Annotated in this window: 45 protein-coding genes (1 of these 45 running past the window's edge); 28 read left to right on the top strand and 17 right to left on the bottom strand. The window is 66.2% G+C overall.

Annotated features, from left to right (window positions below):
* A protein-coding gene (locus SGR02S_RS01080) for a thiolase family protein (RefSeq protein ID WP_067105172.1) crosses the window boundary here: on the bottom strand, positions 1 to 398 show its 5' end (the start). It extends 772 nt beyond the left edge of the window; only the first 398 of its 1170 coding nucleotides appear in the window; its start codon is at positions 396 to 398; its stop codon lies beyond the left edge, outside the window.
* Positions 399 to 658: 260 nt separating this feature from the next.
* Positions 659 to 2308, bottom strand: a complete 1650-nt coding sequence (locus SGR02S_RS01075; RefSeq protein ID WP_067105171.1) for a long-chain fatty acid--CoA ligase — start codon at positions 2306 to 2308, stop codon at positions 659 to 661.
* A gap of 181 nt (positions 2309 to 2489) precedes the next feature.
* On the opposite strand from SGR02S_RS01075, the gene SGR02S_RS01070 reads away from it, so the two are divergent.
* Positions 2490 to 3668, top strand: a complete 1179-nt coding sequence (locus SGR02S_RS01070; RefSeq protein ID WP_067105170.1) for an acyl-CoA dehydrogenase family protein — start codon at positions 2490 to 2492, stop codon at positions 3666 to 3668.
* Between the two features lie 13 nt (positions 3669 to 3681).
* Positions 3682 to 4797, top strand: a complete 1116-nt coding sequence (locus SGR02S_RS01065; protein ID WP_067105169.1) for an acyl-CoA dehydrogenase family protein — start codon at positions 3682 to 3684, stop codon at positions 4795 to 4797.
* A gap of 48 nt (positions 4798 to 4845) precedes the next feature.
* On the opposite strand, the gene SGR02S_RS01060 is transcribed toward SGR02S_RS01065, so the two are convergent.
* Together SGR02S_RS01060 and SGR02S_RS01055 are read right to left on the bottom strand one after the other, a co-directional pair.
* Entirely contained in the window at positions 4846 to 6417 is a 1572-nt protein-coding gene (locus tag SGR02S_RS01060) for a rhodanese-like domain-containing protein (RefSeq protein ID WP_067105168.1), read from the bottom strand.
* Positions 6417 to 7001 (bottom strand): cysteine dioxygenase family protein, encoded by a 585-nt coding sequence (locus SGR02S_RS01055; RefSeq protein ID WP_067105167.1) that lies wholly within the window; start codon positions 6999 to 7001, stop codon positions 6417 to 6419. Before SGR02S_RS01055 ends, SGR02S_RS01060 begins: the two co-directional genes overlap by 1 nt.
* Positions 7002 to 7165: 164 nt before the next feature.
* Here SGR02S_RS01055 and SGR02S_RS01050 point away from each other — a divergent pair, with 164 nt between their 5' ends.
* Positions 7166 to 7771 carry a glutathione S-transferase family protein gene (locus SGR02S_RS01050; RefSeq protein ID WP_067105166.1) on the top strand — a complete coding sequence of 202 codons (606 nt, stop codon included), beginning with the start codon at positions 7166 to 7168 and terminating at the stop codon, positions 7769 to 7771.
* A gap of 33 nt (positions 7772 to 7804) precedes the next feature.
* Here SGR02S_RS01050 and SGR02S_RS01045 read toward each other — a convergent pair whose 3' ends face one another.
* The 4 genes from SGR02S_RS01045 to SGR02S_RS01030 all read right to left on the bottom strand — a co-directional run bounded on the left by SGR02S_RS01045 (position 7805) and on the right by SGR02S_RS01030 (position 10931).
* A complete protein-coding gene (locus SGR02S_RS01045; protein WP_255211356.1) occupies positions 7805 to 8842 on the bottom strand; it encodes a YeiH family protein in 1038 nt (345 codons plus the stop codon).
* A 78-nt stretch (positions 8843 to 8920) separates the two neighbouring features.
* Positions 8921 to 9370, bottom strand: a complete 450-nt coding sequence (locus tag SGR02S_RS01040; RefSeq protein WP_067105165.1) for a nuclear transport factor 2 family protein — start codon at positions 9368 to 9370, stop codon at positions 8921 to 8923.
* Positions 9371 to 9385: 15 nt separating this feature from the next.
* Complete coding sequence (locus SGR02S_RS01035) at positions 9386 to 10324, bottom strand: SDR family NAD(P)-dependent oxidoreductase (protein WP_067105164.1); 939 nt, start codon at positions 10322 to 10324, stop codon at positions 9386 to 9388.
* A 73-nt stretch (positions 10325 to 10397) separates the two neighbouring features.
* Positions 10398 to 10931, bottom strand: a complete 534-nt coding sequence (locus tag SGR02S_RS01030; RefSeq protein WP_156482908.1) for a DUF3237 domain-containing protein — start codon at positions 10929 to 10931, stop codon at positions 10398 to 10400.
* A 250-nt stretch (positions 10932 to 11181) separates the two neighbouring features.
* On the opposite strand from SGR02S_RS01030, the gene SGR02S_RS01025 reads away from it, so the two are divergent.
* The 5 genes from SGR02S_RS01025 to SGR02S_RS01005 all read left to right on the top strand — a co-directional run bounded on the left by SGR02S_RS01025 (position 11182) and on the right by SGR02S_RS01005 (position 15687).
* Positions 11182 to 12426, top strand: coding sequence for a spinster family MFS transporter (locus tag SGR02S_RS01025; RefSeq protein ID WP_234002561.1), 1245 nt, complete (start codon positions 11182 to 11184; stop codon positions 12424 to 12426).
* 14 nt (positions 12427 to 12440) lie between these two features.
* Positions 12441 to 13535, top strand: coding sequence for an NADH:flavin oxidoreductase (locus SGR02S_RS01020; RefSeq protein ID WP_067105161.1), 1095 nt, complete (start codon positions 12441 to 12443; stop codon positions 13533 to 13535).
* An 82-nt stretch (positions 13536 to 13617) separates the two neighbouring features.
* Positions 13618 to 14397 (top strand): amidohydrolase family protein, encoded by a 780-nt coding sequence (locus SGR02S_RS01015; protein ID WP_169799605.1) that lies wholly within the window; start codon positions 13618 to 13620, stop codon positions 14395 to 14397.
* Positions 14384 to 15133, top strand: coding sequence for an SDR family NAD(P)-dependent oxidoreductase (locus SGR02S_RS01010; protein WP_255211355.1), 750 nt, complete (start codon positions 14384 to 14386; stop codon positions 15131 to 15133). The genes SGR02S_RS01015 and SGR02S_RS01010 overlap by 14 nt, the downstream gene beginning before the upstream one ends.
* Positions 15127 to 15687, top strand: coding sequence for a hypothetical protein (locus SGR02S_RS01005; RefSeq protein WP_156482906.1), 561 nt, complete (start codon positions 15127 to 15129; stop codon positions 15685 to 15687). The genes SGR02S_RS01010 and SGR02S_RS01005 overlap by 7 nt, the downstream gene beginning before the upstream one ends.
* A gap of 64 nt (positions 15688 to 15751) precedes the next feature.
* Here the strand turns inward: SGR02S_RS01005 and SGR02S_RS01000 are convergent, their stop codons facing one another.
* On the bottom strand, positions 15752 to 16096 hold the full coding sequence (locus tag SGR02S_RS01000) for a carboxymuconolactone decarboxylase family protein (RefSeq protein ID WP_067105241.1): 345 nt from the start codon (positions 16094 to 16096) through the stop codon (positions 15752 to 15754).
* Positions 16097 to 16438: 342 nt separating this feature from the next.
* Between SGR02S_RS01000 and SGR02S_RS00995 the strand changes: the two genes are divergently transcribed.
* The 4 genes from SGR02S_RS00995 to SGR02S_RS00980 all read left to right on the top strand — a co-directional run bounded on the left by SGR02S_RS00995 (position 16439) and on the right by SGR02S_RS00980 (position 21655).
* Complete coding sequence (locus tag SGR02S_RS00995; protein ID WP_218000077.1) at positions 16439 to 19111, top strand: TonB-dependent receptor; 2673 nt, start codon at positions 16439 to 16441, stop codon at positions 19109 to 19111.
* An 81-nt stretch (positions 19112 to 19192) separates the two neighbouring features.
* Entirely contained in the window at positions 19193 to 19642 is a 450-nt protein-coding gene (locus SGR02S_RS00990) for a nuclear transport factor 2 family protein (protein WP_067105157.1), read from the top strand.
* Between the two features lie 213 nt (positions 19643 to 19855).
* Positions 19856 to 20695: an IclR family transcriptional regulator gene (locus SGR02S_RS00985; protein WP_255211354.1), complete on the top strand. Its 840-nt coding sequence runs from the start codon at positions 19856 to 19858 to the stop codon at positions 20693 to 20695.
* Between the two features lie 93 nt (positions 20696 to 20788).
* Positions 20789 to 21655 carry an SMP-30/gluconolactonase/LRE family protein gene (locus SGR02S_RS00980; protein WP_067105155.1) on the top strand — a complete coding sequence of 289 codons (867 nt, stop codon included), beginning with the start codon at positions 20789 to 20791 and terminating at the stop codon, positions 21653 to 21655.
* Between the two features lie 4 nt (positions 21656 to 21659).
* On the opposite strand, the gene SGR02S_RS00975 is transcribed toward SGR02S_RS00980, so the two are convergent.
* Positions 21660 to 22421: an SDR family NAD(P)-dependent oxidoreductase gene (locus SGR02S_RS00975; protein WP_067105154.1), complete on the bottom strand. Its 762-nt coding sequence runs from the start codon at positions 22419 to 22421 to the stop codon at positions 21660 to 21662.
* A 258-nt stretch (positions 22422 to 22679) separates the two neighbouring features.
* Between SGR02S_RS00975 and SGR02S_RS00970 the strand changes: the two genes are divergently transcribed.
* The 5 genes from SGR02S_RS00970 (at position 22680) to cueR (ending at position 29898) form a co-directional block, all read left to right on the top strand.
* Entirely contained in the window at positions 22680 to 23444 is a 765-nt protein-coding gene (locus tag SGR02S_RS00970; protein ID WP_082796863.1) for an enoyl-CoA hydratase/isomerase family protein, read from the top strand.
* 12 nt (positions 23445 to 23456) lie between these two features.
* A complete protein-coding gene (locus tag SGR02S_RS00965) occupies positions 23457 to 25040 on the top strand; it encodes an AMP-binding protein (protein ID WP_067105153.1) in 1584 nt (527 codons plus the stop codon).
* A 117-nt stretch (positions 25041 to 25157) separates the two neighbouring features.
* Positions 25158 to 26780 carry a flavin-containing monooxygenase gene (locus SGR02S_RS00960; protein WP_067105152.1) on the top strand — a complete coding sequence of 541 codons (1623 nt, stop codon included), beginning with the start codon at positions 25158 to 25160 and terminating at the stop codon, positions 26778 to 26780.
* Between the two features lie 155 nt (positions 26781 to 26935).
* Positions 26936 to 29452: a heavy metal translocating P-type ATPase gene (locus SGR02S_RS00955; RefSeq protein WP_067105151.1), complete on the top strand. Its 2517-nt coding sequence runs from the start codon at positions 26936 to 26938 to the stop codon at positions 29450 to 29452.
* On the top strand, positions 29449 to 29898 hold the full coding sequence (gene cueR / locus SGR02S_RS00950; protein WP_067105150.1) for a Cu(I)-responsive transcriptional regulator: 450 nt from the start codon (positions 29449 to 29451) through the stop codon (positions 29896 to 29898). The genes SGR02S_RS00955 and cueR overlap by 4 nt, the downstream gene beginning before the upstream one ends.
* 63 nt (positions 29899 to 29961) lie before the next feature.
* Here cueR and SGR02S_RS00945 read toward each other — a convergent pair whose 3' ends face one another.
* Together SGR02S_RS00945 and SGR02S_RS00940 are read right to left on the bottom strand one after the other, a co-directional pair.
* Positions 29962 to 34716, bottom strand: coding sequence for an autotransporter family protein (locus SGR02S_RS00945; protein ID WP_067105149.1), 4755 nt, complete (start codon positions 34714 to 34716; stop codon positions 29962 to 29964).
* A 103-nt stretch (positions 34717 to 34819) separates the two neighbouring features.
* Positions 34820 to 35902 (bottom strand): helix-turn-helix transcriptional regulator, encoded by a 1083-nt coding sequence (locus SGR02S_RS00940; protein WP_067105148.1) that lies wholly within the window; start codon positions 35900 to 35902, stop codon positions 34820 to 34822.
* A 195-nt stretch (positions 35903 to 36097) separates the two neighbouring features.
* On the opposite strand from SGR02S_RS00940, the gene SGR02S_RS00935 reads away from it, so the two are divergent.
* The 10 genes from SGR02S_RS00935 to SGR02S_RS00890 all read left to right on the top strand — a co-directional run bounded on the left by SGR02S_RS00935 (position 36098) and on the right by SGR02S_RS00890 (position 51476).
* Positions 36098 to 37792, top strand: coding sequence for an alpha/beta hydrolase-fold protein (locus SGR02S_RS00935; RefSeq protein WP_067105147.1), 1695 nt, complete (start codon positions 36098 to 36100; stop codon positions 37790 to 37792).
* A gap of 15 nt (positions 37793 to 37807) precedes the next feature.
* Positions 37808 to 38527 carry a hypothetical protein gene (locus SGR02S_RS00930; RefSeq protein WP_067105146.1) on the top strand — a complete coding sequence of 240 codons (720 nt, stop codon included), beginning with the start codon at positions 37808 to 37810 and terminating at the stop codon, positions 38525 to 38527.
* Positions 38528 to 38677: 150 nt separating this feature from the next.
* Entirely contained in the window at positions 38678 to 39247 is a 570-nt protein-coding gene (locus SGR02S_RS00925) for an RNA polymerase sigma factor (protein WP_156482905.1), read from the top strand.
* Positions 39219 to 40190, top strand: a complete 972-nt coding sequence (locus SGR02S_RS00920) for a FecR family protein (protein ID WP_169799604.1) — start codon at positions 39219 to 39221, stop codon at positions 40188 to 40190. Before SGR02S_RS00925 ends, SGR02S_RS00920 begins: the two co-directional genes overlap by 29 nt.
* Positions 40191 to 40265: 75 nt before the next feature.
* Positions 40266 to 43535 carry a TonB-dependent receptor gene (locus SGR02S_RS00915; RefSeq protein WP_067105143.1) on the top strand — a complete coding sequence of 1090 codons (3270 nt, stop codon included), beginning with the start codon at positions 40266 to 40268 and terminating at the stop codon, positions 43533 to 43535.
* A gap of 64 nt (positions 43536 to 43599) precedes the next feature.
* A complete protein-coding gene (locus tag SGR02S_RS00910; RefSeq protein WP_067105142.1) occupies positions 43600 to 45525 on the top strand; it encodes a S9 family peptidase in 1926 nt (641 codons plus the stop codon).
* Between the two features lie 26 nt (positions 45526 to 45551).
* A complete protein-coding gene (locus tag SGR02S_RS00905; protein WP_218000076.1) occupies positions 45552 to 47333 on the top strand; it encodes a DUF885 domain-containing protein in 1782 nt (593 codons plus the stop codon).
* The gene (locus SGR02S_RS00900) at positions 47330 to 49150 is read left to right on the top strand and encodes a DUF885 domain-containing protein (RefSeq protein ID WP_067105140.1); all 1821 of its coding nucleotides are present in this window, start codon (positions 47330 to 47332) and stop codon (positions 49148 to 49150) included. Before SGR02S_RS00905 ends, SGR02S_RS00900 begins: the two co-directional genes overlap by 4 nt.
* The gene (locus tag SGR02S_RS00895) at positions 49147 to 50370 is read left to right on the top strand and encodes a M1 aminopeptidase family protein (RefSeq protein ID WP_156482904.1); all 1224 of its coding nucleotides are present in this window, start codon (positions 49147 to 49149) and stop codon (positions 50368 to 50370) included. The genes SGR02S_RS00900 and SGR02S_RS00895 overlap by 4 nt, the downstream gene beginning before the upstream one ends.
* Positions 50367 to 51476 (top strand): dipeptidase, encoded by a 1110-nt coding sequence (locus tag SGR02S_RS00890; protein ID WP_067105138.1) that lies wholly within the window; start codon positions 50367 to 50369, stop codon positions 51474 to 51476. Before SGR02S_RS00895 ends, SGR02S_RS00890 begins: the two co-directional genes overlap by 4 nt.
* Here SGR02S_RS00890 and SGR02S_RS00885 read toward each other — a convergent pair.
* The 5 genes from SGR02S_RS00885 to SGR02S_RS00865 are packed head-to-tail and all read right to left on the bottom strand — an operon-like array spanning position 51450 to position 56820.
* Positions 51450 to 52289: an ABC transporter permease gene (locus SGR02S_RS00885; RefSeq protein ID WP_067105137.1), complete on the bottom strand. Its 840-nt coding sequence runs from the start codon at positions 52287 to 52289 to the stop codon at positions 51450 to 51452. The genes SGR02S_RS00890 and SGR02S_RS00885 overlap by 27 nt on opposite strands.
* Positions 52286 to 53452, bottom strand: coding sequence for an ABC transporter permease (locus SGR02S_RS00880; protein WP_082796860.1), 1167 nt, complete (start codon positions 53450 to 53452; stop codon positions 52286 to 52288). The genes SGR02S_RS00885 and SGR02S_RS00880 overlap by 4 nt, the downstream gene beginning before the upstream one ends.
* A gap of 7 nt (positions 53453 to 53459) precedes the next feature.
* Positions 53460 to 54509, bottom strand: a complete 1050-nt coding sequence (locus SGR02S_RS00875) for an ABC transporter substrate-binding protein (protein ID WP_067105135.1) — start codon at positions 54507 to 54509, stop codon at positions 53460 to 53462.
* The gene (locus tag SGR02S_RS00870) at positions 54506 to 55624 is read right to left on the bottom strand and encodes an ABC transporter ATP-binding protein (RefSeq protein ID WP_082796876.1); all 1119 of its coding nucleotides are present in this window, start codon (positions 55622 to 55624) and stop codon (positions 54506 to 54508) included. Before SGR02S_RS00870 ends, SGR02S_RS00875 begins: the two co-directional genes overlap by 4 nt.
* Positions 55624 to 56820 carry an aminotransferase-like domain-containing protein gene (locus tag SGR02S_RS00865; RefSeq protein WP_067105134.1) on the bottom strand — a complete coding sequence of 399 codons (1197 nt, stop codon included), beginning with the start codon at positions 56818 to 56820 and terminating at the stop codon, positions 55624 to 55626. Before SGR02S_RS00865 ends, SGR02S_RS00870 begins: the two co-directional genes overlap by 1 nt.
* A 159-nt stretch (positions 56821 to 56979) precedes the next feature.
* On the opposite strand from SGR02S_RS00865, the gene SGR02S_RS00860 reads away from it, so the two are divergent.
* Positions 56980 to 57671 (top strand): amidohydrolase family protein (locus tag SGR02S_RS00860; protein WP_501193778.1); only part of this gene is annotated, 692 nt, incomplete at its 3' end.

The following is a 57671-nucleotide window of genomic DNA, read 5'->3' as shown; positions in this document are numbered from 1 at the left end:
ACGTCGGTTGCGGCTGCCAGCGCCTTCGTCGCGAGGGTCCGATCGGTCGAAGTCATCTTCTCGGCGCCCACGACCACCACCACGTCGTGCATGCCCGACTGGATCGCGAGATGCGCGAGATAGAAGGCCGAAGAACTCGATGCGCAGGCATTCTCGACCGCCGCCATCGGTCGCCCGACCAGCAGCGACTGCGACAAGATGGTCTGCGAGCGGATCATCTCCTGTCCGGTCACGACACCGCCCACGGCGTTGCCGACCAGCACGAGCCCGACATCCTTGCCCTCCAGACCCGCGTCCGCGAGCGCCTCCGCCACCGCTTCGGCCGCAAGCGTTCGAGCCGGCGTATCGACGAACATTCCGAACCGACTGGCCCCCGTGCCGATGATGATAGTTTCCATTGCGGATTTTCCTCTGGAGGAGCGCGGGAGACGGCAACGGTCCGGCCCGGCGCTCTATTGACTGCAATATTCCCAACCGCCCGCGGATCGTGCCGTTCGAGGGTCGTCGCCTCCGCTGACTCGATTCCCGAAGCGTCGTGCGACGATTGGAATGTTATAAAATATGCATGGATATGGTATTGGTCAATACCATTTAAACAGTAACTGGAAACCGCTGTGAGGCGACCGTTGCCTTTTACGCAACTGATGATACGGCCGGATCACCCGACTCCGAGGCGATCGGCGAAATGATCGCCGTGGCGCGCTCGCAATTCGGTCTTGAGAAGCTTGCCCGTTGCCGTGTGCGGCAGATCGTCGACGAACAATATATCGTCGGGAAGCCACCAGCGCGCGACATGCGCGGCGAGATGGTCCAGTATCTCCGCCCGGTCGCCGCTTTCGCCGGGATGCAGCCGGATCAGCATCAGCGGCCTTTCCTGCCATCTGGGATGGGCGACGCCTATCACGGCCGCCTCGGCGACCTTGGGATGCGCGACGGCCGCATTTTCGAGGTCGATGGATGAAATCCATTCGCCGCCCGACTTGATGACATCCTTGGCACGATCGGTGATCTGGAGGAAGCCATCGGCGTCGATCCTGGCGACGTCGCCGGTATCGAACCAGCCGTCGGCATCGACGGCGCTTCCCGGCGCCTGACCGTGATAGGCGTCGAGCACCCAGGGGCCGCGCACCTTGAGCAGACCCGATAGCTCGCCGTTTCGCGGCAGCTCGCGGCCTTCCTCGTCCTCGATCCGCAGTTCGACGCCGAACACCGCGCGCCCCTGCAGTGCGCGCAGGTCGATCTGCGCATGCGGAGGCAGGCCGGCATGATGAGCCAGCGGACGGCAGACGGTGGCGACGGGGCTCGTCTCGGTCATACCCCACGCCTGTATCGTCTCGACGTCGAGAAGCGTGCGGAATTGTTCGATCAATGTGCGGGGTGTCGCCGCGCCGCCGGTGAATACCCGGTTGAGCCTGAGCGCCGCCCGCTCGTCGCTCGACCGCTCGCGGCGCAGATGATCGAGGAAGGCCAGCCAGACCGTCGGGACGCCGAGCGAGAAGGTGACGCCCTCGTCGCGCATCAGATCGTGAAGCGAGACGGGATCGAGTGCCGAGCCGGGAAGGACGAGCTTCGCGCCCGCCATCGCCGCGGAATAGGGAATCCCCCACGCATTGACGTGAAAGAGCGGCGTCACGACAAGGATCGAATCGGCAGCGGCGAGCGCCATGGAGTCGGCCGCGAGTGCGCTCATCGCATGCAGCACCGTCGATCGATGGCTGTAGAGGACGCCTTTCGGATTCCCCGTCGTCCCCGAGGTGTAGCACAGTGCGCTCGCCGAATTCTCGTCGATGGCCGGCCAGCGCTCGATGGGGCGCGTTTCGGCGATCAGGCTGTCATAGGCAATGGGGTCGGCGATCGTCGTTGCGGGTATCGTCGCCTGCGGCGCGAGGACGATCACCCGTTCGATCTTCGGCAGGTCGGCCAGCATCGGTTCGACCAGTGGCAACAGGTCGGGATCGACGCAGAGCACGCGCGCCCCGCCATGGTCGAGAATATAGCGGATCTGTTCTGGAAACAGGCGCGGATTGACCGTGTGCAATACCATGCCTGCCGCGCTGACCCCGTAATAGAGCTCGAGGTGCGGCAGGCGATTCCACGCCAGCGTCGCGACGCGGTCTCCCGGACGAAGTCCCAGGTCGGCCAACGCCGCCGCGACGCGGCGCGCGCGGCTTTCCACGGTTCGCCAGTTCGACCGGGTCAGCCTTCCGTCTTCGCCGCGCGACACGATCTCGCGGAGCGGATGATTGGTCGCGGCATGCTGGATCAGCATCGCGGTCGTCAGCTGGTGCGTCTGCATTGCGCCGAGCATCGTCTCTCTCCTTCCAAAGCTGGGCTGCGACCTGATCGCGTGCCCCGGCGCGCAAGCGAAGCAGGGCATGATGCGTGCCCCGACAATCACATTTGCGAAATTGGCGCCGTCGTCGCCGGACCGCGAGCCAGGCGGCGGCGGCCGTGGCTATGGGCACCCCAAGCAGGATGGGAGATGCCCGATGAATCTGGCCCTGACCCCCGAAGACCGGGAATTCCAACGGGAGGTCCGCGCCTTTTTCGCGAACACCATTCCCGACGCATGGAAAACGACGGTGCGCGCCGGACTGCGGCTGCCGCCCGAAACATTGACCGCCTATCAACGCTGCCTGGCCGACCGCGGCTGGGGGGCGCCCACCTGGCCGACCGAATATGGCGGCACCGGCTGGACGCCGCAGCAGCTCCACATATTCTGGTCGGAAGCTTCGGCGGCCGATGCACCTTCGCAATATCACCAGGGGCTCGAACTGATCGGGCCGATCATTTTCACCTATGGCAGCCAGGCGCAGAAGGATTTCTATCTGCCGCGCATCATCAGCGGCGAGGATTGGTGGTGTCAGGGTTATTCGGAGCCGGGCGCGGGATCGGATCTGGCGGCACTGCGCACGCGGGCGGTACGCGATGGCGATACCTATATCCTGAACGGCCACAAGATGTGGACGAGCTATGCCCATGTCTCGACCCGCATGTTCGTGCTGGCGCGCACCTCCAGCGAGACGCGGCGGCAGCAGGGCATTTCGCTGCTGCTCGTCGACATGGATACCCCCGGCATCCGAGTCAGCCCGATCCGTACGCTCGACGAAAAGCATCACACGAACGAGGTGTTCCTCGACGATGTCCGCATTCCGGCCGCGAACCTGGTCGGCGAGGAGGGCATGGGCTGGAATTACGGCAAGGTTCTGCTCGACCGCGAGCGGATGGTCGCCGCTGCGACCGCGATGTTCCTGCCGCAGACGCTGCGCGCCGTGCGCGCCGCGGCCGCGCGGCGACGGACATCCACGGGCCCGCTGATCGAACAGCCCGGCTTTCGTGCGAAGCTGGCGCAGGTGGAGATCGAGGCGCTGGGAGTGCAATCCATGGTCTTGCGCCTGATGGCCGATGCGGCGGCGGGTGCGGATTCGGGACCGCGTGGATCGATGGTCAAGCTGCGCTGGTCCGAGTTGCTACAGCAGGCGATGACCCTGTGGATCGAAGCGCTGGGACCGCAAGCGCAGCATTTCGAACCGCTCGATGGCGGCGGCCTGTCCGACGACATGCCGCTGGCGCTTCAGGGCGCGCTCTTCTCGCGTGTCACGACCATCTATGGTGGGTCGAGCGAGATTCAGCGCAACATCATCGCGCGCCGCGCGCTCGGGCTTTGAAGGGGAGGGGCCGATGCAGTTCGCCTATAATGACGAGCAGCAGATGCTGCGCGACAGCGTCGAGCGTTTCGGCGAAGAGGAATGGAATGCCGCCGACCGCCTGAAGCGCCTGGCCGAAGGCCCCGCGGGCGGTCGCCGCCGCTGGGCGAAGATGGCCGAACTCGGATGGCTGGCGCTGCCGATTTCCGAGAGCGAGGGCGGACTGGGCGGCGGGCCGGTCGAGGTCATGGCGATCATGGAAGGCATCGGCCGGCACCTGATGACCGATGCCTATGCCAGCCATTGTGTCCTTGCGCCGGCGCTGATGCGCGGCGGCGGCGAACATTGCGCGGTATTGCTCGAACAACTCGGCGCCGGTGCGATCCGCATCGCCGCCGCGTTGATCGAGGATAGCGGGTTCGACCCCGCCTCGATCCGCACCGAAGCGCTCGCCAACGGTGGCGGCGTTCGTTTGTCCGGCACGAAGATCCATGTCGAGGATGGGGCCGACGCCGACTGGTTTCTCGTTTCGGCGCGCACGTCGGGAAGCGCCGGCAGCCGGGACGGCATCGGCCTCTTTCTCGTGCCCTGCGATGCGGACGGACTGGACGTCCGGCGATTCCGGTCGGTCGACGGGCATCGGCATGCCTCGCTCGTGCTCCGCGAAGTCTCCGCCACCCCGGTTGGAAAAATGGGGGAGGCGGCCGATCGGATCGATCTGGCGATGGATCGCGCCATTCTCGCCGTGCTGGCGGAATCGGTCGGTTCGATGGAAGCCTCTCTTGCGGCGACGCTGGACTATGTCCGGACGCGCCAGCAGTTCGGCGCGCCGATCGGAACATTCCAGGCGGTGCAGCACAAGCTGGTCGACATGAGCCTCGCCTGCGAGGAGGCGCGCGCCCTGACGATGGTCGCCACGGCCCAATATACGCAAACGGCATCGGATGCGGCGCTGGTGGCGGCGGCAAAGGTCCGCGTGGCCCAGTGCGGCATCGCCGTCACCCAGCAGGCCGTCCAGCTGCACGGGGGTGTCGGAACGAGCGAGGAACTGGTGGTCAGCCATCACCTGCGACGCCAGATGATGCTGGAACTGGCCTTCGGAGATGCATCCTTCCACAAGGCCCGCTTCGCCGACGCCTCGTTCCGGTAGGCGCGGCGATTCTGGCGGGCAGCCGGGATCGGCCCGGCAGTCGCATGTTCAGATGACGAAGAAGCCGTGCGTGCCGTCGCGCTCCAGCTGGGCCACCAGCCCGAATTCCCAATCGAGATAGGCCTGCATCGCTTCGACCGGATTGTCGGTGCCTTCATAGGGTCGTCGATAGCGATCGTCTGCCGCGGTAAGCCGTTGACCGGCTCCGGCGACCCATGCCAGCCCCTGGCTGCGCCAGGCCCCATTGCCGCCGTCGAGGGCGAGGACCTCGGCATTCACCAGCGGCTGCAATTCGATGGCCGCGAAGCGCGCCGTATAGCCGTCTTCGCTTGTCACGACGATCCGTCCGAACCTGTCGAGAACCGCAACCGCATCGGGCAGGCGACTGCGCATCGCGAACATGGCGTCGGGAATATGCCCTTCCGAATAGGATGTGCTGAGCGATACATCGACGACACCGCACGCGGCATCGCCAGCCATGTCGTGCAGTTCGGCCGCGGTGATCGCCGGTGCTTCGGGCGCGGGCGGGCGTGGGGCTTCATATTCGCCGGTCGCCAATTCGCCGTCAAAGCCGCCTTCGAGCACATAGGCATCCCAGCCCATCTGCGCGAGCCAAGAGGCGGACATGTCGGCGCGCGGGCCGATGTCGTCGGCCAGGACGATGCGGGCGCCGCGCACCGGCGCATACATGTCGGTCTCCTGCACTAGCTGCCCGCCGGCGATGTTGACGAACCCGTCGATATGGCCTTTCCGATATTCCTCCGCGGTTCGCACGTCGAACAGATAGAGCGTTCGCGACCGATCGTCCTTCAGCGCTTCGAGCTGCTGGGGGGACAGGCGCTTCACCCCGGCGCGGTAGGACACGGCTCGTGCCGCCGACCGGGCATCTTCGCGCTCCTTCTTGCCGACGTCGGGGAAACTTTCGGTCCGACCGCGATCCAGTTCCTGCCCCGCCAGCGTCCATCCGATCGTGCCGTTGCGAAGCGCCATCACCCTGTTCGGCAACCCTGCGTTGATCAGCGACTGCGTCCCGATCAGGCCGCGCGTGCGGCCCGCGCAATTGACGATGATCGTCGTTGCCGGGTCGGGCGCGATCGTCCGCGCGCGCAGCACGAGTTCGGCACCCGGAACGCTGATTCCATGCGGAATGCTCATCCGCTGATATTCGTCGAAGCGGCGCACATCCAGAACGACGAGGTCCGCGTCGCTCTCGATCAGGGCGCTAGCGTCCTGCGGGGAGACCGACGGGGTATGGCGGCGGGCCTCGACCAGTTCCCCGAAGGCCTTGCTGGCCGAATTGACATCTTCGAACAATTCATAGCCGGCGCCCTTCCATGCGGCGAGCTCGCCCTCCATGACCGAAACATCGGTATAGCCGATCGCCGTCAGACGATCGAAAGCCGGGACCGCATATCCTTCGCCGTCATCATAGACGACGACCGGTGTTTCCTTGCGCGGCACGAGGAGGAGGATGCGCTGTTCGAGATGGCCCAGAGGCAGGTTGGCGGCGAACAGGGGATGGCCGGTCGCGAACGCTGCCTCTCCGCGAAGGTCGAACAAAGCGATCTCCCGGCGCGACAGCAGTGCGAGACGGATCGCTTCGGGCGTCGTGAATTTCATTACGGCAGGCTCCCCGGCCAGTCGTCGGGAACGTGCGTCGTGGAATAGTCCGAGACGAAGCTCCGTCGCTGCCCGTCGATGGTGTAGATGTGGCGTTCGATGCGGCCGATGTCGCCGCCATACACATGGATGCTGACCGATGCGGTTTCCGCGGCATTGCTGACCCTGTGAATATCACCGGTTTCGGGGTCGAGAACCGCGACGTCTCCCGGATGCAGTATCTGCGTGTCGCCGGCAACGAGCGATCCCTGCCGTCGATGGAAGCCTTGTGAGGCTTCCCGCCCGCGAAGCATGCCCACGAGCCCCCATGTGCAATGATCGTGGATCGGCGTCGACTGGCCGGCCGCCCAAACGAAACTGACGACGCTGAAGCGCGCCCGTGGATCGAGATGCAGCAGATATTGCCGGTAGCTTCGTGAATCGGGGAGCGCGAAGGGCGCCGGCAGCCAATCGTCACGCGCCACAAGGTCGGACAAGAGGCTGGCGCCCCGATCGAGATCGGGCCGCCGATTCCACCCGTCGACCGCCTCGGTGAATCGGGCGATGAATCGGTTCCAGCGCGCGATGGGAAGGGCCGCGTTCATCCATCGACCGATAGCGCAGCGGAAATGCCAATGCCCGCCGCGCGGCCGCGCGGCCGGCTTATTTCATGCGTGATTTGGATCGCAGACGGGCAAGTTCCGTTGCAGCGCCGGGGCTGATCCGGCGGTGTGCCTGCGCGAAATTCATCGAAAAGGAAAATAGGGTCATGATTCTTCATCACGCAAAAGGAAGCTGTTCGCTCGGAATCCTCGTGCTGATCGAGGAATTGGGGATCGATTGCGAGGTTCGTTATGTCGATCTGCCCGGCGGTGAGCAGCGAACGCCGGAATTCCTGGCGATCAATCCGAAGGGCAAGGTGCCCGCGCTGATCCGCGACGACGGTCAGCTCATCACCGAATGGCCGGCCATCGCTTCCTATCTCGCGGCCCTGAAACCGGAACGGCAACTGCTGCCTGCCGATCCTCTGGGTCTGGCTCGTGTTCTCGAAGCCGTCGAATATGTCGTTTCGACCATGCATATGCAGGGCTTCTCGCGGATCGTCCGGCCCGAGAATTTCTGTCCGGATCGGGATCAAGCCGAACAAGTGAAAGAGAGGGGGCTCGAGATTTTTCGTTCGGGTTTCGACCTGTTCGACGGGGCGCTGGAAGATCGGCCGTTCGTCGCCGGATCATTCTCGATCGCCGACGCGGCGCTCTTCTATGCCGAATGGTGGATGGTCAATCGGCTGGACGGCCGATTGCCGCGCAATTGCGGCGCACATTATGAGCGCCTGATGGACCGCGCAGCCGTGCGGCGCGCCCTCGATCGCTGATAAAGAGGGAGGGGGCGCGACCGGCGGCGCCGGTCAGACTCCCAGACGGACTGCGACGAGTGTGGCCGCCAAGGCCGTCAGCGTCGCAGCACCGACGATGACCAGTTGCCTGCCGCCGCCCCCGGTCAACTGCCGGAGCGGAGAGCGAACCGCCGTTGCCGTCACGGCCGCCGCCAGCAGGGCCGCGGCCAGACGATCGGCCTGCGCTCCCACGAACCCGGGGACGATTCCCAGCGAGTTGATCCCGGCCATGACGAAAAAGCCCACCACGAAAAGCGGGACGCCGGGATGCCGCCGGCCGGTCTCCTCCGTCCGGAAACAGAGGGCGATGATCGCCAGCACCGGAGCGAGCAACGTCACTCTCGTCAATTTGACGATCGCCGCCGTCTGTCCGGCCGCGTCGGAGAAGGAATAGCCCGCTCCGATCGCTTGCGAGACGTCGTGGATGGCGGCGCCGAGCACGAAACCGGCGTCGATGTCGCTGAACGAAAGTTTGTGCAGCAGGATGGGATAGGCGATCATCGCGATGGCGCTCATGCCCGACACCCCCACCAGCACCAGTGTGAGCTGCGCCTGGCTGATCCGCCGTTCGCCAAGGGTGGATGCGATCGCCATCGCCGCCGATGCGCCGCAGATTCCGACCGCGCCCCCGGCGAGGACCCCGAAGCTGTTGCCAAAGCCGAGCAGGCGGCTGATCCCTACGGCGACCAGCATCACCAACGCCATCACGATCATCGTCGCGATCAGAACGCTTGGGCCCAGGTCGGCGATCTGGCCGAAAGTGATCTTGAGCCCGACGAGGACGATGCCGGCGCGGAGCAGATATTGCGATGCGAAGGCCAGCCCCGCGTCGAGCCGCTCGTCGGCGGACAGGAAGTTCAGCGCGAGGCCGGTCAGCAACGCCGTCAGCGTCAGCGGCATGGCATAACGGTCGGCGATGAATCCGGCCGCGAGCGTCGCCATGCAGACGACGACGAGCCCAGGCAACAGGCTTCGCCACGTGTGATCGGGGCGGTCGATGATGTCGCCGTAAAGGTCGCATGCCATGGGATAGGGCGAGGATCCGGCCATGGAATCTCCTGTGGCCCGCGGCGATGGCAAGCCCTGAACGGATGAAAGGGACATGCCGGCCGGCGGGGACCGGCGGCGCTAGCGTGCGTCCAGATCGATCACGCGCGTCAATTCCCGACGCGCGATCTTCCATCCTTCGGATGTGCGTCGATATTGGTCGCGATATTCGCCGACAAGCTCGACGCCCCCCATGGCAACCGGAAGCGAACGGTCGCCCGCCGGGCCATAGATCGCGAGGCCGATGCAGAAACCTTCCGCATCGTCGGGGCCATGGACGGTGATCCTGGGATTGACGAGGAGATGCCGGCGCAGCCTGTCGGAGTGGACGATGATCTGATCCATCGCCGCGCGCAGACCGGCATGGCCGGACACTTCGAATACGGGTTCGGGCACCACGCGCGAAAAGACGCAATCCTCGGTCCACAGCGTCAGGAATGCCTCGATGTCGAGTGTGTCGTTATAGATATTATAATCGACCATCAGCCTATGGCACTCGCGCTCGATGAGCATCTTGTCGAGTTCGTTCATCGGTGAATCGACCTTCTAGCGGGCAGAAAGACCAGCAGTCGCGTCGCCGCGGCCATCCTCGGAATAGGCGGGGTTGCGCGAAGCGGCGAGCAGCCAGTCGGGGTCGACGTACCCGTCCTGGGCCGACGACCCGATGTCGTGCCTTATCGCCGCATAGCGTTCTTCGATGAGGCCGGCATATTCGGGATGCGAGAAGATGTAGAAATCATTGTCGCGAATGGCGCGCAGAACGCGACGACCGACCGAGACCGGCTCCATCATCTCCGGGTTGATCGGCCGGTTCGACAGAAAACCTGCCTCTCGATCGAAGCCGGAGCCCAATTGCTCGTTGCGGCGCTCGGCGGACGTGGTGTCGAGGCTGCTCTGGACGCCGCCGGGACATAGAAGCGAAACGCCGATATTGCGAGCCGCAAGCTCTGCACGCAGCGATTCGGACAGCGCCGTCACCGCATATTTGGAGGCACTGTAGGTCGCGAGGCCGGGCGGGGCGATCAGTCCCGCCATCGATCCCGTATTAACGATATGTCCCGCCGCCCCGCGTGCGACGATGCGCGGAACCATCGTGCGGACGCCCAGAAACGGCCCCATGACGTTGATGTCGAAGACAAGCCGGAAAAGCTCTTCGTCGGTTGCTTCCAGCAGCAGGCGCGTTCCGTCGGTCCGTCGTCCCTGCCCGACGCCGGCATTGTTGCAGAGGATGTCGACTGCCCCGAACCGGGCTTCGGCATCGTCGGCCGCGGCTTTCCATGACGCCGCAGAGCGCACGTCGAGGTCGACGCCATGACAGGCGAAACCACTTTCCGACAAGGCGCCGACCGCCGTCTCCCGCCGCTCGGCATGGACGTCGGCGATGACCAGCTTCATTCCCGCTTCGCCGAAGGCCTGCGCCATGCCGAAGCCGATGCCGCTGGCGCCGCCGGTGATGAAGGCGACCTTCCCCTCCACTTGTTCCATGGTCGATGTCCTCTCTGCTTCGGCCGCCTGCGGACGGACCGGAAAAATGTGGCAGCGCCGTGCGCCGCCGGGCTCATTTGATGGCGAAGACGTGATACAGCGGGCCGTCGTCGGTGCGCATACCGTTCGATACGGTGATCACGCGGTTCAGCCATTCATATTTTTCATGCGCGGTTTCGAACCGCGGCGTCGTGTGCAGATAGAGGTCTTCATAAGGGCCGGGTTCGCGGCGGGCGAAGCGCGCGGCGGCTTCCGGCGAGGTCGGTGTCGACAGCCCGGTATATTGCATCGAGATCAGCGCGCCATCGTCGGTCTCCAGGGCGGTGCGCACGTCGATCAGCATCGTTCCGTCGCTGCGCCAGGATACCCAGTCGGCACCCCCGTCGAGGACGCGGCCTCGCATTCTGGGCCCTTCGAAGGTGCCGCCGACGACAGGGAAGATGCCCCGCTTGTTCTCACCACCCACGGGCTGAGCCCGGTCATAGGCGACATCCAGCCGCATCGCGAACAGCGGTTCCCAGGAAAGGGTTTCGATTCCGGCCATCTTCATCCTCCACTCGATTTCAGGGCGGCCATGCCGCAGACATTCCGGCTTGTAGAGCAGCAACCCCGGCAGGCTCCAAATCGCGCGCCGGCGCCGGTCCCAAAATCACATTCGTAAAATTGGGGCGCAAGGCGATTTGGACTACGACTTGCCGACCGATTTGCGCCACGATGTCCGCAAGCCTTCCCACCAGAGGCATGGCTGAGATGGCAGAGGAGCGACCATGACTCGTGAAACGGGCACCGCCGAGGGACAGGGCGGCGAAGGTGGGGCCGCGAATGTTTCGCCGTCCTACCGCCGCTATATTCTGACATTGCTGCTGGTCGTCTCGACGCTCAATTTCCTGGACCGCCAGATCATCAACATTCTGGTCGAGCCCATCAAGCAGGACCTGCAACTCGCCGACTGGCAACTGGGAATGCTGACCGGGCTGAGTTTCGCACTCTTCTATTCGGTATTGGGATTGCCGATCGCGCGACTGGCCGATCGCTCCAACCGACCGGTCATCATCGGGGTTTCGCTGCTCGCGTGGAGCGCCTTCACCGCGTTGTGCGGCCTTGCCGGCTCGTTCGTTCAGTTGCTGCTCGCGCGCATCGGCGTCGGATGCGGTGAAGCGGGGGGCGGGCCTCCCTCTCATTCGCTGATCGCCGATTTCACGACGCCCCAGAATCGCGCCTCCGCCCTCGCCTATTTTTCGTTGGGCAGTCCGGTCGGCACATTGCTGGGCCTCGGTCTCGGCGCGATCGTCGCCGATGCGTTCGGCTGGCGAATGGCTTTCTTCGTCGCGGCGGTTCCCGGCATTCTTCTCGCCGCCGTTCTGATGGCGACGGTCAAGGAACCGCGGGACCTTCGTTCGCTCAAGGCCGGGCCGAAGGCGGGGATCAGGGATGCGTGGATCGAATTGCGGTCCAAGCGCACGTTCTGGTGGATATGCTTTGCAGGCGCTGCAACATCCGTCGCAACCTATGGCCAGGGCGCGTTCTGGAGCTCCTTCTTTCTCCGCGTCCACGGGGAGGAAATCGCGGCGCTGGCCCCGGCCGGCACCGGACCGCTGGTGCTGGTCGGCCTCAGCCTTGGCCTGGTAAAGGGGCTTAGCGGCGTGGCCGGCGTCATCACCGGTGGATTGATCACCGACCGTCTCGCCCGGAACGATCTGCGCAGCTATTGTTCCGTCCCGGCCATCGCTCTCATACTGGCGTCTCCGGCCTTCGTCCTGGTGATGCTGGCGCCCGGTTTCACGACCGCCGCCGGCCTTCTGATCCTTCCCGTCTTTCTGTCGAGCCTGATATTCGGCCCGTCCTTCGCGGCAGTGCAGACGCTGGTTTCGCCCGGAACGCGCGCGACGGCGGCGGCGATCCTGCTTTTCATCCTGACGCTGACGGGCCTCGGACTTGGGCCGCTGCTCATCGGCATATTCTCCGACCTCTTCGCGGCATCGCTCGGGAGTGCGGAAGGATTGCGCTGGGCGCTCCTCCTGACCGCGCCCGCGAATCTGGTTGCCGGGATAGGCTTCTGGCTGGCCCGCCGAACCATCGTCCAAGAACTTGAACTTGATTGAACCGAGGCTTTTGCATGATTCCCGACCATCTTTTTGAACCCTTCCGTTCGCCCGGACTCGATCTGCCCAACAGGGTCGTCATGGCCCCCATGACGCGATGTTTCAGCCCCGATGGTGTGCCCGGCGACGATGTGGTGCAATATTATCGCCGGCGGGCGGAGGGCGGAGCGGGGCTCATCATTTCGGAGGGGGCGGCGATCGACGAGCCCGCCGCGGTTACAAACCCTCGAATCCCGCAATTCCATGGAGAAGAACCGCTCGACGGGTGGCAGCGGATCGTCGATGCGGTCCACGCTGCCGGCAGCGCATTCTTCCCGCAGCTCTGGCACACCGGGGCGGCGCGGCAGTCCGAACTGAGCGCCAATCCCGAAGTGGAGGCCATTTCGCCTTCCGGCTTGTTTGCTCCCGGACAGGCGGTGGGACGCGCCATGACCGATGCGGACATCGAACGGCTTGTGGCGGCTTATGGCCAGGGGGCAGAGGATGCGAAGCGGTTGGGCTGCGACGGCATCGAGCTCCACTTTGCCCATGGCTATCTCGTCGACCAGTTCTTCTGGCCAGAGGTGAATCTGCGCGCGGATGCCCATGGCGCCGACCGCTATCTGCTCGCCGAAGCGATCGTGGCCGAGTGCCGGCGGAGGGTGGGGCCTGGCTTCCCGATCGGCCTGCGTTTCTCGCAGTGGAAGCAGCAGGATTACGATGCCCGGATCTTTGCAAACCCCGCTGATCTTTCCGCATTTCTGACGCGCATGGTCGATGCCGGCGTGACCATCTTCCATTGCTCGTCGCGGCGCTTCTGGGAACCGGAATTCGAAGGTGAAGCGCTCAACCTAGCCGGATGGACCAAGAAGCTGACGGGCGTGACGGTGATCACCGTGGGCTCCGTCGGGCTGAACCAGGAATTTCTGGTCAGCAGGACCGGGGTCGATACCGCGATCGATGAAAGCCGGCTGGAAGCGCTGAATGGCATGCTGGCTCGCAGCGAATTCGACCTGGTCGCTATCGGCCGGGCGCTTCTGGCCGATCCGCTCTGGCCGCGCAAGGTGCGCGCCGGCCGGTTCGAGAATCTGGTCACCTATTCAAAGGACGCGGAACGGACGCTCGCCTGAGCGTCCGGGCGTACTCATTCAAAGGGAGAAGGATATCATGGGTTTGATCGATTTTCGGGCGCGGCCGAATACCAGGGAAATCATGTCGCTCTACGATCAGCCGGGGCGTGAGTTCCTGTGGAAGCGCTGGGGCTGCCCTCCGCCTCCCAAGGTCGAACTCGCCGACTTCATGGCCGATCTGCGGGGTGTCGGCGTGACGCGGGCGGTGGTCACCGGACGGCAGGTCGTGTCGGATCAGGGCGTCGCGTTCGGGACGAGCAACGACTATATCGCCGACTGCGTGAAGCGGTATCCGGACGTGCTCATCGGTTTTGCGGGCATCGACGTCTCGTCCGGCGATCGGGCGGTCGCGGAAATCGAAAGAGCCGTGCGGGACCTTGGCATGAAGGGAATCTCGATCGACCCCTTCACCGCGCGTATCCTTCCCAACGACAGGCAACTCTATCCACTGTATGAAAAGGCGGCCGAACTCGGCATTCCGGTCGTCACGACCGTGGGGCCGCTGGTTGGCCGTTTCGGCGATCCCTATCTGTTCGATGAGCCGACCGCGGATTTCCCGATGGTTAAATTCGTCTATTCGCATGCAGTATGGCCGCAGGTTCTCGATTGGCTCGGCCTGGCATTTCGGCGGCCCAATGTCTTTCTCGAACCGTCGATCTATTGGACCAATCCGGGATGCGACGCGATGTGGATCGCGGCCAACGGGCAATTGTCGGATCAGATCATCTATGCGAGCGCCTTTCCCTTTGCGTCGCTGAACGCGATGGAAAAGATCCGGGCACGATGGGACTGGAGCGATGAGGCCTGGCACAGGTTCACCTATGCCAACGCCGCCCGGATTCTCGGCATTGAAGAAGGGTGAACCAGCGGCGTCTCGCGCGGGTCTGGCTCTCGTCACGGGGGCTGGCCGCGGGATAGGCCGGGCGATTGCCGAGGGGCTTGTGGAGGACGGGTGGCATGTTGTCGCCGCGGATCGCGACAGTGACGCCCTCGATGCGTTGGCCCGTTCTTCGCCCGGCTCCGCGCCCCTGTCGACCGAGGTCATGGACGTCACCGATCGGTGCGCGGTGGCAGCAGTGCTCGATCGGATTGGAACGCTCGACCTCCTTGTGAACAATGCCGGGATCGCCGGAAAGCGGTGTGCGATCGGGACCATTTCCGAAGTCGAGTTTCGAGATGTGCTGCGCGTCAACCTGCTCGGGATATTCATCGCATCGCAGGAAGCCGTGCGGCGGATGGGGAGTGGGGGCGCCATCGTCAATATTGCTTCCGCCTCCTATCTGGTGAGTCCCAATGTCCCTCATTACGGCATGACCAAGGGTGCGGTGGTCGGCCTGACTCGGTCGATGGCCTTGGAATTCCGTCGCCGCGGGATCAGCGTCAACGCCGTCGGACCGGGTGCGATCGACACGACGATGCAGAGCGCGCTGTCCGACGAACAGCGCGCGCATCTCGCCCGCATCTATTCCGATGGCCCCATGCCGCCCGCTGTCATCGCCGCCGCGGTTCGCTATCTCGCCTCTCCCGAAGGGCGACGGGCGCGGGGCCAGATGCTTCTCGTCGACGAAGGCACCAGCCTGGGCATCGACCTGTGGTAGGAGCGCGCTCTCTTTCCCTGAAAGTGATCGGAAACGGGTCCGGCGTCGCGGAGGCGATTGCCGGGCGGCTGACGGACATTCACGATTTCGTCGAGACCGGCCATGGGCCGTTCGACCTCGTCATGATCGATGCCGTCGACGAGGCGCGGAGCATTCGCTTTCTCGATCTTTCCGACGAGAATTTCGAGCGGCTCTGTCTGGCGCCTACGATTCGTCTCGAGCGGATGGTCGGCATGGCGCGTAGGCTGGCCGGGCCTTCGGGCAGTCTCCTGCTCGTCGGAACGGATGCTTTTCTGGGAAAACCGGAAAGTGCGCCCCAGGCGGCGGCGGCAGGTTCGATGATCCAGCTCGGGCGCTCGCTCGGACGAATGCATCCGCCCGTGCGGTGCAACATGCTCATCCTGCCGATCGAGCCCGCCCGGAGAAGCCCGGGCATGTTCGACGACGCGGCGCGCCTTGCATCGGCCGTGGCCGGTTCGGAAACGCTGTGCGGGTTGCGGCTGTTCATCGACGGCGCCGCGCATCTCGACAGCCGCTACGTCGACCATCGCTGACAAGCGGTAATGCGCTTGCGCGCGGGCAGGCCGGGCATGAGCGCCCGGCCTGCCGCAAAACCGGTCAGGAAGCGGATTCCGCCGCCGAAACGGCATCGAGCGCGCGGGCGGAATAAACGAGCGCAGCGCCCGCGTTCAGCGCGACCGCGACGCCGAGAGCTTCGGCAATTTCTCCCTTGCCGGCCCCCGCCTTTACCGCCTTGTCCGAATGGACCGCGATGCAGCCATCGCAACGGGTCGTGACGGCCACGGCCAAGGCAATCAGTTCCCGGGTCTTTGCGTCGAGGCAATCGGTTTTAGCACCGGCGCCGCTCGCCATCATGTAGCCGCCGACAGTGTCCGGCGACAAGGCGCCGAGCTCGCCGATCCGGCCCATCAGCGCTTCGCGATACTCTTTCCAGTCGATCATTCCATCCTCCGTCGATTGGCCGCTGAGATGCCATCCGGCCGTCACGGGTCTTTTGTCGATCATCGATGACGTCGCGAAGCGTCGCGCCGAAAGGTGACGGATAATCACATCTTGAATAACGGACGAATGTTCCCGCGCGATGGCGACAGACGGGGGCGCCGATTGTATGTTTCTCCTATAAAATATCGTTTTTCGAGAATGAAATATAGGAACTAATTTTATTTCTTTCTTATGAATAGATCACAATTAATTTCAAATGGAATAAGGTCTGTGGGAGAGTTGTAAATGAATATTTCTATCAGGAAGATTTGTCTATCGAGCGCCTCGGCCGCCACCATCATGGTGGCCGGTCCTGCTTTCGGGTATCAGGCGGCGGAAGACGCGAACGCCTCCGCGGAAACCGTCGGTGCCGGCGACATCGTCGTCACGGCACAGCGGCGCGAGGAAAGCCTGCAGAATGTGCCGATTGCCGTGTCGGCATTCGGCACCGAGACATTGAAAGCCCAGAAGATCGAGGGCGGTCTCGACATCCAGACGGGCGTGCCCAACATGACCTTCGCGCAGGGGCAGCGCGGGGACAATGTCACCATCCGCGGCATCGGGACGAAGGCGTTCTCCGGATCGAGCGATTCGGCGACCGGGGTCCATTTCGCCGGTGCGCCGGTCACGGACAACCGCCTCTTCCAGATGGACCTGTACGACGTCCAGCGGCTCGAAGTGCTGCGCGGACCGCAAGGCACGCTATACGGCCGGAATGCGACGGGCGGCGTGATCAATGTCATTCCGGCGCGCCCGACCGATGACTTCGAGGCGTCGCTGAACGCCGAATTCACCAACCATGGCGGCCGCAAGTTCCGGGGCATGGTCAATATTCCGCTTGCCCAGGATGTTTTGAGCCTGCGGCTGGCGACCAGCATGTTCGACCGGAACGGCTATGTCCGCAATCTGATGAACGGCGACACGATCGACGGCCGCAGCATGTATTCGTTCCGCGCGACGCTGGGCTTCACGCCGACGGATCGCCTCAGCGGCTATTTCACCTGGCAGCGCTTTCGCGAGGACGACGACCGGCTCACCACGGGCAAGGGCGTGTGCGCCGCGGACCCCGGCCCGGCTTCGCTCGGCGGCGTGGACATCACCAATCCCATTGTGAGGGGGTTGCTGAGCCAGGGCTGCGCGAATGAGGTGCTGACGCCGGGGAAGGCGACGGCGCTTCCCAATTCGCTGGCTACATTCTTCGGCCTTGCCGCCTATCGGGCCGGCCTTGCTTCGGGTGACGTATTTGCCGGCCAGACGCAGATCCCGGGCTTCGACCAGGTCGCCACGCCGGTCACGCCGGCCTATGTGGCGCAGCAGGACATCTATCAAGGCGGCCTGACCTGGGACGCGACGGACAGCATCCGCGTCGAATATCTGGGGTCGTATCAGACCGGCAGGACCGCTTCGCGGCAGGATGCGCTTTTGGTGTACCCGGAGATCGCATTCAATTCGACCGCCCTTTATCCCGGCGGAATCGTGAACGATCCGCAGTTGGGCGCCTATGACAGGCTGATGTACCTCAACTCGAACGATCGGACGAGCAAGCAGCATTTCCACGAATTGCGGGTGGCTTCGTCCTTTTCCGGTCCTTTCAACTTCAGCATCGGCGGAAACTATCTGGACTACCGGCTGGTTCAGGCCGCCGGCAATTATTCGCACACGCTGACCGCCTTCGCCAATGTCGCGAACGGTGGTGCTTCCTGTGCCATCGGCGACAACAGCTGCATCTATATCGATCCGGACTCGAGCCTGATGGGTCAGGGGCATAATTATTTCCTGAGCTATCAGCCCTACCGGCTGCATTCCTACGCCGGTTTCGGAGAACTCTATTTCGAGCTTTCCGATACGGTGAAGCTCACGGCCGGCGCACGGTATACGAAGGACGACAAGCGGCTCGACAATATTCCGGCACGGCTTCTTACGCCCGGGTCGGGCTATCCGGCCGGCGTGCCGGCCGCCCTCAAGGCCAGCTTCGAAGCATTCACGGGACGTATCGGGATCGACTGGAAGCCCGAATTGAGCTGGACGGACTCGACCCTCGTCTATGCGTTCGCGTCGCGCGGATACAAGGGCGGCGGCCTCAACCCCGTGACGCCCGACGTCGGGGCGACCTTCGCACCGGAATATGTCAATGCCTTGGAGATCGGAACGAAGAACACGCTTCTGAACGGCGCGCTGTCGCTGAATGCGTCGGCCTTCTATTACGACTACAAGGACTATCAGATTTCCAAGTTCGTCAATCGGGTCAATGTGACCGAGAATGTCGACGCACGGGTGATGGGACTGGAACTGGAAGCGGTTGCGCGGCCGCTCGATGGTCTCCGCCTTAATTTCACCGGCGGTCTTCTGGACTCGAAGATCAAGAACGGCACCTCGCTCGATCTGTTCGATCGCACCCAGGGCGACGCCGATCTCGCCATCGTGAAGAACGGCTCGGCTTCGGTGTGCGTCGTGCCGAAGGCGGCGCTCGCGGACTTCGTCGCGATCGTGCAGCGGAGCAACGGGGCGCCGGAAGTGGCTGGAATTTCGGGCAATCCGAATTCCATGTTCAACATCTGCGGCGGGACCTATGCGTCGATGGGACTGGTTCCCACGCAAGGGGCACCGGCCAATCTTGCCGGAAACAAGCTGCCCAACGCGCCGGATTGGACCGTTTCCTTCGGCGCCGAATATCGCTGGAACCTGAGCGACAGCTGGTCGACCACCTTGCGCGGCGACTATTATCGCCAGGGGAGCTCTTTCGCCCGGCCCTATAACGCCGCGGTGGATTATCTGCCGGCCTGGGAAAATCTCAATCTCAGCCTCAAGTTCACGCAGGAGGAGATGATGCTGGACGTCGAATTCTACGTGAAGAATGTGACGAACAATCGTGCGACGACCGATTACCTCTATAACGATGATTCGATCGGCCTGACCGCGCGTGCGTTCCTGCGCGAGCCGCGCATCTACGCCATCTCGATTTCCAAGGCTTTTTAAAGGGGGCCGGCCGGACGGCGGCACCCTTGCGATGCCGCCGTCCGTTCGAACATTGCCGTTCTATCAGGGAAAGCGACTGTCATGCGGAGCGAAGACGAACTGCTCATCGAAGCGGCGTGCCGGAAATTGATGACCCGCTATTGCGTCGGGCTCGATACACGGGATGCGGACCTGTTCCTTTCGGTCTTTTCGGCCGATGCCATTTGGGAACTCGTGAACGACACGCCGCGGACCCTGGCCGGGCATGATGCCATTCGGTCCTACTTCGAATCGCGTCAGAAGAAGGTCTTCAACCTGCACCTCCTCCAGAACCCGCTCGTGACTGTCACGGGTCCGACCGAAGCGGAAGGCTATTGCATCGCGTTGATCGTCGATGGGCCGTGGGGCGACGGCGCGCTGCCCGTGCCGCTGCGGGGAACGGAAATGGTCACGGAATATCGCGACCGGTTTGAATTGCGGCCGGAGGGGTGGCGGATCGTGCGGCGGACGATGCGAAAGCTCATCGACAAGAAATCCGCGCCGCCTGCCTGAAAAGGCTTGGCTCGCCGCCACGGCAGCAGTCCGCCGCGACAGCCCGGATGGGTCCCGGGGAGCCCGGGCCCGTCTCGTCGCATCGCGCTTTCAGCGGAATCACATATGTGATATGCTTGGCAGACATGGCGGTTTGGGTGGAGTCTGTCTGCCATTCATCCTTCATGGGCATCGCAGAGATCGCCTCGAGGCGACAAATGACTGATCGGCATTATGCCGCAGCAGTTGGGTGGAGAGATGAAACGCAGGCCCGTCAAATCGGCTTCCCGCACGTTCGAAGTGCTGGAGCTGTTCCGTGATCGTCGCACGCCGTTACGGCTCAACGAGATTTACTCGGCGCTCGGCTATCCTCAGTCGAGCACCACGAATCTGCTCAAGAGCATGGTGATCGAGGGATATCTGAATTACAATCGGGCCACGCGCACCTATCTTCCCACCTTGCAGGTCGCGTCTCTCGGAAGCTGGATATTCAGCCACATTGCCCTGGCGAATGGTTATCATTGGCTGATCGACGAGCTTTTTCGGCTTACCGACGAGACGGTGGTCCTCGTCACGCAGAACGACCTGTTCATCCAATATATGATGATGCGGGTTCCCGACCATCCGCACAAGCGGCCCCCCAATACCGGGGAGATGCGGTTGATGCTCGATGCCTCCTCGGGGATGGCGCTGATGAGCCAGATGCGCGACCGCGAAATCGACAAAATCTATCGCTATTCCAACTATTACGAGCTGAATCCGGGCCAGAGGATCTCCTTGCCCGACGTGATGCAGCATATCCGCTGGATACGGCATACGGGCTATTGCTATTGGCCGGATCATCCGGTGCCCGGCATCGGTTCGATCGCCATGCCGCTCGGGGAGACCCTGCACGGAATACCGCTCGTCATCGGTATCGGCGGGACGACCGAGCGCCTGTCTCCGCGGCGCGCCGAACTGGTGGAAATCATGCGGAACACGATCACGGAGTTTCGTCTGCGCTATCCGCAGGAGGATCGTCCGGCCCCCGACCTGGACGATTGCCTCGACGAATTGGCCATCGCCGCCGAATGACGCCATCACAGTCGCGATAAACTGCGCTGGAGACCTCGTCTGCAGGGCGCGCATCCGGCCGCCGTCTATCGTGCGGGCAGAGAGGAAGTGCCGATGCCCGTGGAAATCGATTTGCTGCCGGTCGGGGTTGCCGGTCTGGGTGAAAGCCCATTGTGGGACCATCGTTCGGAACGGCTGTGGTGGGTCGATTCGACCGGCCCGACGCTCCATGCATGCGATGCCGAAGGGCAGAATGCGGAGCATTGGGTGCTGAATCAGCCGATCGGCAGCATCGGGCTCGCCAAGGAGGGGCTGCTCGTCGCACTGGCGGACGGCTTCTATCGGTTCGATCCCGATGGCGCGAAGCTGGTGCCGATTGCCCAGCCCGAGATGGCACCCGCGACGCGGCTCAACGATGGCAAGGCGGATCGGTGCGGACGCTTTCTCTCTGCGTCGATGTGCACCGGGGCCAATGTCCGTGCCGGCGGCCTGTTCCGGCTCGACGCCGACGGCGGGTGCGAACGGCTCGAAGACGGCGTCACCATCGGCAATGCCATCTGTTTCTCGCCCGATGGCGACACGCTCTATTTCGCCGACAGCATGGACGGAATATTGAGGCGCTACGATTATTCCGGGGACAGCGGAACGATCGGGCCGCGAGCCGATCTGGTCGATTGCCGCGACCAGGGATCCCCGCCTGACGGCGCGACGGTGGACAGTGAAGGACATATCTGGGTCGCGCTGGTGCTGGCGCAGGCGGTTGCCTGCTATTCGCCCGAGGGCCAATTGCTGCGTTCGATCCCGCTGCCGCTTCCTTATCCCTCCTGTCCCGCGTTCGGCGGTCCGGGTCTCGATACGCTCTATCTGACGAGCATCGCCAATTCGGGGCACCGGCTTGTCGCGGACCATCCCGATGCGGGCCGGATCACGGTCATTCGCGGGCTGGGCGTCACCGGGCTGGTCGAAGGCGTCTATCGCTGAGCGATCACCGCAGCGCGATCGAGATGCCGCCGTCGACGAGCAGCGATTGCCCGGTGACGAAGCCCGACCGCGTGCTGTCGGCGAAGAAGAGAACGGCCTCGGCAATATCGATGGTTTCGCCCAGGCGGCCCAGCGGCGTGCTGGCCACGCGCGCGGCGAAGGCCGCTTCGTCGAGCATCGCGCGCACGCCTTCGGTGGCGATCGTCGAGGGAGCGACCGCGTTGACGCGGATGCCCGCAGGCGCGAGTTCGATGGCGGCCGAACGCGTCATCCCCTCTACCGCTGCCTTGATCCCGCAATAGACCATGGCGTTGGGCAGGCCCATCCGTGCCGAAACCGAGGCGATATTGACGATGGCTCCGCCGCCGCGTGGCCGCATGTATCTCGCCGCCGCCTGCGTTCCCCAGACGATTCCGGCGATCCCGACCCCGAGCATCCGATCGAGGCTCTCCTTCTCGATCTCCTCCACCGGTGCATAGCGGGTCCACATGGCATTGTTGACGACCACGTCGAGGCCGCCGAGCGCCTCGACCGCGGCATCGAAGGCCGCGTGGAGCGCCTCGCGATCCGAGACGTCGCAGCCGAGGGCGATCGCCCGTCCGCCCGTTGATTCGATCTCCTGTGCAAAATCCTCGGACCAACGCGCCTTGCGGTCGATGAGCGCGACCGCGGCCCCTGCCGCCGCGAGCCGCGCGGCGATGTCCCGGCCCAGCCCTCGCGATGCGCCGGTCACTAGCGCGATGCGTCCATCGAGTTCGTTTGCCATGATCGATCCTGGATGTGGAAGGGGCCGGTCGATGCCGTCGATGCGGCTGCCCCGTTATGACCGCGGGAAATCGTTCGACGCTACGGCGGAAATCGCAACCGGCGATGCGGTCGGCGGCGCGAAATCACAGGGGCGATGCCGTCCGGGCCCGAGAGCGGGCGCCCAGTTTCTCAGATGAGATTTTCGCCGGCCGATGCGGCTTTTTCGAAGGGATCGGAGCGGACGATGCCATCGTCCCGCCGATATGGGAGAAACTTGATGGGCAATGTTCGCACCGAAATCGAAAACCACGTCGCATTGGTGACGCTCGACAATGCGCCGGTCAATGCGGCGGCGCTCGCCATGCTCGAAGAGATCACCGACATTTTCGACAGCTTCAACGATCGCGACGAGGTGCGGGCCGTCGTCCTGACGGGCGCGGGACGCTGCTTCAGCGCGGGGGCGGACCTCAAGAACCGTCCCGATCTGTCGGTGCCCGGCACGCGCTGGCGCCGCAACCGCGTGGTGCGCGAGGTCGGCTATTCGATCGCCGACTGCGCCAAGCCGGTGATCGCCGCGGTCAACGGGCCCGCCCTCGGTGCCGGCCTCGGGCTGGTGGCGAGCTGCGATATCATCGTGGCATCGGAGGATGCCGTGTTCGGACTCCCCGAAATCGACGTCGGCTTGATGGGAGGCGGCAAGCATGCGGGACGCCTGCTGCCGCATTCGCTGGTCCGCCGGATGATGCTGACCGGTTACCGTGCGCCTGCCGCGGAACTTTATCGGCGCGGGATCATCGAAGCCTGCCTGCCGGCCGGCGATCTCCTCCCATATTGCCTCGATATGGCGGCCGTGATCGCATCGAAAAGCCCGCTGGCGACGCGCCTTGCAAAGGACAGCATGCGCACGATCGAGAATATGACGCTGCGCGACGGCTATATCTACGAGCAGGGCAACACGGCGAGACTGTCGACATCGCACGACGCGCAGGAAGCCGTGGCGGCGTTCGTCGAGAAACGCCCGCCCGTCTTCCTCGGCCGCTGAGTAGGATTTCCCATGGATTGGAATTTCGGTGATATCCTGGACGTGACGGCGGCGCATGTCCCCGGCGAACGGCCTGCGATCATCCGCGGCGACGATGTGACCAGCTGGGCGGATTTCGATGCCCGCACCAACCGCCTGGCGCGCGCGATGATGGCGGCCGGGCTGGCGCCGGGCGACCGGGTCGCCATCCTTGCGCGCAACATTCCCGAGTTCATCGAGGTCGCCGCCGCCGCCTTCAAGGCGCGGCTGACGCACGTCAATCTCAACTATCGCTACACCACCGCAGAGATCGAATATGTGCTGCGCGACTGCCAGGCCGCCGGCCTGTTCTATCAGGACGAGTTCGCGCCCGTCGTCGCCCCGCTGATCGGCGGGGCGATCGACCATCTGATCCACGCGGTGCAGATCGGCGGAGCGGGCGCCTATGACGCCGCCGTCACGCAGGGCGACCCGGCCCCGCTGGGGATCGCGCGTTCTCCCGACGACGGCTACCTGCTGTATACTGGCGGGACCACCGGCCGGCCGAAGGGCGTGATGTGGCGCTCTGCCGATGCCCGGCGCTCGCAGCTCGAATCGCCCGTCGCGGCCGCGACGCCCGAAAGCATGGACGACCATATCGCCCAGGTTCGCAGGGGCACGGCCGGACGCGTGATGCCGGCATGTCCGCTGATGCATGGCGCGGGGCTCAACAGTTCGCTTGCCGAATTGCTGATCGGCGGCACCGCGGTGCTTCTGCCTTCGGACCGCTTCGATGCCGCCGGCCTGTGGGACGAGGCGGAGCGTCATCGCGTCACGCGCATCCTGATCGTCGGCGATGCCTTTGCGCGGCCGATGGCCGACGCGCTGCTCGCGCATCCCGGGCGATGGGACCTTTCGGCGCTGCGCCTCATTTCCTCGGCGGGCCTCATGTGGTCCGAACAGGTCAAGGCGGCGCTGCTCGCCGCGCTGCCCGATCTGACGCTGCTCGACATATTGGGCGCGTCGGAAGCATCGGGCTTCGGCTACGCCATTACAAACCGGGACAGGACGACGCCGACCGGTCTGTTCGAGCCCGGGCCGCAGACCGTCATCATCGACCAGCACAGCGACCGGGTGCTCGCCGACGACGAGCCGGGGCAGGGGTGGCTTGCGCGCCGGCCGCCGTTCGGGGTTGGCTATCACGGCGATCCGGAGAAGACGGCGAGCGTCTATCGGACGATCGGCGGACAGCGCTACGCGATCCCCGGCGACATGGCCGAGCGCCTGCCCGGCGGGCGGCTCCGTCTGCTCGGTCGCGGCAGCCTGTGCATCAACACGGGCGGCGAGAAAGTCTATGTCGAAGAGGTCGAGGAAGCGCTCAAGCGCGTGCCGGGCATCGCCGACGCAATGGTCTTTGGCCTTCCCGACCCCAGATGGGGCAGCGCCGTGACCGCGTTAATCGAGGCGGGCGACGCGCCGGATGACAAGGCGATCCGGGCGCATCTGTCGCAGGACCTCGCCGTCTACAAACAGCCGCGAACGATCGTTCGCGTCGCGGCGATGCCGCGCCACGCGAGCGGAAAGAGCGACTATCGCCAAGGGATGGAACTCGCAAGGGCGCGCATCGGCGCCGCCTGACCAGCGGCGTTCGCCTTCACGCATGTGATGTTCGGGCTTCACCGGCGGCCGCGCTTGGTGGCCTGCAAAAGCCGATTAACGACGGGGCAAGTTCCAAATTTCTTCGGGGAATCATCAATGAAGCAATCTTCCGATCGGGCCGCCACGACGCCGCGCAGGCTCGACGCGCTGATCATCGGTGCCGGCTTCGGCGGCATGTATGCGCTTCACCGGGCGCGCGGCATGGGGCTCGACGCCCACGCGATCGAGACCGGTGACGACGTCGGAGGGACCTGGTACTGGAACCGCTATCCCGGCGCGCGCTGCGACGTGATGAGCATCGATTACAGCTATTCCTTCTCTGACGAGATCCAGCAGGAATGGACGTGGAGCGAACAATTCGCCGCGCAGCCCGAAATCCTGGCCTATGCGCGTTTCGTCGCCGACAAGCTGGATCTGCGCCGCGACATCAGCTTTGGAACGCGCGCGACGGCGGTCGAATATGACGAGGATGCCGCGTTGTGGCGGATCACGACCGACGACGGCACGACGTTCGAAGCCTCCTATTGCCTGATGGCGACCGGCCCGCTGTCGGTGCCGAAGCAGGTCGACATCCCGGGGGCCGACCGCTTCGGCGGAGACCTCTATCTATCGGGCAAGTGGCCGCACCATCCGGTCGACTTCGCCGGCAAGCGGGTGGCGGTGATCGGCACCGGATCGTCGGGTATCCAGATCGTTCCGGTCGTCGCCGAACAGGCGGCGCAGCTTTACGTCTATCAACGCACCCCCAGCTTCACGCTGCCGATGCGGAATCGTGAACTCGCCCCCGACTTCATCGCGCACATCAAGAAATATTATTCCGACCTGCGCGCCTCGGCGCGCCACTCGCTGACCGGCGGGGTCCGGCCGATCACCTACCGCCCGTTGTTCAGCGTTTCGCCTGCCGAGCGGGACGAACTGATGGAGGGGGCGTGGCAGTATGGCGGCCTCGCCTTCCTGGGCCTCTTCTCGGACATTCTGACCAACCGCGAAGCGAATGAGGTGGTTGCCGAATTCGTTCGCGGCAAGATTGCGGAGGTCGTCGAGGATCCCGATACCGCGCGCCGCCTGACGCCGCGGGGCTATCCGATCTTTGCGCGGCGCCCCTGTCTCGATACCGGCTATTACGAGGCGTTCAACCGCGACAATGTGACGCTGATGGATTGCCTGGAGCATCCGATCGTCGAGATTACCGAAAAGGGCATTCGGACCGACCGGGGTGAGGTCGAGGTCGACATCATCATTGCCGCGATCGGCTATGACGCGCTGACCGGCGCCATGCTGTCGATCGACGTCAAGGGCAAGGACGGACGCAGCCTGAAGGACAAATGGGCGGAAGGCGGCCGGTCGCACCTTGGCCTGATGATCGAGGGCTTCCCGAACCTGTTCGTCATTGCGGGCCCCAACGGTCCGTCCGCACTCGCCAACTTCATCCTGCTCAACGAACAGAATGTCGATTGGGTTTGCGATTGCATCGCCCACCTGCGCGCCAACGGCTTTCGCTCGATCGAGCCGCGGCTTGAGGCTGAGGAAGACTGGATGACGAAGGTACGCGAACTGGGTTCGCGCTCGCTCTATCCCACCGCCAATACCTGGTATACCGGCGCCAATGTGCCGGGCAAGCCGCGGACCTTCCCCGTCTATATCGGCGGGCTCGGCCGTTATCGGGAGATTTGCAGCGAAGCCGCCGCCGCGGGATATCGCGATTTCGACTTCCGGTAACTCTGCAGTGAATGGGACGAGCGCATAGCAAGCCGACATCGGCGCAAGGCCGCCGGCCGACTCCGTAGAGCCCGGCATTATCACCCTTGACCTTCCAACGATGGGAAGCTGCATCCTGATGTCAGTTCCCATGGTGACACGTGAGGTGACGGGCGATGCCGGCCGCGAAAATCAAGGATCATGCCGTCGATTCGGCGATCCGCCTGCCTGTCGAGGGCATGAACTGCGCGTCGTGCGTCGGGCGCGTCGAGCGAGCCTTGGGCGGGGTCGAGGGTGTCGACGCCGTCAGCGTCAATCTGGCGACCGGATACGCCGACGTCCGGGCGAGCGGAGCCGTGGACCGCGCTGCGCTGGTGCGGGCGGTCGAGGCGGCCGGTTACGGTGTGCCGGCCGCTGCGACCGAACTCGCGATCGAGGGGATGACCTGCGCATCGTGCGTCGGACGCGTGGAGCAGGCGCTGAAGGCGGTTCCCGGCGTGACCGGTGCATCGGTCAATCTGGCGACCGAACGCGCCAGCGTGCGCGGTGTCGCCGGAGTTCCGGCGCTGGTCGCGGCGATCGCGCGCGCGGGCTATCGGGCGCATCCGGTCGGGACCGGCGCCGAGCGCGAAGGGGATGCCGACGAGCGCCGGGATGCCGAACGCCGCGCGCTGAAGCGCGACGTCATCCTCGCCGCCGCACTGGCGCTGCCCGTGTTTCTGCTGGAGATGGGATCGCACCTGATCCCCGGCGTACATCACCTGATCGCCCGCACCATCGGCGTGCAGACGAGCTGGCATATCCAGTTCGTGCTGACGACGCTGGTGCTCGCCGGCCCCGGCCGCCGCTTCTTCCGCAGCGGGATTCCGGCGCTGGTCCGTCTGGCGCCGGACATGAACGCGCTGGTTTCGGTCGGGACGCTCGCGGCCTACGCCTATTCGCTGGTGGCGACCTTTGCGCCGCACCTGCTGCCGGCGGGAACGGTGAACGTCTATTATGAGGCCGCCGCCGTCATCGTCGCCCTGATCCTGTTCGGCCGCTATCTGGAAGCGCGCGCCAAGGGACGCACGTCTGCGGCGATCGAGCGGCTGATCGGGTTGCAGCCGCGGACCGCGCGCGTCCGCCGCGCCGGCGCGCTGGTCGAGGTCCCGGTCGGCGCGGTCGTCGCCGGGGATATCGTCGACGTGCGGCCGGGCGAGCGCATTTCCGTGGACGGCGAGCTGGTCGAAGGCGGAAGCTTCGTCGACGAATCGATGATTACCGGCGAACCCATCCCCGTTGCCAAGGCGGTGGGGGACGCGCTGATCGGCGGCACGGTGAACCAGCAGGGCGCGTTCGCCTTTCGCGCCACCGCGGTGGGCGAGGCAACCATGCTCGCGCAGATCATCCGCATGGTGGAGCAGGCGCAGGGGGCCAAGCTGCCGATCCAGGCGCTGGTCGACCGGGTGACGATGCGGTTCGTTCCCGCCGTCTTCGCGGTGGCCGCGCTGACCTTTGCCGTCTGGCTGTGGGTCGGGCCGTCGCCTTCGCTGACCTTCGCGCTGGTCAATGCCGTCGCCGTGCTCATCATCGCCTGTCCCTGCGCGATGGGACTGGCGACGCCGACCGCGATCGTCGTGGGCACCGGGCGCGGCGCCGAGTTGGGCATTCTGTTCCGCAAGGGGGAGGCGCTCCAACTGCTGCGCGATGCGGCGGTCGTCGCGGTGGACAAGACCGGGACGCTGACCGAGGGGCGTCCCGCGCTGACCGATTTCCGGGTGACGGACGGGTTCGATCGCGCCCGTGTCCTGGCGCGGATCGCGGCGGTGGAAGCGAAATCCGAGCATCCGATCGCGCGCGCGATCGTCGATGCGGCGCGGGCGGAGGGACTCGATCTGCCGGCCGTCGTCGATTTCGAATCGATCACCGGCTTTGGGGTGAAGGCCGATGTCGAGGGTGAGGCGATCCACATCGGCGCCGACCGCTACATGCGCGAACTCGGCCTCGACGTCGCCGCGTTCGCCGCCGTTGCCGAGCAGATGGGACAGGAGGGCAAATCGCCGCTCTATGCCGCGATCGGCGGGCGCCTCGCCGCCGTCGTCGCCGTGGCCGACCCGATCAAGCCGACGACGCCGGCCGCGATCGCGGCGCTCCATCGGCTCGGCCTGCGCGTGGCGGTGCTGACCGGCGACAATCGCCGAACCGCCGACGCGATCGCGCGCCGGATCGGCATCGACACGGTGGTCGCCGAGTTGCTGCCCGCCGACAAGGTGGAGGCGATCCGCCGCCTGAAGGCGGCGCACGGCCGCGTCACCTTCGTCGGCGACGGCATCAACGATGCGCCGGCACTGGCCGAAGCGGACGTCGGCATTGCCGTGGGCACGGGCACCGACGTCGCCATCGAGGCGGCGGATGTCGTGCTGATGTCGGGGCATCTGGGCGGCGTCGCCACAGCCATCGCGCTGTCGCGCGCGACGATCCGCAATATCCGCCAGAATCTGTTCTGGGCCTTCGCCTATAATATCGCGCTGATCCCGGTTGCCGCGGGCATACTCTATCCGCTGTGGGGCATCCTGCTGTCGCCGGTCTTCGCCGCCGGTGCTATGGCGATGTCGAGCGCTTTCGTTCTGGGCAATGCGCTGCGCCTGCGCGGCTTCCGGCCCCTCGAAGCACCGGTGCAGGCCGGGCGGGACGCGGCGGGAGAGGCGGCATGAACATCGGGCAGGCATCGAAGGCGTCGGGCGTTTCCGCCAAGATGATCCGCTATTACGAACGGACCGGCCTGATTCCGAAGGCGCTGCGCAGGGAATCGGGCTATCGCGACTATTCGCCGTCCGACGTGCACATGCTCCGCTTCATCCGCCGCGCGCGCGACCTTGGCTTTGCGGTTTCGGAGATCGACGACCTGCTGAACCTCTGGCGCGACACATCGCGGCACAGCGGCGACGTGAAGCGGATCGCGCAGGCGCACATCGCCCGGCTCCGCGATCGCATCGAACAGCTCGAACAGATGGCGGCGACGCTGACCACCCTAGTCCAATGCTGCGCGGGTGACGACCGGCCCGATTGCCCCATTCTGGCGGATCTGGAAGAGGCGGGGGAGGGAAACTCGACTGGCCAAGCCGCGGGCGGCACCGGCAGGCTGCGGCATCAGCCTTGACGCGTTAGGCCGGGGGCATGGCGCGCGGGCCGGGTCGGACCCGCGCGCCGGCCCACACGGCCGTCAGAATGCCAGGCGCAGCCCCAGTGCGGCGTGGTGGCCGTTGCCGCCGCCATATTCGCCCTCGTAGGATGCGGTCAGGCGCATGCCCGGCGCCAGCCGGACGCCGATTCCCGCGCCGAGCGTCGGCAGGAAGCTCTTGCGTTCCGCGCCCGCCACCACGAAGCGGCTGCCCGCTCCGATGAAACCGGCGCGCGCGGTCGTCGCTTCGCCGTCCAGCTGATAGCGGAAGCCTGCCTTGATCCACGGCTCGACCGCGGCATCGTCGGCCTGTCCGCCGACCAGCGCCAGCGACGCGTCGACGAAGGTCGCCTTCACCCGTTCGCTGTCGACCGCAAGACCGAAGGCCGCGCTGCCGGTTTCGGCGACCGCGCCGCGCCGGGTCGATACGTGCGTCAGCCCCGCTTCGGGCCGGATCGCCCAATTCGCTCCCGCCGCCAGCTCGTAACCGATCGCGGCGTCGACGACGAAGCTACGCAGGCGGTGGTCGCCCGTTACCCGCGCCGCGCCCGGAACCGCGCGGTCGGTGGTCGCATCGCTCCAGTCGTGGGCGATCAGCGCGTGAAGCGTCAGTCCACCGGTTTCGACGTGACCGGCGATGCCGGCGATCACGCCGTCGGAGTCGGTTCGCGCGTCGAGCCCGGCGATCGTCTGCCGGCCGTCCATATAGCCGACGAAGGCCCCGATCGATGCCGCTTCGCTGCCGAAGCCGATCCCGCCCAGCAGCCCGTGGCTGCGGCTTTTCGCCCGCGCGGTGCCGATCGCGGCGTCGCCCTTCAGCGTCCGCCAGTCGCCGAACAGCTGCGCGAAGCCATAGAGGCCGGGCTCCGCGGCGGCGCTCGCCGCCGCGCCCGAACGCAGCGATTTCGCCAGGCTGAGGCCCTGTTCGACGCCCAGCTGCGCAGCGCTGGCATAGGCTTCGGCATGAAGCTGGCCGAACGCCGCGGTGCTGGCGAAGCCGCTGCTGTCGAGCAGCGTCGGGATGGCACCCAGCAGCGTGGCCCCCGCGTCGCCCGACACCAGCAGGCCGTTGACATAGTCGATCGCCGCGCCGGTCTGCGTCGCCACGTCCGATGCGGCGACGAACGTGCCGAGCAGTTGCAGCTTGGTCGGCGTATAGCGCAGGAAGCCCTGGACCGCTGTGCGGTCCCAGCTCGCAATCGTATATTCGCCGCTGATCCCGCCGTCCGCGACGATCATGTCATAGGCGATCCCCGGCGTCAGCGGACGGCTGCCGGTGATGGTCAGCGTGGCGCCGTTCGCGATCGTCAGCGCGCCACTGACCAGCAGCTGGTCGCTCTGTCCCACGGGAACGAATTCGAACAGCAGGTTCGATCCCGACGCCATGGTCAGGTCGCCGTTGTGGATCATCACCTCCGGCGAGGCGCCGGGCGACAGCGTGCCGCCCGCCAGAACGGTGATGTCGCCGTTGACCGTGCCCGCGCTGCCGAAGGTGCCGCCCTGCTGGATGGTGACGTCGGCGTTTATGTCGGACCCCTGGGCGCCGATCAGCCGGCCCTGGTTGATCTGGATATCGTCGAAGGTCGCGGTTCCGCCGATCTTGCCGGTGCCGCCGTTGACGTTGAACTGCTCGATCTGCTCGAACCCCGACAGGTCGAGGACCGGCAGGTCCGCCTCCGCCACCGGTGCGGAGGAGAAGCTGGCGTTGACGATGTCGGTTCCGCCGCCGCCGACGACCGTGCCGCCGATCGCCCAGTCCCCGGTCAGGTCGAGCACGTCGTCGCCGCCGCCGAAGCGGACGTCGCCGCCGATCTGGCCGCTGTTGGCGAAATGGTTGCCACCGTCGCCGAAACGCACGTCGCCGGTCACGACACCCTGATTGACGACATTGTTCTCGCCGTCGCCCAGCGCGATGCTGCCGGTCAGAGTCAGGCCTTCGGGGTTGGCGATCCGGTTGTTGCCGTCGCCCGCCAGGATGTCGCCGGTTATCGAAGCCTGGTTGGTGACGACATTGTCGCCCCCCTTCATGTTGACGTTGCCGACGATGGTGCCCTGAAGGACGACCGTCTCGCCGCTTCCCTCGCTGCCCGACACGGCGTCGTTTCCGGCGCCGACATCGATCGTGGAATCCTCGGTCAGGATCAACTCGCCGCCTTCGGCCACGGTGATGCCTTCCTCGGCGACGACGCGTCCGGTGCCGATCAGCTTCTCGATCTCGAAATTGACGAACTTCGCGCGCAGGACGGGATCGATCGATCCGGTATAGAGCGCCCCCGTGATGTCGAAGACCAGCGTATCGGTCCCCGTGCCGCCGTCCGCGATGCCGTCGAAGCTTGCCAGCAAGCCATGAATGAACGTGTCGTCGCCGTCGCGCAGGAAGACATTGCCGCTGATCGACCCGTAATTCTCGATGATGTCGTCGTTGGCGCCGAGGTCGATCGACCCGATGATGACGCCGCCTTCGCGGTTGATGACATGGTCGATCGACCCGACATAGCCGGCGGGGTCCGCGGGGTCATATTCGTCGCCCAGGGTCTGGATCGCGCCGGCCAGATAGCGATCGGGCAGGTCGGGACCGTTGAACACGACATTGGGCGCGTTGGCATAGTCGCTTCCTGCCCCGCCCTCGATGCGGCCCGAGTTGACGATGGTGATGAACTGGCCCGACGCGGCGATCGCGACCGACGAGGCGCCCGCCGTTCCGGCCTGCTCCTGATAGCCGTTGGGCAACAGGACGCTGAAGTTGGCGAGGGCCGAAATCACCCCGTCCGTGCCGTTCTCGATGCGGATGGTCGAGGTGCCCGTCACGTCGGACGCATCGACGTTCAGCGCCGCGACCGGGTTCACCAGCACCATCTCCTGGGGCATGCCGATCAGTTGTCCGGGGACGACGGTCGCGCCGCCCGCCGCGACGATGCTGCCGGTGTTGACGACCCGCACGTCGGCCGACCCGATGTGCCCGTCATCCTCTTCGCCGGCTTCGATCTCCATGTCGACGGCGCTGCCACCGCGCTCATCGTTTCGTATCGTGCCGCTGTTGGTGAAGACGAACCGCTGGTCGGGGTCGGTGCCGTTGTAGATTTCGAGCGCCGCCTCGCCGCCATAAGCGAAGGTCATGAAATTCGTCTGGTCGACGGCCCGGGCGGCCCGGACGATCGAACCGCTGTTGTCGATCGTGGCGTCGACCGTTTCGGCGTCGATCACCATGCTGCCTTCGATCGTGCCGCTGTTGACGACGGTCAGGTTCGATGCCGCGATCTCGGGCAGCCCGGACTCCTCGTCGGCGTCGCTCGACAGAAGTTCGTGCTCGATCTGCAGCGCGACGCCCCATTCGCGGGTCGATGCGGCGATCAGCCCCGCATTTTCGAAACGCAGCGTGTCGGTGGCGACCTCGGCAAGGAAACCGTCGCGGATCACCCCGTCCGCCGTGTTGCGGATCGTCGCGCTGGTTCCGTTGAATTCGTCGTCCCCGTCCGGCCCGATCGTCAGGTCGAGCTCGCCGACCTCCAGCGTCAGACCGCGGGCGAAATAGGTCGGGCTGTCCAGCCCTTCGATCGTGCCGCTGTTGTCGAAGGCGAAGGTGCTGGCGATCACGCGCGCGTCGAGCCCGCCGGCGATCGTGCCGCTGTTGCCGATCGTCACCGGGTTCGGCGCGGTGCTGTCGACGGCCGATCGGATGCGGACGGCGGCTTCCACCCCGTCGTCATATTCCATTTCGAGCGCCGCTTGCGGACCGCGCGCGCCATTTTCGGCCATGGCGATCGAACCGCTGTTGTCGAACGCGAAGGCGCGATCGGCGGCGGCGCGGATCAGCGTGCCCGGGCCGTTGGTGCGGATGCTGACGTCGCCCTCGTTCACGAAGCTGGCGGTGGACAGGCGGATGTCGCCGTCGACCGAGCCCTTGTTGACGAAGCTGTTCAGCGCGCTGCCGTAGGAGAAGCTGCGAAAGGGGGTCGGGTTGGCCGGTGTGGCGCCGCGCGGCTGTACGCCGACCTTCGCCTGGAAATAGCCGATCGCCGTCGGAACGACGATCACGCCCGGCGGATAGGCGCCCACGGGATTGAGCGTGGTGATGGTGGCGGTATTGACGACGTTGCCGTCGCCGGCGAGGTTGATCGTGGTGCCGCTGCCGGTGAGGGTCAGCGTCGTGCCGGTCCCCAGCACTTCATAGCCTTCCACCTCGAAATCGGCGGGCTTGGCATATTGCCCCAGCGCCACCGAGCCGGTCTCGCGATAGCTTTTGGCGAAGACGTCGATCCCGGCGCCGGCCGACAGTGATCCGAAGATGCCATCGTCCTCGCCGCGCTGAAGGAAATAGGCGCTGCCGAAACCGGTGGTGCCGAGCCTCAGATTCCCGTGCAGTTCCCCGCCTTCTTCCTGAATGTAGAAGACCAGCGGGGCGGTGAAGATACTGGGGGCGGGCGCGTCGTTGAGCACGACATCGCCGTTGATCGTCCCCGCGTTGGCGATGCCGAAGATCAGCCGCGGCATGCCCTGGATCGCCACGCCGCCTTCGCTATCGATCACGCCGCCCTGCTGGTTGGAGACCAGCAGCCCGACCGATTCGGCCTGGCTGATGGCCGGGGTGCCGGCGATCGTGCCGCTGTTGGTCACGATGGTCACGGTGCCCGTCTGCCCGCTGACCGGCCCACGCTCGCCGTCGTTCTCGACCGTGCAGACCGACCCGACGCACTCGCTCTGCGCCAGCGCGGGCTGGGCGGTGCTCAGTGCCAGCAGACTTGCCCCTACGACAAGGCTCGCCTTGCGATTGGTCGCTCCAGAAACAGTCGTCCGCATATATGCCCCCCGATATGTTCGAAAACAGTGTTCGAGGTCGGCTATTGCGCGGCACGATGATGCGCATCACCCATATGGGTGAAAATCCGTCTTTTATCGGTCGTTAACCAAAGCGGGTCAGCAGCGACACCAGTTCGCTCTGGCGCGTGGTGGACGTCTTGGCGAAGGCGCGCTTCAGTTGCGACCGGATGGTCTCGACCGAGATTCCCCATTCCGCCGCCAGTTCGGCCGGTGCCCGGTTCCCCGCGATCGCGCGCGCGACCCGTGCCTCGGCGGGCGTCAGGTCGAACAGCGCGGCGATGATGTCGGCACCCGGCAGAGCGCGATTCTCGGGATCGGCGAGGACGGCGAACAGGCGGACCCGGTCGAACATGCCCATCGCGTCACGGCTGGCCGGGACCAGATGCAGCACGGCGCGTCCGGTCTGGTCGCGGTCGCGGATGGCGATCGAACAGCCGCGATCGATCCAGCGCATCGTCGCCAGCCCGTCGGCCAGCCGCCGGTCCGCGATGCTGTCCGCGATCTGTAGGCGCACGCTGCCGTCGAGCAGCAGATCGTCGAAAGCGGCCTCGAAGTGTCGGCTCGCGCGCAGCACCCGCCCCTGAGCGTCGAGCAGCGCAACCGCCATGTTCATGACGTTGAACACTTCGACCAGGCTTGCCGCCCGCTGCCGTCTGATCTCTCCGGCCAGGGTCGCCGCGCGGGCGAGGTGCGGGCGCAGACCGTCGAGGAAGGGTGCCGCCTGTTGCGCGGCCCGGTGCGATGGGAACCCCTCGATCGCGACGACGACCGCCTCGTCCTCCAGGCCCTGGATGATGGTTCCCGAACCCGCCGCAAGCCCGGCGGGGGTCAGGAACTCCGTATACATCGGCAGCGAGTTGATCTCCTCGATGCTGTGCAGGTCGATATCCGACAGGAAACCCGGATAGGACGCTCGTTCCAAACGGCGCGCGACCCGGCTGTTGTTCCGGTTCCAGCCCTGCCGGTCGAATTCCTGCGTGATTTCCACGGCCGATGGAGAGGAGACGATCTGGACTCCGGCGGCGCTGCGGCGAATCAGATTCCCGCCCAAAGCGTCCAGCGACTTCGCGATATGCTCCAGCAGGTCCGGCCAGAGGTCCGGAATCACCGCCGTTTCATAGATGCGGCCGATGATCGCGTCGGTCGCTTCGTGACGATGACCCAAGCGTTTTCCTTCTCCCAGCGGTCCGTCGTTGCTCATTAAAAGCGATGCGGGCGCATTTGCCAATCGCGAATCGCACCGACGTCTTGCGGCCATACCCATCGTATCGAAGCTTACCAGCCTATTGATGATCGAATGGCGGAAATCGCCTTCCGGTTCATCGTCATCCGGAGAGCTGTTATTCGAGGGGGAGCGGACGTGGGGCTTTTCAATCATTGCAGGCGGGGGATTCAGGCCGTTCTGGCGCTGGTTTCGCTGGTCGTCGTCGCGCCGGCTTCGGCGCAGATCAGCTTTTCGGTGACGCTGCCGCCGACGGCCGCCGACGCGCCGGTCACCGGACGGTTGATCGTCGTCGCCGCTCCGCGCTCCAATACATCGCTGGCCCGGGCCGAGCCGCGCCAGTTGCTCGGGATGAGCGGCCCACCGGCCTTCGGCGTCGATGTCGAGAATCTCGCGCCCGGCACGACGGTGACGGTCGATGCGAAGGCGGACGGCTTTCCGTTCGACCTCGATCGGTTGCCCGCGGGCGACTACAGGGTGCAGGCCGTCCTCATTCCCTATGTCAAGGCGAAGCGGGCCGATGGTCATACCATCTGGGTGCCGGTCAGCGACCAGCGCGTCGGCGCGGCGATGTTCCCCGGCAACCCGTACAGCAAGCCGCTCGACGCCCGCCTCGATCCCGCGGGCGGCGCGCCCGTCGCGCTGACGCTGACCGAGAAGATCGGCCCGGTCGCGCGCGATCCCGACACGCCGTGGATCAAGCGCGTCCGTATCAAGAGCAAGATATTATCGGATTTCTGGGGTATTCCCATCTCGATCGGTGCCGAGGTGCTGCTGCCGAAGGATTTCGCCAAGCATCCGAACGTGCGCTATCCGGCGATCTATACGTTCGGCCATTTCGGCGCGCCGTTCAATTTCAATCCCGATCCGGCGAGCGATACCGATGGCGCTCGGCGCGGCGCGGCCGACGCCAACGTCAAGACGGGCTATCAATTCTCGCGCGAATGGACGGGCGACGGCTTCCCGCGCATGGCGGCGATCACGCTCGAGACGCCCGGGCCCTATTTCTTCGAATCCTATGCGCTGAATTCGGCCAACAACGGTCCGTGGGGCGACGCCATCACCAGGGAACTGATGCCCTATCTCGAAAAGACCTTCCGGCTGATCGACCAGCCCTATGGCCGGATCGTCGAAGGGGCGTCGACCGGGGGCTGGGAGGCGCTGGCTCTGCAACTCCATTACCCCGACCTGTTCGGCGGCGCGTGGGTGTTCAATCCCGATCCGATCGACTTCACCCGCTACCAGCTCACCGACATCTACAAGGAGGACAATATGTTCACCTTGCAGATCAACGACTGGATCACGAAGGAAAAGCCCTTCCGCCGCAGCCGCGAGGGGATGCCGCTGATGGACCTGCGCACCCTCGCCGCGTTCGAGGCGATGATGGGGTCGAAGGGACGGTCCTATTATCAGCTCGACATCTGGCAGACGACGCACGGACCGGTCGGCGCCGACGGCTATCCGGTGCTGCTCTATGACAAGAAGACCGGCGCCATCAACAAGGAGGTCGTCCGCTACATGCGCGAGCACGGCTTCGACCTGTCGGGCTATGCGCGCGACAATTGGGCGACGCTGGGACCGAAGCTGCGCGGAAAGCTGAACTTCTTTGCCGGCGAGATGGACGATTTCTACCTCAATCTCGCGGTCTACCGCTTTCAGGACATGGTCGCCGAGGTGGCGGGCCCGGATTATCCGATCCGCTTCGAATATGGCCGGCCCAAGAAGGGGCACAACTGGCACCACACCGATTGGGCGGGCGTCGTCCGCGAGGTCGCCGACCATGACCGCAGCGCGGCCCCCGCGGGCGCGCCGGTCGATACGTGGAATTATTGAAGAGGGGAATGGACGATGACCGGGAAGCGCATGGGGCAGATGATGCTGATCGCGGCGGGCTTCGCAGCGGGCGCCGCGACGCCCGCCGCGATGGTGATGGCCGACGCCGGGCCGGCGAAGAGCAGCTTTGACGAGATCAGCGTCAAGCGGATCAACATCGTCGAACCCGACGGCAAATATCGGCTGGTACTCGCCAATTCGGAACGCTTTCCCGGCCTGTTCATGGAGGGCAAGGAATATAAGCACCACAGCCGCGATACGGGCGGCATGCTCTTCTTCAACGACGAAGGCGACGAGGTCGGCGGGCTGACCTTCGACAGCAAGACCGTGGGCGAGCACCGCCGCGCCAGCGCATCGTTGATGTTCGACCAGTACAAGCAGGACCAGACCGTCGGCATCCAGTATAGCGAGGCGAACGGCCAGCGCGCCGCCGGCCTGCGCGTCTGGGACCGGCCCGACTGGCCGATCAAGCCGCTGATGGAGATGAGCGAGCGTGCCGCGACGGCGCCCGACCAGGCCGCCCGCGACCGCATCCGCGAAGAGATGCGCGCCTATGCGACGGCGAAGGGCACGGCCGCCGAACGGCTGTTCGTCGGCAAGACATCCGATGATGCGATCGTGAAACTCGCCGACAAGAGCGGCAGGCCGCGCCTGCTGCTGCGGGTCGGTGCATCGGGGGAACCCAGCATCGAATTCCTCGACGCGACGGGGAAGGTGGTGAAGCGGATCAGCTGATCGCCGGCGACGCGGCGCTGCAGCACGGCCGGGCACCCGCCGCCCGGCCCTTCGCCGTGCGCGATACAAGCATTTGTAATTCCAACAAATAAGTCATGATATTGTCATTTTCCCTTGACCCGGGCGGTGAATGCTGATGCCATCGCGGCGATGGATCATCAGGCTCGACTTCGCTGGTTCGCGCGGGAGGTGCTGCCGCACGAACCCGATCTGCGCAAATGGCTTGTCGGCCGCCTGCGCGGTCTGGGCTCGTGCGACGTCGACGAGGTGGTGCAGGAGGCTTATGCCCGGCTGTGGACCGCCGATTCCGATTCGATCCGCAACGCGCGCGCCTATCTGTTCGTCACCGCGCGGCATATCGTCGGCGAGCATATCCGCCGGTCGCGCATCGTGGCGATCGATCTGGTGGCGGATTTGGATGCCCTGAACATCATCGATGAGGAAATGAGCGTCGACAGGCGCCTGAGTGGACAGGAAGAACTGGCGCGCCTGCACGGAATATTGCAGACGCTGCCGCCCAAATGCCGCGAGGCTTTCGAGCTGAAGAAGTTTCAGGACTTCTCGCAGCGTCAGATCGCCGAGCATATGGGGATCGCCGAGAGCACGGTCGAGAAGCATCTCGCCAAGGCGCTGCGGCTGGTCTCCGAGGCGATGAAACAGGCGCCCGCGGGCGCGGAGGATGGAAGAAGGCGTGAGCGCAGGTTCTGGAAATGGGGCTGACATCGACGCCCGGGCGGCCGCCTGGGCGGTGCGGTCGGCCGAGCGTGCGCTCGACGACCGGGAACAGCGGGAACTCGATGCCTGGCTGACGGCGGACAGCCGCCATCTTGGCGCCTATGTGCGCGCGCAGGCGCTGTGGCTCGACATCGACCGGGCGGTGGCGCTGGAGGGCGGCGCACGCCGCGCCGTGCCGCCCGCGCGGGCGCGGAACTGGCGGCCCTTCGCCATGGCGGCTTCGCTCGCGCTCGTGGTGCTCGGCGGCGCTACCGCCTACGACCATCTCGCCGGCCGCGTCGAGACGGGGCGCAGCGAGGTTCGCCACATGGTGCTCGAAGACGGCTCCACCGTCACCCTCAATGGCGATTCCGCGGTGCAGATCCGCTACGACGACAAGGTCCGGCAGGTGATCCTGCGGCGCGGCGAGGCGTCGTTCGAGGTCGCCCACAACAGCAAGCGGCCGTTCGTGGTCCGTGCCGAGGGGCTGGACGTCCGTGCGGTCGGCACCGAATTCGTCGTCGGGATCGGCACGGGCGGGGTCGAGGTGACGGTGGAAGAAGGCGTCGTCGCGGTCGGAGGCACGGCGAGCGGGTCGGCCGCGCCGCGCTATATCCGCCGCAACGAACAGTTCGTCGCCGCCGCCACCGGCCCGCGCAAGGAGGTGCTCGACGCCGCCGATGTCGAACGGCGCATCGCCTGGCGCAAGGGGCTTCTCGTCTTCAACGGGCAGCAGCTCGGCGACGCGGCGGCGGAGGTCAACCGCTATTCCGACCTGCGCGTGACGATCGACGACCCGACGCTGGCGCGGGCCGAATTCATGGGCGTTTTCAAGCTGGGGGACGCGCGGGCCTTTGCCGGTGCCGCCGCCAGCGCCTTCAATGGCGAGGTGATTCGCCGCGGCAACGAGCTGGTGCTGGTGCGCCAGCAGAATTCTCCTTCGCACTGATAGCGGATTTCCGCGTGCCGTCCCTCGTTCGCCTTTGGAAGCGTCACTTTGCTTCGGGGCATTAGGGAGGGCAGAATGATGATCTGGGGGACACCGGACCGAATCCATACACATGCGGTGCTGATGGCCGGCGTGGCTGCGGCGATATGCTGGACGGCGCCCGCCGCGGCACAGGAACGGCAGCGCTATGCCATCCCGTCCGGCGACGCCGCGACGGCGGTGCAGCGGCTCGCCGTCCAGTCGGGCGTGCAGGTGATGATACCCGACTCCGATCTGGCGGGGGTTCGGACCAACGGTATCGACGGCAGCTATACGCCGGTCGAGGCGCTGCGCCGCATGCTCGCGGGCAAGGGGGTCGAGGTCTTCCAGAATCGCGACGGGGTGGTGGTGATCCGCCGCGCCGGCCGGGCCGCGGCCGAACCCGGGACCGAACTGGTGGGCGAGGACATCATCGTGACCGGATCGCGCATCAAGCGCGCGGGTTTCGATACGCTGCAATCGGCGACCGTGACCGATCGCGAACAGATCGAAAAGCGCGCCTATACCAACGCGATCGAAGCGCTGCAGGATACGCCGGGCTTCGCGCCCGCCGCGAACAGCCAGATCGGGGCCGCGCAGGCCAATCTCGGCGTCGCGCAGAGCTATTCCAATTTCCTCGGCCTCGGCTCGCAGCGCACGCTGACGCTGGTCAACGGCCGGCGCTTCGTGTCGTCGAACACCGTGTCGGGCAGCGGCGCGGCGACCTCGCCGGGGTCGCAGGTCGACCTCAACCTGATTCCCGTCGGCCTGATCGACCGGATCGAAACGGTCGCGATCGGCGGGGCGCCGGTCTATGGCTCGGATGCGATCGCGGGCACCGTGAACATCATCCTCAAGGACAATTACGACGGGCTGGAACTGACCGGGCAGGCAAGCCTCAGCGACCGCGGCGACGCCGCGAACCAGGCGGTGCGCGCGCTGTTCGGCAAGAATTTCGCGGGCGGCCGCGGCAACATCGTCCTCGGCGCCGAATATGTGCGCCAGGAAGGCATGGTCCTCGCCTCGCGGTACAAGTTCCGCTACCTCAGCCCGTCGGGCAATGTCGATCGCACCGACGGCATTCCCGCGCAGCTCGTCGTGGGCGATCTGCGCTACGCCGCGCTGACCGAGGGCGGGCTGCCCTATCTGGCCGGCGACATCGCGCCGGGAACGGGCAGCTATATTCGCGACGCTGCGGGCAATCCGCTGCAATTCGGTCCGAACGGCGATCTCGTTCCGTTCAACCTCGGCGCCAGCTTCTTCGGGTCGAGTTCGGGTCCCTATGCGATCATGCGCGACGGCGGCGACGGGCTCGATCCCGCGAAGCATTTCAGCCTGCTGACGCCGAACGAGCGGTATCTGTTCAATGCGACCGGTCATTACGACCTGACCGACAACGTTACCTTCTTCGTTGAAGGGTCCTACGCGCACACCAGCGGCACCAAGCTCAGCGACCTGTTCCAGTTCGCGGCGCCGAACATCCTGGGCGGGCCGGTGTTGACGATGAGCATCGACAACCCGTTCCTCAGCGCCCAGGCGCGCGACATCCTCGTCGCCAACGGCGTCACGAACTTCAAGCTCAACCGCAACATGAACGACATCGCCGATCGGGCGCCCGGACGCACCAAGCTCGACGTCTATCGGATCGTCGCCGGCTTCCGCGGCGATTTCGACGTCAGCGGCGAAAAGTGGAACTGGGATCTTTCGTACAACTACGGTCGCAGCCGCAACGAATCCGAATTCAATCAGGTCAATCTGACGCGCTTCCTGCAGGCGATCGACGTCGTCGGCACGCCCGGCGCTCCGGTCTGCCGGTCGGGCGGAAGCTGCGTTCCGCTCAATATCTTCGGCGAAAATCGATTCTCCGACGAAGCCGCCGAATATGTCGTCGATCGCGGCGTCGGCATCAGCATCAACTCGCTGCAGACGATCACCGCCAACCTCGACGGCCGCCTGCCGTTCGGGATCGCCGACCCGATCGCCTTCAACATCGGCTACGAGCATCGCCGCGAATATGGCAGCTTCGTGCCCGACGCCATATTGAAGGGCGGCATCAGCCTGCTCGGCGGATCGGCCGCCTTTGCCGAAACGCCGCCGTTCAGCTTCAATACCGACGAAGTCTATGGCGAGACGATCGTTCCGCTGATCGACGAAGAGATGGGCCTGCCGCTCGTTCGCGCGCTCCAGTTCGAAGGCGCGCTGCGCTACGTCGATCACTCGACGGCGGGCGGCGACCTCACCTGGTCGGCAGGCGGCCGTTTGCAGCCGAGCTTCATCGAGGGGCTGACCTTCCGCGGTGTCTATACCCGCGCGATCCGGGCGCCTTCGATCGTCGAACTCGCCCTGCCGGGGGCGAGCGTGCTGCGCAACGCGGCCGACGTCTGCGCGGCGAGCCGCGTCAATTCGGGACCGAATCCCACCGTGCGCCTCGCCAATTGCACCGCCGCGCTTGCCGCGGTCGGCGGCCCGGCTCCCAACGCCTTCAACCCGACGACCAGCGGTGCGTCGCCGGCGGGGATCGTGTCGGGCAATCTCGATCTTCGGAACGAGCGGGCGAACAGCTGGTCGATCGGCATGGTCTATCAGCCGCAGGCAGTGCCCGGCCTTCGTTTCGCGGTCGATTACAACAATATCGATCTTCATGACGCGATCAGCCGCTTCACGCTCGTGACCGCGCAGGCGGCCTGCTACGACAGCCCCAATTATCCGAACGAGGACGCGTGCAACGCCTTCAGCCGCCTGACCGCGGCGGAAGCGGCGGCGCAGCCGGGGGCGGCGCGGATCGCGGGCGATATCGCCAACGGCTACGCCGAATCCTATTACAATACCTCGTCGCAGAAGTTCGCGGGCATCCTCGGCCAGCTCGACTATCGCATCGGGGTGCCGAACATCGCGTCGGGCGGTGAGCCGGGCGCGCTGCGGCTGGGCCTCAGCGCCTTCCGCGTCACCAAATTCACGACGCAGGTCTCGTCGGGTTCGCCGATCATCGACGTGAAGGGCACGGTGGGCACGCCCAAATGGCGGATCAACGGCCGCATCGGCTATGGTTTCGATCCGTTCGACCTCGATTTCCAGGTCGTCTGGTCGCAGAAGACGATCGCCGACCATACCGCGACGATCGAGGATACTCCGATCCTCTATTATCCGTCTTCGACGATCGTCAATGCGACGCTCGGGGCTCGCATCAACGACAATTTCCGCCTGCAGTTCGGCGTGCGGAACCTGTTCGATCAGGCGGTTCCCTTTGCCGGCGAGGTATCGCGCCAGTTCGGCGTCTACGACCCGATCGGGCGGACCTACACGCTGCGTGCGACGGCCAACTTCTGATGGGAGGAGCCGGGGCGGGACCGTTTGTCCCGCCCCCGTTCTTCGCCGATTCCAGGGAACGAACATGACCAGATATCTGCTCGGCATCGCGCTCGCCTGCCTCGCCGTTCCGGCTTTCGCGGACGACGGCCCGAAGCGCTACACGATCGAGCAGTTGATGGACTCCGATTCGATCGGCGGCCTGTCCTGGTCGCCCGATGACAGCAAGCTGATCTTCACCAGCAACCGCACCGGCATCGCCAATATCTACGTCATGCCGTCGGCGGGCGGGAAGGCGGTGCCGCTGACCCGGTCGACCGGCGAAACGATCCGCGCGATCGGCTATTTCCCGCACGACGAGCGCGTTCTTTTCTCGAGCGATCAGGGCGGCAACGAACTCGCGCATATCTATGTCCGCGAACGCGACGGAACGGCGCGCGACGTGACGCCCGGCGACCGGCACGTCGCCCGCTTCGTCGACTGGGCGCACGATGGCCGCTCCTTCTTCGTCCAGACGAACGAACGCGACCCGCGCTTCTTCGACCTCTACGAGATTCAGGCCGACGGTTATGAAAAGACCCGGCTGTTCGAGAACGACAAGGCCTATCAGGTGCGCGCGGTCAGCCCCGACCGGCGCTATGTCGCGCTCAGCCGGATCGTCGATAATGCGACGCGGCATTGCTATGTCTATGACCGGACCGCCGCGAAGCTGATCCAGCTCACCCCCGAGGGCCAACCGGTGGCCTGCGAGCCGCAGGTCTTTGCAAGCGAGGGCGCGCAGCTTTTCTACACCACCGACGATGGCGGCGAATTTGCCTTTCTGGTGCGGCGGGACCTGGCGACCGGCGAGCGCGTCACCGTCTTCAAGCCCGACTGGGACGTCGAGGGCGCGGCGCTGTCGCGCGACGGGCGGACGCTGATCGTCTCGGTCAACGAGGATGCGCGCTCGCGCCCCTACCTGTTCGATGCGCGCGATTTCCGTCCGATCACGCTCGACGTCGGGACGCCCGATGCGAGCACCGCGCTGCTGCTCGCCAACCATGCCCGAAAGGCGCTGATCAGCGCCTCGAACGGCTCGACGCCGGGGGAGATATCGCTTCTCGATCTCTCCAGCGGCAGGCGCACGCCCTTGCTCGACGCGCGTGCCCCCGGCGTCGCACCCGAAGACCTCGTGCCCGGAAAGGTCGTGCGCTTTGCATCCTATGACGGGCTGGCGGTGCCGGGCATCCTCTATGTGCCGAAGGATGCGCGCGCCGGCGAACGGCGGCCCGCGGTGATCCATGTCCACGGCGGCCCCGGCGACGAAAGCCGCGTCGGCTATCGCCCCTTGCCGCAATATCTCGCCAACCACGGCTATGTGGTGTTCGAGATCAACAATCGCGGCAGCAGCGGGTCGGGCCGCACCTTCTATCACCTCGACGACCGCCGCCACGGCGACGCCGACCTTGACGACGTGGTCGCGGCGAAGCGGATGCTCGTCGACACCGGCTTCGTCGATCCCGACAAGATCGCGATCCAGGGCCAGAGCTACGGCGGCTATATGACGCTGGCCGGGCTGGCTTTCCGGCCCGATGCCTTCGCCGCGGGGGTCGACATCTATGGCGTGTCGAACTGGCCGCGCCTGCTCGCCAACACGCCGAGCTGGTGGGAGGACCTGCGCCGGCTGCTGTTTACCGAGGTCGGCGATCCCGAAAAGGATGCGGACTATCTGCGCAGGATTTCGCCGGTGTTCCACGCGGACGCGATCCGCAAACCGCTGCTCGTGCTCCAGGGGGCGAACGACCCGCGGGTGCTGCCGGTCGAATCCGAGGACATCGTCGCAAAGGTCAAGGCGAACGGCGTGCCCGTCGACTATATCGTCTTTCCCGACGAGGGGCATGGCTTTCGCAAGAAGGCGAACCAGATCGCCGCCTATCGCGCCATCCTCGAATTCCTCGACGCGCATGTGAAGAATGCGCCGGGGAAAGAGGCGGAAATCTCCCCGTTGGGCGATTTTCCGATCGGCCGGTGACGGGGGCTTGCCTCAGCCGGCGCGAATTGCTCGCCGCCGGCGCGCTCGTTGCGGCGGCGCCGGCCTGGGCGGCCGGCGGAGACGAGGATGCGCGGCTGAACGCCTTTTTCGAATCGGTGTTCCAGCGCGATCTCGCCCGCAGCCCGTCCGCGCAATCGGCGATGGGCGTCAAGGGCGGGCAGGCGGGGTGGCCCGACGTTAGCCAGCGCCGCGCGGACGAGGATGTCCGGCTGGCGCGGGGCGATCTCGCCGCGCTTCGCCGCTTCGATCGCCGCGCGCTGACGCCGCAGGCTCGGCTCAGCTACGATCTTTTCGCTTATGATGCCGAAGAGGCGATCGAGCGCCATCGCTGGCGCGGCCATCACTATCCGGTGTGCCAGATGCGCGGGCCGCAGCGCGACATTCCGCAGACGCTGATCAACAACCATGCGATCGCGGATCGCGCCGATGCCGAGGCGTATGTCGCGCGGCTGCACGCCGTGGCCCCCTATCTGGCGGCCGTCGTCGCGGGTCTGGAACGGCAGGCGGCGAACGGCGTCGCCCCTCCCGCCTTTTCCATCCCGCTCGTCATCGGCAATTGCGAGAAGCTGATCAGCGGCGCGCCGTTTCAGCCCGGGGCGCCCGACAGCCCGATGCTGGCCGATTTCCGCGGCAAGATCGCGAAGCTGGCGCTGTCCGATGCCGAAAAGTCGGGGTTGCTGCGCGCAGCCGAGGCTGGCTTGCTGGAAGGATTCGGTCCGGGTTTCCGCCACCTGATCGCCTGCCTGCGCAGCATCCCCTGCGGGGAAGGCTGCAACGACGGCGTCTGGCGGCTGCCCGACGGCGATGCCTATTATGCGGCTCAACTGCGGTGGAACACGACGCTGTCCCTGTCGCCGGCGGAGGTGCACCGGATCGGGCTCGAAGAGACCGCGCGGCTCCATGCCGAGATGCGGGCCGTGGCGAAGCGCGCGGGTTTTTCGGGCACGCTCGCCGAGTTGTTCGAGCATGTGCGCACCGATCCGCGCTTCTATTATCCGGATACGCCGCAGGGGAAGGCGGCCTATCTCGACGCGATGCGCGCGAAGATCGCGGCGGTGACCGCGCGGCTCGGCGAACTCACCAACCATGTGCCGAGCGCGGAGGTGGTGGTGAAGCCGGTCGAACCCTGGCTCGAAGCGTCGGCCGGCACCGCCGGCTATTTCGCGCCTTCGGCCGACGGCACGCGCCCCGGCATCCTCTATGTCAACACGCGCGACATGCGGAATCTGCCGATCTACGAACTGTCGGCGCTCTCCTATCACGAAGGGGTGCCGGGCCATCATCTTGAAAAGGCGGTGACGCGGGCGCTGACCGGCCTGCCCCGATTCCGGGCCTTCGGCGGCTATACCGCGTTCAGCGAGGGCTGGGCGCTGTTCGCCGAACAGCTGCCGGTCGAGATGGGGCTTTACGACGATCCGTGGCAGGAATTCGGCCGGCTCTCGATGGAATTGATGCGCGCGGGGCGCCTCGTCACCGACACCGGCGTCCATGCGCTGCGCTGGAGCCGGGAGCGGGCGGTCGCCTGGCTGGACCAGAACACCCCGGCGAACCACGCCGACAATGTCACCGCGATCCAGCGCTATATCGTCACCCCGGGCCAGGCCTGCGCCTATGAAATGGGGAAGCTCAAGCTCGTCGAGCTGCGCGACCGCGCGCGGGCCCGGCTCGGCGACCGGTTCGACCTCCGCCGTTTCAACGACGGCGTGCTCGGCAGCGGCCCGCTGCCGTTGCCGCTGCTCGAAGCCCATATCGACGCCTGGATAGCCAAGGGGGGAGGAACCGCATGAGCAACGGCAGCATCGACCGACGCCATTTCATCGGATCGGCGGCGCTTGCGGGGGCCGCGCTGATCGCGCCGCCGGCGTTTGCGATCGAGACCGGAGAGGACGCGCGGCTCGACGCCTTTTTCGAACGCATCTTCCAGCGCTCGCTCGATCGCAGCCCGACGCGCCAGTCGGCGCTCGGCATCCGCCGCGACCAGGACAAGTGGGACGACATCAGCGAGGCGCGCGAGCTGGAGGACTACCGGCTGCGCGAGCGCGATCATGCCGAATTGCAGGGGTTCGACGTCGCGAAACTGTCGCCGCAGGCCCGGCTCAGCCATCGCATGTTCGCGCTCCAGTCCGAACGCGCGCTGCGCGATTTCAAATGGCGGCATCATGATTATGTGATGACCCAGATGGGCGGCGTGCACACGCGCGTGCCGAGCACGCTCACCAACAGCCATCCGATCGCCACCCGCGTCGATGCGGAGGCCTATATCAAGCGGCTGGCCGGCGTCGAACCGCTGATGGCGCAGGCGGTCGCGCGGCTTCGGGCGCAGGAGGCGCGCGGCATCCGGCCGCCGCGCTTCGTTTATGGGCTGGTGATCGAACCTTGCGTCAATCTGCTGAAGGGGGCGCCGTTCGAGGGAGAGGGCGACAGCCCGATCCTCGCCGACTTCAAGACCAAGCTCGCCGCCGCCGACCTTTCCGATGCCGATCGCGCCGACCTTCTCGCGCGCGGCACCGCGGCGCTGACGGGGGGCTTCGCCGCCGGCTATGGAGCGCTGGTCGCGCACCTGCGCGCGGCCGAGGCGCAGGCCGACGGCGTCGACGGCGTGTGGAAGCTTCCCGACGGCGAGGCCTATTACGGGGCGCAGCTCGAATCCTATACCACGCTGCCGCGAAAGGCGGCCGAGGTACACGCGCTCGGATTGCGCGAGGTGGCGGCGATCCACGATGCGATGCGCGCGATCATGCGGCGGACGGGTTTCGACGGCGATCTTCAGGCCTTCTTCGCCTTCATGCGCACCGACCCGCGCTTCTATCACCCCGACAGCGATGCCGGCCGCGCCGCCTATCTGGCCGAGGCCAATGCGCTGCTCGACGAGATTCGCGCGCGGCAGGGCGAATTGTTCGGCCATCTGCCGAAAGCGCCGGTCGAGGTGCGCGCGATCGAGGCGTGGCGCGAGAAGTCGGCGCCCAAGGCGCATTATCGCAACCCGCCGCAGGACGGCTCGGCGCCCGGCATCTTCTACATCAATCTCGCCGACATGCAGGCGCAGCCGCGCTACCAGCTGGCCGCGACGCTCTATCACGAGGCGATCCCCGGCCATCATATCGAAACCTGCATCGCGCACGAGATGGAGGGGATTCCGAAATTCCGCCGTTTCGCCAGCATCGCGGCGTTCAGCGAGGGCTGGGGCCTCTATTCGGAACTGCTGCCCAAGGAAATGGGGCTCTATGCCGATCCCTATTCGGATTTCGGCCGCCTTTCGCTGTCGCTGATGCGCGCCTGCCGCCTCGTCGTCGACACCGGAATCCATGCGATGCGATGGACCCGCGAGCAGGCGGTCGCGTGGCTCGATGCGAACATGCCGTCGAGCCATTACGACAACCAGCGCGAGATCGACCGCTATATCGTCCTGCCCGGTCAGGCGACCGCCTATTACATCGGCATGCAGACGATCGTCGCGCTGCGCGCGCGGGCGCGCGAAAAGCTCGGCGACCGCTTCGACCTTCGCCGCTTCCACGATGTCGCGCTCGGCGCCGGTCCGCTGCCGCTGCCGCTGCTCGAGGAAAGAATAGACAATTGGATCGCCGATGGAGGAGCCGCGGCATGAGGATGATTTTCGCTTTCGCCGCCGCCTGCCTGTGCGGCGGCACCGCGCTTGCCGCGCCGCCGCACTATGACGTCGCGGCGCATTTCGACCCCGAAGGCCGGCTCGACGCGGATGTCACGATCACGCTCAGCGAAGGGGAGGCCGAAAAGGCCTTTCTGCTCTCGCAGCGTTTCGCGATGCAGCCGACGGCGCTGCCGCACGGCGTGACGATGACGGTCGAGCCGGCCGATTCGCCGATGCCCGCGCTGAACCGGTACGTCTTCCGTTTCGCCGATCCGCACGCCGAACCCGTCAAGCTGCATTTCCGCTATGCCGGGCCGATCGACACCGAGCATGACAGCGGCAACAAGCCGCTGCGGCCCGAAGGCTATGAGCTGTTCCTCGATCATATGTGGTATCCGGTCGGCGCCGACATCCAGACGCGCTTCACCGTCGATGCGACGATCGACGGGCTCGCGCCCGATCTGGTCGTCGTCGCGCAGGGCGACGTCACGCGGACCCCCGATGGCGTGCGGATCAGGCGGGATTTCCTCGACATCGACCTGCCGCTCGTCGCGATGCGCGGGCTGGAGCGTGCCGAGGCGCACGGCGTCGAATTCTATTCGCGCGACCTGTCGGCGTGGCGCTCGCGGCAATATATCAAGCATAGCGAGGCCGCCGCGCGCTATTTCGAGGCGATGTTCGGTCCCTTGCCCCGCAAGGTGCGGATGGCGCAGGTGTGGCGCGAGCGGTCGATGGGCTATGCGCGCACGGCCTATACGGTCGTGACCGAAGGCCGCGCGGGCAGCCCGGAGGATTCGGAGGTCGGACCCGGCCGCCATGTCGCGCACGAGATCGCGCATGCCTGGTGGATGCTCGCGAGCCCGCTGACCGATGATTTCTGGCTCGTTGAATCGGCGGCCGAATATATGTCGATGCGCTATGTCGAACAGGCTTTCGGGCCGGAGGAACTGGCGAAGAACATCGCGGCCAAGCGCGAGGCGACGACGAAGGCCGGTCCGGTCATGGGGCACGGCCGGCCCGACCGGGTCCAGCTCTACGGCAAGGGGCCGCTGCTGCTGGTCGATCTGGAGCATCGGATCGGGCGCGCGGCGATGGACCGGCTGATGATCGCGATGGCGAAGGAGCCGGTGCACACGACGGCGGTCTTTCTGCACCACCTGACCGAGATCGCGGGTGCCGATGCGGCGCGCGAATTCGACACGGCGCTCCACACATGAAAATCTCGCGGCGCGCGGTGCTGGGCGGCACAGCCGCGCTCGCCGTCTCCGCCCGCGCCGGGGCGACCGGGTTCGGGCGCGGTCGATACGACCGCGCCATGGTCATCGACGGCCTGTCCTCGCTCGGCCCGCTCGATCCCGAGGGGCCGGCGGTCGCGTCGCAACTGGCCGCCTATCGCGCGTCGGGGCTGACGGCGATCCACCAGACGGTCGGTGCGGCGGGGAACACCGCGGGGCGTTTCGAGGAAACGCTGCGGCGCATCGCCCGCTACGGACGCTTCGTTCGGGCTTTTCCCGACCGGCTGCTCCACATCCGCGCCGCGACCGACCTGCGCGCCGCGCAGGACAGCGGCCGGCTGGGGGTGATCTTCGGGTTCCAGGATACGGTGCCGCTCGAAACCGACGCGGGCCGGCTCGACCTGTTCGACCTGCTCGGCGTCCGCATCGTGCAGCTCACCTACAACAAGCGCAACCTGGTCGGCGACGGCTGTCTCGAGCCCGGAAACGCCGGCCTCAGCGATTTCGGGCGCGAGGTCGTCGCCGGGCTCAACGCGCGGCGGATGATGGTCGATGCCAGCCACGCATCGCAGCGCACGATCGCAGAGGCGATCGCGGCGTCGAGCGCGCCGATCGCGATCAGCCACACCGGCTGCCGCGCGCTCGTCGATGTGCCGCGCAACACCGCCGATGCCGAGCTGCGCGCGCTGGCCGATCGCGGCGGGGTCGCGGGCATCTATTTCATGCCCTTCCTGCGGGCGAGCGGGCAGCCGCGCGCCGACGACGTGATCCGGCATATCGAACATGCGGTGAAGGTCGCGGGCGAGGATCATGTCGCGCTCGGCACCGATGGCGGCATCGGGGCGGTCGAACTGACCGCCGGCTATGCCGAGAACCAGCGGCGCTTCTATGAGGAGCGCAAGGCGGCGGGGGTGGCGGCGCCGGGCGAGGCGCCCGACGTCTTCAACCTCGTTCCCGACTATAACGCGCCGACGCGCTTCCTGACGCTGGCCGACGATCTGTCGGCGCGCGGCTGGCCGGCGCGGCGCATCGAAAAGCTGCTCGGCGCCAATTTCGCGCGATTATGCGCCGACGTCTGGGGCCGCTGAGCCCGTCCGCAGCCGCTCGCCGCGCCGGCGCAGCAGTTCGGCGGTCCCCAGCAGCAGGGTCGACGCGACGATCAGCAGCGTCGCCGCGGCGGCGATGGCGGGACTGATCTGTTCGCGCACCCCCTCGAACATCTGGATCGGCAGCGTGCGCTGCTCCGGACCGGCGATGAACAGTGCCACCGTCGTCTCGTCGAACGAGGTCATGAAGGCGAAGACCGCGCCCGCGGCGATCCCCGGCGCGGCGAGCGGCGCGAGGACGCGGACGAGCTGGGTCAGCGGCGGCGCGCCGAGGCTGGCCGCGGCGCGCAGCAGGTCCGGGTCGAGGCCGCTCAGCGAGGCATGGACGACGATCACCACGAACGGCAGCGCCAGCGCGCTGTGCGCGATCACCAGCCCCACCGGCCCGTTGACGAGACCCAGCGGCGCGAACAGGAAATAGAAGGCGACCGCGACGACGACGATCGGCATGACCAGCGGCGCGCTGATCAGCGCGACGATGACCGGCTTGGCGCGCGAGCGCATGTGCGAAAGGCCGATCGCCGCCAGCGTCCCGAGCGGCGTCGCGATCGCCGTCGTCGCCACCGCGATCTTGAAGCTGTTGCCGAAGGCGTGCGTCCATTGTGGCGAATCGGCGAGCGTGCGGTACCAGCGCAGCGACAGCCCGCCTTCGGGAAAGACGAGGAAGCCGCCGGGATTGAGCGAAAGCGGAACGACCGCGAGGATCGGCAGCACCAGAAAGGCGAACACCAGCGCGCAGAAGGCGATCAGCGCCGCCCGGCCGAGCCGCCCGGATCGCGAGCGGACGGCGATCATGCCGGCACCGTGCGGACCATCGTCCGTCCCGCGAACAGCATCAGCAGCAGCGGCAGCACCAGCAGCAGGCTGAGCGCCGCGGCCATGCCCCAGTTGAGCGACTGGTTGGTATAGAAGGCGATCGAGGCGCTGATCATCTGGTCGGCGCCGCCGCCCATCAGCGCGGGCGTCACATAATAGCCGAGCGCCAGGGTGAAGACGATGATCGCGCCCGCGGCGACGCCCGGCAGCGTCTGCGGCAGATAGACTTTCCGGAACGCGAGCATCGGCGAGGCGCCGAGCGAGCTTGCGGCGCGCATCGCCGTCGGCGCAATCCCCTTCATCACGCTGTAGAGCGGCAGGATGAAGAAGGGCAGCAGCACGTGCGTCATCGCGATATAGACGCCGAGGCGGTTGTAGATGAGCTGGATCGGCGCGTCGATCAGCCCGATCGTCTGGAGGGCGCCGTTCACGACGCCGTTGGTCTGGAGCAGCACCGCCCACGCCGCCGTGCGCACCAGCGCCGACGTCCAGAAAGGCAGCAGCACCAGGATCAGCAGCGGGTTGGCGGTCCGCGCGGGCAGCGAAGCGAGCAGATAGGCGACCGGATAGCCGAGCAACGTGCACAGCAGGGCGACGACCGCGCTGATCTTGAAGGTGCGCAGGAAGATGTCGCCGAACACCGCTTGCTCGCGCGGAACGCCGACGATGCGGCCTTCGGCGTCGAGCCGCCGGTCGAGCGCGGCGAGCAGATAATAGTTGGTCAGCGGTCCGTCTGCATGGCGCATCACCGACCATATGGCGGGCTGCCCCCAGCGCGGGTCGATCCGCGCGAGATCGGCGACCGTATCGCCGGGCGCGCCGGCCGCGAGCCGGTCGGCGGTGGCATAGAGCAGGCTCCGCGAACCGACCATGTCGTAGTTCAGCCGATTGGCCACGCGGTTGAGCGTGCCCGCCCGATGCGTCGCCAGCGTTTCGTGCGCCACCGTGCGCGCGAGCTCGTCGGGCGGCAGTCCGTCGCCGTCCCATGCGCGCAGCGCCGCCGCGCTTTCGGGCCAGGCGCGTTCGAGATCGCGGTCGATCACCGCACGCGACAGCATCAGCATCACCGGCGCGATGAAGCTGGCGATCAGGAAGATCAGCAGCGGCGCGACGAGCGCAAAGGGCCACCAGCGGCGCGTCATCGGCGGATCAGCGCGCGACCCAGGCGTTGAACCGCTGGGTGAGCTGGTCGCCGTACTCGACCCAGAAATCGGCGTTGAGTTCGAGCGCGCCGACCATGTTCGCGGGGTCGCTCGGCGTATCGCGCTTCAACTCCGGGCCGACCTCGCGGTTCGCCTCGATGTTGGTGAGGCCGGTCGGGATGAAGCGTGCCAGCCGCATCTGGCTTTCGGGCCGCGTCATGTAGCGCAGCAACTGGGCGGCCTCGGCCTTGCGCGGGCTGTTGGCCAGGATGACCCAATAATCGACGGCATAGATGTTGCCGTGCCAGTTCAGCTTGAAATGGCGGCCTTCGGTGCGGTTGGCGACGACCAGCCGGCCGGGGCTGGTCACCGACATCACCACTTCGCCCGACCCCAGCAGGTCGGGAACCTGCGAGATCGAGGACCACCAGACGACATGCGGCTTGATTTCGTCGAGCTTGCGGAAGGCGCGATCGACCCCCGCCGGCGTGCGGAGCGTCGGATAGACCTGGTCGGGCGGCACGCCGTCCGCCATCAGCGCGAACTCCAGCGAATATTTGGGGGTCTTGCGCATGCCGCGCTTGCCGGGGAAGCGGTTGACGTCCCAGAAATCGGCCCAGCTTTGCGGACCGGTCCCGCGGATGCGGTCGCCGTCATAGCCGATCACATAGGACCACAGCATCGCGCCCACGCCGCAGTCGTGCACCGCCGCGGGCAGGAAGGCGTCGCGTCCGCCGAGCGCGGCCCAGTCGAGCCGCTGGAACAAGCCTTCCTCGCAGCCGAGGATCAGATCCTCGGTCTCGACCTGGACGATGTCCCAGCTCGTGTCGCCGCCGGTCACCTTGGTGCGGATCACGCCGACGCCGCCGCGCCAGCTGTCCTCGCGCAGCGGGATGCCGGTCGCCTGCGAGAAGGACGACCAATAGGCCTGCCGGTGCGCGTCCTGCGAGGAGCCGCCCCAGCCGACCACGGTCAGCGGGCGAAGGTCGGACCCCGATCCGCAGGCGCCGAGCGTAAGCAGTGCCAGCGCGCCGAGCGCTCTCAGCCGGAATGTCATGATCCCTCTCCCCCCGGATTCGAGCCATCCGCCGCCGGAAAGACGAAGCAGCGGTCGGTGCACCAGCCGATCGCCAGCCGGTCCCCCGGCTTCACGTCCCGGTCGGCGGAAACCCGTGCGATCAGCGATCCGCCGCCGTCGAGGCCGACATGGATGCGACGGTGATCGCCGTGATAGACAAGCTGGTCGACGCGTCCGTCGAGCGCGTTGCAACAGGGGAGCGGCTGCTCGCCCATCTCGATATGTTCGGGCCGGATCGCCGCGACGACGGCGGTGCCGGGGGTGAAGGTGGCGGCCGCGGTCGCCCGCACGATCTGGCCGCCCGCCAGCCGGATCGCGCACTGGTCGCCCTGCTGCGTGATCACCGTCGCGGCGAGGCGGTTGTTTTCGCCCATGAATCCGGCGACGAAGGCATTGGCGGGCCGTTCGTATATCGTATCGGGCGGGCCGAGTTGCTGCACCCGTCCATCGGCGAACACCGCGATGCGGTCGGACAGCGTCAGCGCCTCGCTCTGGTCGTGGGTGACATAGAGAATGGTGAGGCCGAGCGCGCGCTGGATGCGCTTGATCTCGATCTGCAGATGTTCGCGAAGCTGGCGATCGAGCGCGCCCAGCGGTTCGTCCATCAGCACCAGGTCGGGTTCGAAGACCAGTGCGCGCGCCAGCGCGACGCGCTGGCGCTGGCCGCCCGACAATGCGTCGGGCCGTCGGTCGCCAAGGCCTTCGAGCCGGACCAGCGCCAGCGCCGCTTCGACCTTCGCCGCCGCATCGGCGCCGCGAATGCCGCGGACGCGCAGGGGAAAGGCGATATTCCCGGCGACGCTCATGTGCGGAAACAATGCGTAATTCTGAAAGACGACGCCCATGTTGCGCTTGTGCGGCGGCCGGTCGGCCAGCGAGCGGCCATCGAGATATATGTCGCCCTCGCTCGGCGTCTCGAACCCTGCGAGCATCATCAGCGTCGTCGTCTTGCCCGAGCCCGAGGGGCCGAGCAGGGTCAGGAATTCGCCGCGCTCGACCGCCAGGTCGAGCCCGGCCACCGCGGCAGCGGCGCCGGCCGCATAGCGTTTCTCGACGCCGCGGAACTCGACCAGGGGCGAGGCGGATACCGCCATCAGCATGTCATCGATCGATAGACGGCGCCCAGTCGCCGCACGCCCTCTTCGATCTGCGTCGGCGTGGCATAGCTGTAGGCCAGCCGGACGTGATTGCGCGGGACGCCCGCGCCTTGCGACGCGAAGAAGCGGCTTCCGGCGATCAGGTGCACGCCCGCTTCGGCCGCGCGCGCCGCGAGCTGGTCGCCGTCGGTCTCGTCGGGCAGCGTCACCCAGACATAATAGCCGCCTTCGGGCGCCGCGACGCGGGCGGCGGGCAGTTCGCGCGCCAGCGCCGTCATCATGGCGTCGCGGCGCTCCCGATAGGCCGCCTGCACGCGCGCGATATGCGCGGGAAAGGCAGGGGAACTCGCAAAGCCATGAATGATCCTCTGGATCAGCGGCGAAGAACCGCCTTCCGATTTGAGCGCGATCATCCGCGCGATCAGCGCGGGCTCGGCGGCGACCCAGCCGATGCGCAGTCCGGGGGCGACCAGCTTGGAAAAGCTGCCGAGGTGAAAGATCGATCCCGACCGGTCGAGCGCCTTGAGCGGCGCCTGGTCTGCGCCTTCGAAGCGCACGCGGCGATAGGGGCTGTCCTCGATGATCGCGATGCCGCGCTCCTCCGCGAGCGCGACCAGCGCGGCGCGGCGCGCGTCGGGCATCGTCGTGCCGGTCGGATTGTGGAATTCGGGGACGTTGTAGATCAGCTTCGGCGACGCCCGGCCGGCGGCGGCGCGGCGATCGAGTTCGGCGGCAAGCGCCGCGACGTCGAGGCCCGCCGCATCCTGCCCGACCTCGATGAACTCGACACCGAAATTGCGGAAGATCGGCACTGCGGTGAAATAGGTCGGCGCGGTCACCACGATCGCGTCGCCTTCGTCGAGCAGCAGCCGGCAGACGAGGTCGATCCCCTGCTTCGCGCCGTTGGTGACCAGGATATGGTCGGCGGTCAGGTCGCAGCCGTTGGCATTCATCCACTCCGCCAGCCACGCGCGCATATAGGGCTGGCCGCGGCCCGATGCATATTGCAGCACCTCCTCGCGATGCGCGCCGAGGGCCGTCTCCGCATAGGGCGTCAGGTCGGGCAGCAGTTGCGGCGCGGCGAAACCCGAATCGAAGAAGATCGTCCCCTCGTCGAACTCGGATGGAAAATGCGGGGCCGGAAAGCGCGTCGACAGGGGTCTTGCCCGGCGTGCCAGACGATCATCACTCAACAAATCCTGTGCCCCTCTTCTGCGCCTCGCCTGTTCGCGAAGCGGCTCACCCTGCCCGGAACGATGGTTCGGGCCGACGAATCCGCCATCATCCGACCACCAAAAAGCGAGTGGCGGATTTGCGCGCGCCATCGCTCGTGCTGGTCGGGAGGGGGAAGAATGCGACGACGTCTGCGATATAGGGGGGGACGGGCCGTCGGCGCCTTATGGGCCGCGCTCGCGCTTGCCGCCGGCGGCGCCATTGCCGCCGATCCGGCCGCCGAAGGACCCTTTCCCAGCACCTATCGGCCGGCCGCCGCGGCGCCGACCGCCATCGTCGGCGCGACGCTGCTGACCGGAACGGGCGCCGAGATCGCCGATGCGACGCTGCTGATGCGCGACGGCCGGGTCGAGGCGGTGGGCGCGAACCTTTCCGTTCCCGACGGCTATGCGCGCGTCGACGGTCGCGGCAAATGGGTGACGCCGGGAATCATCGACGCGCATTCGCATCTCGGCGTCTATCCTTCGCCGGCCACGCCGTCGCATCAGGACGGCAATGAAGCCGTCGCACCGAACACCGCGGAGGTGTGGGCCGAACATTCGGTCTGGCCGCAGGACCCGAAATTCCGTCTCGCGCGCGCCGGCGGGGTGACGACGCTGATGGTGCTTCCGGGCTCCGCGAACCTGTTCGGCGGGCGCTCCGTGACGCTCAGGAATGTTCCCGCGGTGACGGCGCAGGGCATGAAATTCCCCGGCGCTCCCTATGGATTGAAGATGGCGTGCGGCGAGAATCCCAAACGCGTCTATGGCGCGCGCGGCCGGTCGCCGGCGACGCGGATGGGCAATGTCGCGGGCTATCGCAAGGCGTGGAT

Source organism: Sphingopyxis granuli NBRC 100800 (assembly GCF_001591045.1).
Taxonomy (GTDB): Bacteria; Pseudomonadota; Alphaproteobacteria; order Sphingomonadales; family Sphingomonadaceae; genus Sphingopyxis; species Sphingopyxis granuli.
The sequence above is the reverse complement of the archived record's forward strand: the minus strand, read 5'-3'. Positions and strand labels throughout refer to the sequence as shown.

Excerpts from the sequence above, each read along its gene's own strand:
- SGR02S_RS00970 (WP_082796863.1), top strand. The coding sequence starts at position 22,680 with ATGGGCAATGTTCGCACCGAAATCGAAAACCACGTCGCATTGGTGACG.
- SGR02S_RS01070 (WP_067105170.1), top strand. The coding sequence starts at position 2,490 with ATGAATCTGGCCCTGACCCCCGAAGACCGGGAATTCCAACGGGAGGTC.
- SGR02S_RS01055 (WP_067105167.1), bottom strand. The coding sequence starts at position 7,001 with ATGAACGCGGCCCTTCCCATCGCGCGCTGGAACCGATTCATCGCCCGA.
- cueR (WP_067105150.1), top strand. The coding sequence starts at position 29,449 with ATGAACATCGGGCAGGCATCGAAGGCGTCGGGCGTTTCCGCCAAGATG.
- SGR02S_RS00955 (WP_067105151.1), top strand. The coding sequence starts at position 26,936 with ATGCCGGCCGCGAAAATCAAGGATCATGCCGTCGATTCGGCGATCCGC.
- SGR02S_RS00895 (WP_156482904.1), top strand. The coding sequence starts at position 49,147 with ATGAGGATGATTTTCGCTTTCGCCGCCGCCTGCCTGTGCGGCGGCACC.
- SGR02S_RS00885 (WP_067105137.1), bottom strand. The coding sequence starts at position 52,289 with ATGATCGCCGTCCGCTCGCGATCCGGGCGGCTCGGCCGGGCGGCGCTG.
- SGR02S_RS00910 (WP_067105142.1), top strand. The coding sequence starts at position 43,600 with ATGACCAGATATCTGCTCGGCATCGCGCTCGCCTGCCTCGCCGTTCCG.
- SGR02S_RS01040 (WP_067105165.1), bottom strand. The coding sequence starts at position 9,370 with ATGAACGAACTCGACAAGATGCTCATCGAGCGCGAGTGCCATAGGCTG.
- SGR02S_RS01075 (WP_067105171.1), bottom strand. The coding sequence starts at position 2,308 with ATGCTCGGCGCAATGCAGACGCACCAGCTGACGACCGCGATGCTGATC.
- SGR02S_RS00870 (WP_082796876.1), bottom strand. The coding sequence starts at position 55,624 with ATGGCGGTATCCGCCTCGCCCCTGGTCGAGTTCCGCGGCGTCGAGAAA.
- SGR02S_RS00930 (WP_067105146.1), top strand. The coding sequence starts at position 37,808 with ATGACCGGGAAGCGCATGGGGCAGATGATGCTGATCGCGGCGGGCTTC.
- SGR02S_RS00960 (WP_067105152.1), top strand. The coding sequence starts at position 25,158 with ATGAAGCAATCTTCCGATCGGGCCGCCACGACGCCGCGCAGGCTCGAC.
- SGR02S_RS01035 (WP_067105164.1), bottom strand. The coding sequence starts at position 10,324 with ATGGAACAAGTGGAGGGGAAGGTCGCCTTCATCACCGGCGGCGCCAGC.
- SGR02S_RS01020 (WP_067105161.1), top strand. The coding sequence starts at position 12,441 with ATGATTCCCGACCATCTTTTTGAACCCTTCCGTTCGCCCGGACTCGAT.
- SGR02S_RS01065 (WP_067105169.1), top strand. The coding sequence starts at position 3,682 with ATGCAGTTCGCCTATAATGACGAGCAGCAGATGCTGCGCGACAGCGTC.
- SGR02S_RS00975 (WP_067105154.1), bottom strand. The coding sequence starts at position 22,421 with ATGGCAAACGAACTCGATGGACGCATCGCGCTAGTGACCGGCGCATCG.
- SGR02S_RS00875 (WP_067105135.1), bottom strand. The coding sequence starts at position 54,509 with ATGACATTCCGGCTGAGAGCGCTCGGCGCGCTGGCACTGCTTACGCTC.
- SGR02S_RS00985 (WP_255211354.1), top strand. The coding sequence starts at position 19,856 with ATGCCGCAGCAGTTGGGTGGAGAGATGAAACGCAGGCCCGTCAAATCG.
- SGR02S_RS00925 (WP_156482905.1), top strand. The coding sequence starts at position 38,678 with ATGGATCATCAGGCTCGACTTCGCTGGTTCGCGCGGGAGGTGCTGCCG.
- SGR02S_RS01050 (WP_067105166.1), top strand. The coding sequence starts at position 7,166 with ATGATTCTTCATCACGCAAAAGGAAGCTGTTCGCTCGGAATCCTCGTG.
- SGR02S_RS01045 (WP_255211356.1), bottom strand. The coding sequence starts at position 8,842 with ATGGCCGGATCCTCGCCCTATCCCATGGCATGCGACCTTTACGGCGAC.
- SGR02S_RS00900 (WP_067105140.1), top strand. The coding sequence starts at position 47,330 with ATGAGCAACGGCAGCATCGACCGACGCCATTTCATCGGATCGGCGGCG.
- SGR02S_RS00980 (WP_067105155.1), top strand. The coding sequence starts at position 20,789 with ATGCCCGTGGAAATCGATTTGCTGCCGGTCGGGGTTGCCGGTCTGGGT.
- SGR02S_RS00890 (WP_067105138.1), top strand. The coding sequence starts at position 50,367 with ATGAAAATCTCGCGGCGCGCGGTGCTGGGCGGCACAGCCGCGCTCGCC.
- SGR02S_RS00915 (WP_067105143.1), top strand. The coding sequence starts at position 40,266 with ATGATGATCTGGGGGACACCGGACCGAATCCATACACATGCGGTGCTG.
- SGR02S_RS00965 (WP_067105153.1), top strand. The coding sequence starts at position 23,457 with ATGGATTGGAATTTCGGTGATATCCTGGACGTGACGGCGGCGCATGTC.
- SGR02S_RS00945 (WP_067105149.1), bottom strand. The coding sequence starts at position 34,716 with ATGCGGACGACTGTTTCTGGAGCGACCAATCGCAAGGCGAGCCTTGTC.
- SGR02S_RS00880 (WP_082796860.1), bottom strand. The coding sequence starts at position 53,452 with ATGACGCGCCGCTGGTGGCCCTTTGCGCTCGTCGCGCCGCTGCTGATC.
- SGR02S_RS01060 (WP_067105168.1), bottom strand. The coding sequence starts at position 6,417 with ATGAAATTCACGACGCCCGAAGCGATCCGTCTCGCACTGCTGTCGCGC.
- SGR02S_RS01015 (WP_169799605.1), top strand. The coding sequence starts at position 13,618 with ATGTCGCTCTACGATCAGCCGGGGCGTGAGTTCCTGTGGAAGCGCTGG.
- SGR02S_RS00990 (WP_067105157.1), top strand. The coding sequence starts at position 19,193 with ATGCGGAGCGAAGACGAACTGCTCATCGAAGCGGCGTGCCGGAAATTG.
- SGR02S_RS01000 (WP_067105241.1), bottom strand. The coding sequence starts at position 16,096 with ATGATCGACTGGAAAGAGTATCGCGAAGCGCTGATGGGCCGGATCGGC.